Annotated in this window: 41 protein-coding genes and 1 pseudogene (1 of these 42 only partly in view); 22 read left to right on the top strand and 20 right to left on the bottom strand. The window is 36.0% G+C overall.

Annotated features, from left to right (window positions below; genetic code table 11):
• Positions 1–1135 precede the first annotated feature (1135 nt).
• The 10 genes and pseudogenes from yidC to YWA_RS0102915 all read right to left on the bottom strand — a co-directional run bounded on the left by yidC (position 1136) and on the right by YWA_RS0102915 (position 13508).
• Positions 1136–3037 (bottom strand): membrane protein insertase YidC, encoded by a 1902-nt coding sequence (yidC, locus tag YWA_RS0102960; RefSeq protein ID WP_022827006.1) that lies wholly within the window; start codon positions 3035–3037, stop codon positions 1136–1138.
• A gap of 44 nt (positions 3038–3081) precedes the next feature.
• Positions 3082–4695 carry a CTP synthase gene (locus YWA_RS0102955; protein ID WP_022827005.1) on the bottom strand — a complete coding sequence of 538 codons (1614 nt, stop codon included), beginning with the start codon at positions 4693–4695 and terminating at the stop codon, positions 3082–3084.
• Between the two features lie 248 nt (positions 4696–4943).
• Positions 4944–6563: an ice-binding family protein gene (locus YWA_RS0102950; protein ID WP_022827004.1), complete on the bottom strand. Its 1620-nt coding sequence runs from the start codon at positions 6561–6563 to the stop codon at positions 4944–4946.
• Between the two features lie 469 nt (positions 6564–7032).
• A complete protein-coding gene (locus YWA_RS0102945) occupies positions 7033–7287 on the bottom strand; it encodes a DUF3820 family protein (protein WP_022827003.1) in 255 nt (84 codons plus the stop codon).
• Positions 7265–7666: an OsmC family protein gene (locus YWA_RS0102940; protein ID WP_022827002.1), complete on the bottom strand. Its 402-nt coding sequence runs from the start codon at positions 7664–7666 to the stop codon at positions 7265–7267. Before YWA_RS0102940 ends, YWA_RS0102945 begins: the two co-directional genes overlap by 23 nt.
• Before the next feature lies 1 nt (position 7667).
• Positions 7668–9596, bottom strand: a complete 1929-nt coding sequence (locus YWA_RS0102935) for a LysM peptidoglycan-binding domain-containing protein (RefSeq protein WP_022827001.1) — start codon at positions 9594–9596, stop codon at positions 7668–7670.
• Positions 9597–9667: 71 nt separating this feature from the next.
• On the bottom strand, positions 9668–11197 hold the full coding sequence (gene guaA, locus YWA_RS0102930) for a glutamine-hydrolyzing GMP synthase (protein ID WP_022827000.1): 1530 nt from the start codon (positions 11195–11197) through the stop codon (positions 9668–9670).
• A gap of 109 nt (positions 11198–11306) precedes the next feature.
• Positions 11307–11915 carry a DUF6705 family protein gene (locus tag YWA_RS14550; RefSeq protein WP_040472002.1) on the bottom strand — a complete coding sequence of 203 codons (609 nt, stop codon included), beginning with the start codon at positions 11913–11915 and terminating at the stop codon, positions 11307–11309.
• 182 nt (positions 11916–12097) lie between these two features.
• Positions 12098–12796, bottom strand: a pseudogene (gene guaA / locus YWA_RS14545) (glutamine-hydrolyzing GMP synthase); the annotation flags it as partial.
• Between the two features lie 109 nt (positions 12797–12905).
• Positions 12906–13508: a DUF6705 family protein gene (locus YWA_RS0102915; protein ID WP_157505286.1), complete on the bottom strand. Its 603-nt coding sequence runs from the start codon at positions 13506–13508 to the stop codon at positions 12906–12908.
• Between the two features lie 293 nt (positions 13509–13801).
• Between YWA_RS0102915 and YWA_RS0102910 the strand changes: the two genes are divergently transcribed.
• The 4 genes from YWA_RS0102910 to YWA_RS0102895 all read left to right on the top strand — a co-directional run bounded on the left by YWA_RS0102910 (position 13802) and on the right by YWA_RS0102895 (position 16700).
• A complete protein-coding gene (locus YWA_RS0102910; protein ID WP_022826998.1) occupies positions 13802–14368 on the top strand; it encodes an REP-associated tyrosine transposase in 567 nt (188 codons plus the stop codon).
• 173 nt (positions 14369–14541) lie between these two features.
• The gene (locus YWA_RS0102905; protein ID WP_022826997.1) at positions 14542–15939 is read left to right on the top strand and encodes an MFS transporter; all 1398 of its coding nucleotides are present in this window, start codon (positions 14542–14544) and stop codon (positions 15937–15939) included.
• 82 nt (positions 15940–16021) lie between these two features.
• Positions 16022–16318, top strand: a complete 297-nt coding sequence (locus YWA_RS0102900; RefSeq protein WP_022826996.1) for a type II toxin-antitoxin system HigB family toxin — start codon at positions 16022–16024, stop codon at positions 16316–16318.
• A gap of 10 nt (positions 16319–16328) precedes the next feature.
• The gene (locus YWA_RS0102895; RefSeq protein ID WP_022826995.1) at positions 16329–16700 is read left to right on the top strand and encodes a helix-turn-helix domain-containing protein; all 372 of its coding nucleotides are present in this window, start codon (positions 16329–16331) and stop codon (positions 16698–16700) included.
• 50 nt (positions 16701–16750) lie between these two features.
• Here YWA_RS0102895 and YWA_RS0102890 read toward each other — a convergent pair whose 3' ends face one another.
• Positions 16751–17797, bottom strand: coding sequence for an RluA family pseudouridine synthase (locus YWA_RS0102890; protein WP_040472001.1), 1047 nt, complete (start codon positions 17795–17797; stop codon positions 16751–16753).
• Between the two features lie 2 nt (positions 17798–17799).
• Complete coding sequence (locus tag YWA_RS0102885; RefSeq protein ID WP_022826993.1) at positions 17800–18411, bottom strand: PASTA domain-containing protein; 612 nt, start codon at positions 18409–18411, stop codon at positions 17800–17802.
• A gap of 94 nt (positions 18412–18505) precedes the next feature.
• Here YWA_RS0102885 and YWA_RS0102880 point away from each other — a divergent pair, with 94 nt between their 5' ends.
• The 5 genes from YWA_RS0102880 to tpiA all read left to right on the top strand — a co-directional run bounded on the left by YWA_RS0102880 (position 18506) and on the right by tpiA (position 22093).
• Positions 18506–19492 carry a D-alanine--D-alanine ligase gene (locus tag YWA_RS0102880; RefSeq protein ID WP_022826992.1) on the top strand — a complete coding sequence of 329 codons (987 nt, stop codon included), beginning with the start codon at positions 18506–18508 and terminating at the stop codon, positions 19490–19492.
• Positions 19480–19944, top strand: a complete 465-nt coding sequence (coaD, locus tag YWA_RS0102875; RefSeq protein ID WP_022826991.1) for a pantetheine-phosphate adenylyltransferase — start codon at positions 19480–19482, stop codon at positions 19942–19944. Before YWA_RS0102880 ends, coaD begins: the two co-directional genes overlap by 13 nt.
• 21 nt (positions 19945–19965) lie before the next feature.
• On the top strand, positions 19966–20532 hold the full coding sequence (locus YWA_RS0102870; RefSeq protein WP_022826990.1) for a PhnA domain-containing protein: 567 nt from the start codon (positions 19966–19968) through the stop codon (positions 20530–20532).
• Between the two features lie 280 nt (positions 20533–20812).
• Positions 20813–21319 carry a TlpA family protein disulfide reductase gene (locus YWA_RS0102865; protein WP_022826989.1) on the top strand — a complete coding sequence of 169 codons (507 nt, stop codon included), beginning with the start codon at positions 20813–20815 and terminating at the stop codon, positions 21317–21319.
• Positions 21320–21337: 18 nt separating this feature from the next.
• Entirely contained in the window at positions 21338–22093 is a 756-nt protein-coding gene (tpiA, locus tag YWA_RS0102860; RefSeq protein ID WP_022826988.1) for a triose-phosphate isomerase, read from the top strand.
• A gap of 178 nt (positions 22094–22271) precedes the next feature.
• On the opposite strand, the gene YWA_RS0102855 is transcribed toward tpiA, so the two are convergent.
• Positions 22272–24197, bottom strand: a complete 1926-nt coding sequence (locus tag YWA_RS0102855; RefSeq protein WP_022826987.1) for an LTA synthase family protein — start codon at positions 24195–24197, stop codon at positions 22272–22274.
• Between the two features lie 135 nt (positions 24198–24332).
• On the opposite strand from YWA_RS0102855, the gene YWA_RS0102850 reads away from it, so the two are divergent.
• Together YWA_RS0102850 and YWA_RS0102845 are read left to right on the top strand one after the other, a co-directional pair.
• On the top strand, positions 24333–26105 hold the full coding sequence (locus YWA_RS0102850) for an AMP-dependent synthetase/ligase (protein ID WP_022826986.1): 1773 nt from the start codon (positions 24333–24335) through the stop codon (positions 26103–26105).
• Positions 26106–26177: 72 nt separating this feature from the next.
• Positions 26178–26615: a hypothetical protein gene (locus tag YWA_RS0102845; protein WP_022826985.1), complete on the top strand. Its 438-nt coding sequence runs from the start codon at positions 26178–26180 to the stop codon at positions 26613–26615.
• Between the two features lie 129 nt (positions 26616–26744).
• Here YWA_RS0102845 and YWA_RS0102840 read toward each other — a convergent pair whose 3' ends face one another.
• The 3 genes from YWA_RS0102840 to YWA_RS14540 all read right to left on the bottom strand — a co-directional run bounded on the left by YWA_RS0102840 (position 26745) and on the right by YWA_RS14540 (position 29926).
• Positions 26745–27566, bottom strand: coding sequence for an alpha/beta hydrolase (locus YWA_RS0102840; protein WP_026718532.1), 822 nt, complete (start codon positions 27564–27566; stop codon positions 26745–26747).
• Between the two features lie 165 nt (positions 27567–27731).
• Positions 27732–27854 carry a hypothetical protein gene (locus YWA_RS15830; RefSeq protein ID WP_022826983.1) on the bottom strand — a complete coding sequence of 41 codons (123 nt, stop codon included), beginning with the start codon at positions 27852–27854 and terminating at the stop codon, positions 27732–27734.
• A gap of 596 nt (positions 27855–28450) precedes the next feature.
• On the bottom strand, positions 28451–29926 hold the full coding sequence (locus YWA_RS14540; RefSeq protein ID WP_022826982.1) for a PAS domain S-box protein: 1476 nt from the start codon (positions 29924–29926) through the stop codon (positions 28451–28453).
• 839 nt (positions 29927–30765) lie between these two features.
• Between YWA_RS14540 and YWA_RS0102820 the strand changes: the two genes are divergently transcribed.
• The 3 genes from YWA_RS0102820 to YWA_RS15740 all read left to right on the top strand — a co-directional run bounded on the left by YWA_RS0102820 (position 30766) and on the right by YWA_RS15740 (position 34263).
• On the top strand, positions 30766–32070 hold the full coding sequence (locus YWA_RS0102820; protein ID WP_022826980.1) for an O-acetylhomoserine aminocarboxypropyltransferase/cysteine synthase family protein: 1305 nt from the start codon (positions 30766–30768) through the stop codon (positions 32068–32070).
• 110 nt (positions 32071–32180) lie between these two features.
• Positions 32181–33176 (top strand): alpha/beta fold hydrolase, encoded by a 996-nt coding sequence (locus YWA_RS15745; RefSeq protein ID WP_022826979.1) that lies wholly within the window; start codon positions 32181–32183, stop codon positions 33174–33176.
• On the top strand, positions 33163–34263 hold the full coding sequence (locus tag YWA_RS15740) for a homoserine dehydrogenase family protein (protein ID WP_022826978.1): 1101 nt from the start codon (positions 33163–33165) through the stop codon (positions 34261–34263). Before YWA_RS15745 ends, YWA_RS15740 begins: the two co-directional genes overlap by 14 nt.
• 201 nt (positions 34264–34464) lie before the next feature.
• On the opposite strand, the gene YWA_RS0102805 is transcribed toward YWA_RS15740, so the two are convergent.
• Entirely contained in the window at positions 34465–41451 is a 6987-nt protein-coding gene (locus tag YWA_RS0102805; RefSeq protein WP_022826977.1) for a beta strand repeat-containing protein, read from the bottom strand.
• A 555-nt stretch (positions 41452–42006) separates the two neighbouring features.
• On the opposite strand from YWA_RS0102805, the gene YWA_RS0102800 reads away from it, so the two are divergent.
• From YWA_RS0102800 to YWA_RS0102785, 4 genes are all read left to right on the top strand, one after another.
• Positions 42007–42456: a MarR family winged helix-turn-helix transcriptional regulator gene (locus YWA_RS0102800; protein WP_022826976.1), complete on the top strand. Its 450-nt coding sequence runs from the start codon at positions 42007–42009 to the stop codon at positions 42454–42456.
• Between the two features lie 27 nt (positions 42457–42483).
• Positions 42484–44874 (top strand): 3-hydroxyacyl-CoA dehydrogenase/enoyl-CoA hydratase family protein, encoded by a 2391-nt coding sequence (locus YWA_RS0102795; protein ID WP_022826975.1) that lies wholly within the window; start codon positions 42484–42486, stop codon positions 44872–44874.
• An 87-nt stretch (positions 44875–44961) separates the two neighbouring features.
• Complete coding sequence (locus YWA_RS0102790) at positions 44962–46143, top strand: acetyl-CoA C-acyltransferase (RefSeq protein ID WP_022826974.1); 1182 nt, start codon at positions 44962–44964, stop codon at positions 46141–46143.
• Between the two features lie 103 nt (positions 46144–46246).
• Positions 46247–48052 (top strand): acyl-CoA dehydrogenase family protein, encoded by a 1806-nt coding sequence (locus YWA_RS0102785; protein WP_022826973.1) that lies wholly within the window; start codon positions 46247–46249, stop codon positions 48050–48052.
• An 83-nt stretch (positions 48053–48135) separates the two neighbouring features.
• On the opposite strand, the gene YWA_RS0102780 is transcribed toward YWA_RS0102785, so the two are convergent.
• Complete coding sequence (locus YWA_RS0102780) at positions 48136–50112, bottom strand: endonuclease (RefSeq protein WP_022826972.1); 1977 nt, start codon at positions 50110–50112, stop codon at positions 48136–48138.
• 216 nt (positions 50113–50328) lie between these two features.
• Here YWA_RS0102780 and udk point away from each other — a divergent pair, with 216 nt between their 5' ends.
• The 4 genes from udk (at position 50329) to scpA (ending at position 55039) form a co-directional block, all read left to right on the top strand.
• Positions 50329–50937, top strand: coding sequence for a uridine kinase (gene udk, locus YWA_RS0102775; protein ID WP_022826971.1), 609 nt, complete (start codon positions 50329–50331; stop codon positions 50935–50937).
• A 128-nt stretch (positions 50938–51065) separates the two neighbouring features.
• Positions 51066–51395: an FtsB family cell division protein gene (locus tag YWA_RS0102770; RefSeq protein WP_022826970.1), complete on the top strand. Its 330-nt coding sequence runs from the start codon at positions 51066–51068 to the stop codon at positions 51393–51395.
• A gap of 133 nt (positions 51396–51528) precedes the next feature.
• A complete protein-coding gene (locus tag YWA_RS0102765; protein ID WP_022826969.1) occupies positions 51529–52893 on the top strand; it encodes a methylmalonyl-CoA mutase subunit beta in 1365 nt (454 codons plus the stop codon).
• A 7-nt stretch (positions 52894–52900) separates the two neighbouring features.
• Positions 52901–55039, top strand: coding sequence for a methylmalonyl-CoA mutase (gene scpA / locus YWA_RS0102760; RefSeq protein ID WP_026718529.1), 2139 nt, complete (start codon positions 52901–52903; stop codon positions 55037–55039).
• 78 nt (positions 55040–55117) lie between these two features.
• On the opposite strand, the gene YWA_RS0102755 is transcribed toward scpA, so the two are convergent.
• Together YWA_RS0102755 and YWA_RS0102750 are read right to left on the bottom strand one after the other, a co-directional pair.
• Entirely contained in the window at positions 55118–55615 is a 498-nt protein-coding gene (locus YWA_RS0102755; protein WP_022826967.1) for a DUF6646 family protein, read from the bottom strand.
• Between the two features lie 147 nt (positions 55616–55762).
• Positions 55763–56289: the final stretch of a T9SS type A sorting domain-containing protein gene (locus tag YWA_RS0102750; protein WP_084682974.1), read on the bottom strand. The gene runs 742 nt beyond the window's last position; 527 of the gene's 1269 nt are visible here — the last part of the coding sequence; its start codon lies beyond the right edge, outside the window; its stop codon occupies positions 55763–55765.

Below are 56289 nucleotides of genomic sequence, written 5' to 3'. Positions count from 1 at the left end.
TTGAAAAATAAATTTGATTTATTTTTTCCAAATCCTAACCTCAAAATACCTAAAGAACTTGTCCTCTTAGCGGGTGCAAAACTAACTACTTTTTTCGTCTCTCGCAAATTTATTTTTGATTATTTTTAACCTAAATAAATTTGATCTAAAAACAGTAATTTGTATGAACTTCGCCGTTGTTGCGGGTGCAAAAGTAACACTTCTTTTCACTTAAACAATACTTAATTCGTCCTTTTTTAAAAGTATTTTTTAAAGCTTTAATAGTCTGTGACTTAAACTTTATAATTTTTAAATTCAAATTACTTTTGAACTTGAATTAATAACAAAAATCCAATACACTCTACTAAAAACACCATTCACATACGTTTTATAAATATTAGCCCGTAGTTTTCAGTACTACAACCATGCATTTGCTATTCCTCTAATATGCTTTTACCATACTGCTTCTCTATATAAGGAGTGTTATACTGACTCAATCAAAATTCATAAATACAAATAGTTTCTAAATCAAATTTATATCGTTTTAAATCAGTCGTTTACAACAAAAAAGACGTAGGATACATCAACTGAACCCTTCTTTATCCATTTTTACTCCTATATATAAGGAGCATTTTATGAGATGTCATCTCCTAGTTTACCCAGTTCCTTTCTATTTTGTAAGACTTCGTACTCTAATTTTACAATAACTAAATAGAGAACTAAAATTAGCAGTTACTAAGAGAAAAATTCTATAACATTCGTATTTAATATTTCTATATAGTAACTTAAATTTATAGAGCAGGTTTTTTCAGCATAGTAATCTTATATGTACTAAAAACCAATCTAATTTAAATCGTTTAAATACGTAGTATATTTTAAAACAATCGCATCAATTCAAATCGCAACGAATATTAGTCTGCTATAAGGAATCTTTTGTCCTAAATAAGTCAGCAAATACTATTACTGTTAGGTTTATTTAATTCAACTCCCCACATCAAAGCAAATTTTTTATTACTATTTCTCTATATGTATTTGCACCAACTAATGCTTGGTTTCAATCCTTTGACTTGATCGCGTGCTACATATTGTGAGGAAAATATATTGTAAAAAAAAACAGTGAGTATCACTCACTGTCTTTAAATATTTAAAATAGAATTTACTTCTTCTTCGCTTTAAGCGCTTTTTGCTCTTCGGCCTGTTCCATCATCTCACGCATTTTGCGTTGAAACTTACTTTCAGATTTAGGTTTCGCTTTGTTCTCTTGAATCTTAGCGTGAATCTTATCATTGTCCACAATGTAGTTTTTGATCACTAACATAATTCCAATAGTAATTGTATTGGATACAAAATAGTACAAACTCAATCCTGATGCATAGTTGTTAAAGAAAAACAACATCATTAAAGGAGAAATGTAAATCATCACTTTCATGATTTTACCCATGTCTGGCATTCCTTCTTGTGTAGGAGCGGCCATTTGCTGGTCACCTGTCGTCATTTTCATATAGAAGAAAATCGCAACCGAAGCCAAAATTGGGAACAAACTCACGTGATTTCCGTAAAATGGAATGTAAAATGGCAAATGCAATACCGCATCAAACGAAGATAAATCGTCTGCCCAAAGGAAGCTCTTTTGACGTAAGTCGATCGCCGATGGGAAAAATTGAAACAAAGCATAGAATACTGGAATCTGCAATACCGCCGGAATACAACCCGCCATTGGGTTTACCCCTGCTTTTCCGTACAATTTCATAGTTTCCTGTTGCTTTTTCATCGCATCATTCTTATACTTCTCATTTAGTTCTGCAATTTCAGGTCGCAATACTTTCATCTTTGCTTGAGACAAGTATGATTTATACGTGATTGGCGACATTACTAGACGAATCAAAATTGTAAATACAATAATCGCAATTCCGTACGGGAAAAAATCAGCTAAAAAATCATACGTTGGTATAAACACATAACGGTTGATCCATCCGAAAATTCCCCAACCTAATGGTACAATTTCATCTAAATTACGCTTGTAGTCATTTAAGATTCGGTAATCCGTAGGACCATAATACCAATTCATATTGTAATTGATTTCTCCACCTTTAAAGGCTAATGGAATAATGGATGAATATTGTTTCGTAAAAACAGTATCTATTTTCTCATCCTTTACCAAGTTTTCCGAAGTCATTTTTGCCGTTGCAAAAGGCGTATCGGTTAGTAAAATAGAGGTAAAAAAGTGTTGCTTGTAAGCGACATAAGTAACGTCTTTCGCGTCGTCTGTCGTTAATCCGCTTTGACTCGTGTACGAATCTTTACCGTCTTCGTATTCATATACAATTTCAGCATAACGATTTTCATACGTTACACTTTTCTCGTTACGGTAGGTTTTCAAATCCCATTCTAAATCAAGAGGTTTACTTGCATTCAAAACCCCGTTCATTCCTTGTGAACGAATAGAGAAATCCAACATGTATTCCTTTGGTTTCAGTACGTAACGGTATTCCAAGTACGCATTTGCAGCAGATTTTAAACGCATGGTCAAAACTTGATTTGCTCCTTCTTTGGTTAAAGTAGGTTCAAAATATAAGTTTTTAGTATCTAAAGCTCTGTTATCTGCTGTTTGCAATTTCAAGTTTAAACTTGCATTGTTTTCCTTGATGATTTTCACTAAACTTCCCGAACCTTTATAAAATTGTTCGAAGTTTTTCAAAGTTGCATCAACAATGTAACCTCCTTTGTTTGCGATCTTCAAAGAAAGCAACTCATTTTCAATTGTAGTAAAATCGTTTTTTGCAGAAGGAAGTGTCGCTGAATAAGCAAAATTCCCTAACGAACCTTTCAATTTTGCCAATTGAGTAGAATCCGTTTGAGTTGTATCAATGACAACCGATTGAATTGGAGTATTCTCCGTTTTTACCGTTTTGGCGTCTTTATCTACTTGCTCTTTCTTTGCTTTCTCAGCAGCCAACTCTTGTTCAGTAGGCTGATTTTGATACATAATCCACATTAAAATTCCAAAAATCAGGGCAAACCCGATGATGGAATTGAGATCAAATTTTTTTTCTTCCATTGTTCTGCTTTACGATAGACGTGCTATCAATTCTACTTATTTAATTATTTTTGTTTTGCTTTAACCGTTGCTGCAACAAAATTTACAAATAAAGGATGCGGATTGGCCACTGTACTTTTATATTCTGGATGGTACTGAACGCCGATGAAGAACGGATGTTTTTCAATTTCAACTATCTCCACCAATCCCGTTTCCGGATTTACACCCGACGCTTTCAATCCTGCTTTTTCTAATTCTGCCAAATAATCGCCGTTGAATTCATAACGGTGACGGTGGCGTTCTAAAATACTTGTATTGTTATAAATTTTGTATGCTAACGTATTTTCTTTTATATCGCATTTCCAAGCTCCCAAACGCATGGTTCCTCCTTTGTCTGTAATGCTTTTTTGCTCTTCCATTAAGTCAATCACTGGATGAGAAGTTCCGCTGTTCATTTCTGTTGAATTGGCATCTTTGTAACCTAAGACATTTCTTGCGTATTCAATAACCGCCATCTGCATGCCCAAACAAATTCCTAAAAATGGAATGTTATTCTCTCGTGCATAACGAACCGCTTCAATTTTTCCTTCAATACCGCGTTCTCCAAAACCTGGTGCCACTAAAATACCATCTAATTCTTTGAATTTTTCAGCAACATTTGACGCGTCAATATATTCTGAGTGCACAGAAACCACATTGACTTTCGTCTCATTTGCCGCTCCTGCATGAATAAATGCTTCTAAAATTGATTTGTAAGAATCTTGCAATTCCACATATTTACCAATTAATCCAATATTTACTACGTGTTTTGGATTTTTTAATCGGTGTAAAAATACGTTCCAATTTTTCAAATCTGGAGCTGCCTTTTTCGGTAAATCCAATTTTTTCAATGCCACCACGTCTAAACCTTCTTCCAACATTAAGTTGGGCACTTCATAAATCGTTGAAGCATCAATAGATTGAATTACTGCTTCGCGTTTTACATTGCAAAACAAGGCCAATTTATTACGCAATTCATCTGAAATTTCATGTTCCGTACGGCACACTAAAATGTCTGCTTTTATACCGCTTTCCATTAAGGTTTTAACCGAGTGCTGGGTTGGCTTTGTTTTCAATTCTCCTGCAGCAGCTAAATAAGGCACTAAAGTCAAATGCACCACAATTCCATTTCCTTCTCCAAGTTCCCAAACCAGTTGTCGAACCGATTCTATATAAGGTAAACTTTCAATGTCACCTACTGTTCCACCAATTTCTGTAATCACGATGTCATAGTTACCGGTATTACCCAATAATTGCATGCGTTCTTTAATTTCATTGGTAATATGAGGAACAACTTGAACGGTTTTTCCTAAAAATTCTCCTCTTCGCTCTTTTTCAATTACCGAAAGATAAACTCTTCCTGTAGTAACATTATTAGCTTGCGACGTTGGAAAATTCAAGAAGCGTTCGTAGTGTCCTAAATCCAAATCCGTTTCTGCACCATCATCCGTCACGTAACATTCTCCGTGTTCATACGGATTTAAAGTCCCTGGATCTACATTAATGTAGGGATCAAATTTCTGAATTGTTGTTCGATATCCTCTCGCTTGCAATAGTTTTGCTAACGATGCTGCGATAATTCCTTTTCCTAACGAAGAGGTCACCCCACCGGTTACAAAAATATATTTTACTTGATTCATTGTGTTGTTGTTTGTAGTTGTAGTTGTGTAAAAAAACGTGGCAAAAGTACGAATTTAATTAGATATGTGGTGAATTAAACACGTGTAAATTTGGCTACAGCCAAAATGAATCTACCGGTTGTCCACGAACCACTTACGTCATGTAAATTTCAATTTAGCACCAATAATCCGCTGATTAAAAAATCAGTACAAAAAAAACCCTCTACTGAACTCAATCAGCAGAGGGTATTAGAATAGAAAACTATGTTTTATTTTGAAATCAACTTTCCTGTTTCAACCGTTCCAGCAGCAGTATTAATGCTATAGAAATACATTCCTGGAGCAACATTTACGTCAATAGCTGTCGTAGTTTGCGTAATCATTTTTTGAAGAATCGTTTTACCCATTACATCATATAAAGTAAATGTACTGTTGACATTTGCCTCGTTAACTTTTACAATTAAATTAGTTGTAAATGGATTTGGATAAACCAATGATTTAGTATTGATCGGTTGCACGTCTCCAATACCTAATGTTTCACAACCTGCAGTCACTGTGTCTGTAATTGCAAATGTTGTAAATGTACCACTAGTTGTTAGCACTCTTCCATCCACTTCCACTCCAGTACTCAAGTTTACAGCTCCATTATTACCTACAATCGTTCCGCTGAATTCAGAATAATCATTGATATTGATTGCACCATTTACAATCCAGTACACATTTTTAGCTTGGGCTCCATTCAACAAAATAACTTTAGCATACGTACTTGTAGAAAGTGCTCCGTAAATTTTGATTACAAAAACAGCATCTGAATTGTTTTGACCATCTAAATACAAATTATTGGTTAACACAGTCGCTCCATTCAATAAATAAGTATGTGGCGTTAAAAGCAAATCATTTCCAAATTGTGCTGGATACAACAATTCAATATCTGCAACTAGTGCATTTAAATACGTTCTTACATTTAGAAGATCTACTGCACATAAATTAGTTGAAACATCTGGAATAGGATGAATCGTTCCCGTAACATTTAAACTGTTAAATCCACTAGTTAAACCTGTATTTGTTCCTACATCTCCAACCAACATTGTTGTTCCCACATTTGTAACATCACCTGCTCCAGAGAAAATTGCGTAACAAACCGTTGATCCTAAATTTGGCGCAATAGGACCTGTTAAAACCGCACTTCCACAACCCAAAGGCAGTTGACCTACAATTCCATTTACAGTTACAGCACCAGTAGTAGATAAAAGTCTTCCTTCAAGTGTTGAATCAATAGCCATAAGAATTGCAGCATTATTTGCAACAATGGTTCCTTTCATTTTAGTCCCTGTAGACATATCTACTAGGCCTTCCACTTTCCAAAACACATTACAAGCACGAGCACCATTAATTAATGTAATTTCTGATAAAGCATTTGTAGAAAAAGCACCTTGAATTTGAATTACAAATAAAGCATTTGGATCTCCTTGTGCATTGAAAATTAGGTTACCGTCTAAAACTGCTCCACTGTTGATAAAGTAAGTTCCTGCATTTAGCGATTGTCCGTTCCCCAATAAAGAAGACGGAAAATAATTTGGAATCAATGCGTTTAATTGATTGTATGCTATTAATAAATCGGCTGATGCCAGTTGACTGACAATATTGTCGTCTTGCATTACTCCGTTTACATTTCCAAAACCAGTTGACGTTCCTCCGGATGTGTTCGTTCCTACATTACCTGTAAGGTGTGTCGCCAGACTATTAGTCGTATTACAAGACACGGCTCCATCAGTAGAGAAGACTACGAAATTCGCAGCTGTTCCCAATGTAGGTGCTTGAGCGCTTACTGAAATACCTGCTAACAACATTAAGAAAGCTGTTAAGAAGTGGGGTACTTTTGTTTTCATTTTGATTAAGTTTTACAATAACATAGTTGTTATTACTTAGGTCAAAGGTGGTGCTCAAAAACTCTTTAGAAATTATAGCATTTATACAAAATATTATAACATTTCAGAGGTACCTAAATCTTAAAATATAATAATACTAATTTGAAAATCAGTATATTATAATGCATAAAGCAGAAACGTGACTTTTAAAAATTTGAAATTATACAAAATAAAAAATCTTGTTTTTTAAGCTAAAAACCGAGTGAATCAGGCATTTATTGTCTTTAAAAACAGTAAACAAATGTTAATAAATAATGATGGTCAATTATAAATCAAGACTACGTTTCCTTGTAAGTTTTAAGAACTCATGTAGATTTGAAAAGTCATTTGCAAATTTGAAGTAGTTGCATTTAAGAATTATTCAGGATTGAAAAGTAGTATTTCATAATTCTATGAAAGAAAAATTCAATCCAATTGTAAGAGTGAACAATTACCGAGGTTTGGGATACCTCTTTTTTATGTTCCGAATCAAATCCTCGAGACCATTTAGTTTTAATTCGTAAATCAGTTGCAGTTGCAATCCCAATTCTCCTTTTGGAAAACCTTTATTGCTGTACCAAACCACATAGTATTCGGGTAGGTCAATAAGAAAACGCCCCTCGTATTTTCCGAAGGGCATTTTAGTATGTGCAAGTTTGATGAGTTTTTCTTGATCGGTCAATTTACTTCCAATTAAAAGTAACATCCTTTTTGATATTTGGATGCAAACTATTCAAAACCGGACACGTCATGGCAGTTCGTTCTAAAATTAATTTCGTTCGTTGATCCACGGCAATTGCCATATCCAGTTTTACCTGAATTTCGATAATTCTCCTCGGGTCCGTTCCCATAATTTTGGTCACTTCTGCAGTTGAATGGGTCAAATCCACGTCTAAATCTTTAGACTTAATTCCCATCATGGTCATCATGCAACTTGCAAGTCCGTTCGCCACGGTGTCGGTTGGCGAAAATGCTTCTCCTTTTCCGTTGTTGTCTGTTGGAGCGTCAGAAATAATTTCTGTTCCTGATTGAATATGAATGGACGAAGTTCTCAACTCGCCCAAGTAGGTTACTTTTGAAGTCATTTTAATTGGCTGTTTTTATGGATAAATCAGTGTCGTAATATAAGATGTAAAATCCGGTGTTGCGGAAACCTTTGTCCGCTCTTTTTGCATAGGCAAATTTATTTTCAAACTGTTCCGTAGCGACACTTAAAAGCGTTTCTTTAAATTCTTTTTCTTGTGAAAGTCGCAATAAAGCATCAAACGTCACGTCAAAACCACGCACTGCATACGGATTTGGTGCAATCATATTGATTTTACGGTATTTCTGTGTAAAATACGATTTTTCATTTTCAGTAACTTGCTTCCCTAAAGAAGGATACATAAGTTTTAATTTAGCCAAACTTTCCATTTTAATTTCATCCGAATCTAATTTTGAGTTGGTTTCCAAAACCACAAGTTGGATGTCGTATTCTGATTGCAAAGCTAATAGTGTACTGATAATCATTTTGATGCGGTACGTATTCTCAGTATCCATAACCACGTAATTTCGCTTTCCTTTTTCTAAAAGCAATTTAATGCCATTATTTGTACTTTCAATAGATTCAAAATTGACCATCTTAACGTCCTTCTGATTTTCAACGAAATATTTTCGGGTCGATAATTTCTTGGTATCAATCACTCCAAAGACGTTATTGCCGTCCATTTTCATGAATTCAAACATTTTATCCTTCATAAAAAGATCCGAAGGAATGGTTTGAATTACGTTGGGTAAAACTGCAGTAGTTTCTTTTGACAAGGGCGAGACAATACTAATGCTGTCGTTTACTAAAAGTTGAGCGGCACTTTCCACATTACTTTGATAAAAAGGACCGATTACCACATTTGTTCCATTAAAATTGCTTTGGTTGAAAATCGAAGCAACATTTGAAGAATTTTTTGTTTCCTGAGAATCAAATATTTTTACATCCACATTCAAACCTAAAACTTTTGCCGAATCAATGGCCATCAATGCACCTGAATAAAAATCAAGCGTCATGCTTAAAAATTTATCATTCCGAATGCGATTGCGAACAGAACTCGTGTCGCTTTGAATTTTTGAAATATTAAAAGGCATCAGTAAAACTAATTTTTTCCGAGTCGACGTATTAAACGTTTGCGTCAAGTCGCCTTGTTTTTTAGGAGCAATTAACGGTGTTTTAGCAGAAGGATTTGGAAAATAAAGTACCATTCCATCACGAACACCTTCTTTCAAAGAAGGATTTAATGCCATTAATTCTTCTTGAGAATAACCTGTCTTTTTAGAAATGCCGTATAATGTTTCTTTGGGTTGCACTTCATACGAAACCATATTGGGTTTTATTGGCACCGCAATAATAGCAGCATTGGGCTTTACCTCTACCTTATCGGCTTTTTCAGTTATTTCTTTTGGAATTTTCAGGCTGTAGCCAATTTGCAATCCGTCTTTGATCTCTGGATTCAATTTCTCCAACTCTTCAATTGAAACATTGTATTGTTTGGAAATGGAATACTTGGTTTCCTTCGCTTCCACCACGTGAACTTTAGTGTTTTTAGGTGTAGTTGCGACAGATTTTAGCGGCGTAACAATTGCTTGTTTTGAAGGAATTATCAGTTCATCTCCAATTTTCAACCCACTTTCAGCAAGTCCGGGATTTGCTTTTAGCAAGTCTGCTTCTGTGATGTTGTAGAGTTTGGTCAAACCATAAATCGTTTCCTTTGGAGAAACGAGGTGCGTCTTTTTATCTGTTACTTTCGCTTCAGATTCACGAATGATGATTCCTTGTCCTTTTGGGATCAGCAAAATCATATCGGGTTGTAATCCGTTTTGAGCATCCGGATTTAATTTGAATATGTTGGCCGGAGTAATCTCGTATTTCTGTGCGATTTTTGTAACGGTTTCGCCACTTTCGACTTTATGTTTAATAAAGTTCTGTTGAGCAAAAGCGCCAAAACTCATTCCGATGAATGCAAAACACATCAATAACTTCTTCATATTCAATCTTTTTATTAAAAAAATTTAGCGCCTCTAATTTACTAAAAATAGAAACGCTAAATACATTTATTTTATTCCCACTCAATCGTTGCAGGTGGTTTTGAGCTAATGTCGTAAACGACTCTATTCACTCCTTTTACTTTATTTATAATATCGTTTGACACTTTCATTAAGAAATCATACGGTAAATGTACCCAATCCGCAGTCATTCCGTCTGTTGATTCCACGGCTCTTAACGCTACGACTTTTTCGTATGTACGTTCGTCGCCCATCACACCCACACTATTTACAGGAAGCAATATTGCTCCGGCTTGCCAAACTTTATCGTACAATCCCCAAGAACGCAATCCGTCAATGAAAACGGCATCAACATCTTGTAAAATCTGCACTTTTTCTGGTGTAATATCGCCTAAAATTCGAATCGATAATCCTGGACCTGGAAACGGATGACGACCTAATAATGCCGCATCAATTCCTAAAGTCGCTCCTACTCTACGAACTTCATCTTTAAACAACATGCGAAGAGGTTCCACGATTTTCAATTTCATGTAATCCGGTAAACCACCTACATTATGGTGTGATTTAATTGTAGCCGATGGTCCTTTTACAGAAACCGACTCAATTACATCGGGATAAATCGTTCCTTGAGCCAACCATTTTACCTCGTCGCTGATTTTTGATTCGTCGTCAAAAACTTCAATGAATACACGACCGATGGTTTTACGTTTGGTTTCAGGATCGCTGATTCCCGCCAATGCATCCAAGAAACGTGCCGAAGCATCGACTCCTTTTACATTCAAGCCCATTCCTTTGTATTGCTCTAAAACACTTTCGTATTCGTTTTTACGCAAAAGTCCGTTGTTTACGAAAATACAATGCAAGTTGGGCCCAATGGCTTGGTGCAATAAAACGGCAGCTACTGTAGAATCTACACCACCTGAAAGTCCTAAAACCACTTTATCAGTTCCGATTTTTTCTTTCAATTCCGCCACCATTTCTTCTACGAAAGCATTTGGTGTAAAGTTTTGAGGAACTTCAGCAATCTTCACTAAGAAGTTTTCTAAAATCTGCTTTCCATCTGTTGAATGATATACTTCTGGATGAAATTGAATTGCATAAGTCGTTTCACCTTCAATTTTGTAAGCTGCATTTTCTACGTCATGCGTACTTGCTAATTTCACTCCGTTTGTAGGAAGTGTTTTCACCGTATCCGAATGACTCATCCAAACTTGTGAGTTTTCAGCGACACCGTCAAAGAAAACTTCTCCTTCTTTAATGAAAGACAAATTCGCTCTTCCGTATTCTCTCGTATCCGATGGAGCAACTAGGCCACCGCTGAAATGTGCCAAATATTGAGCACCATAACAAACAGCCAGAAGTGGCATTTTACCTCGAATTTGCGACAAGTCAGGATGCGGAGCGTCTTCGGCACGAACCGAAAAAGGACTACCCGACAAAATCACTGCCTTGTAAGACGATAGGTCTGTTGGAAAATTATTATATGGGAAAATTTCGCAGAATATATTTAATTCGCGAACGCGTCGGGCAATAAGTTGTGTGTATTGCGAGCCGAAATCTAAAATAAGTACGTTGTGTTGCATGTGCAAAAATAACTTTTATAATTGAAATGTGAAATTGGTTTGAGAAAGTTTTCATAACAAAAAAATGCCTTGATTTTCATCAAGGCATTTAATATATTAATTATGCTAATTAATTGATTTTAGTTAAAATCAAATTTGCTGGAATTTTAAAACTGCTAGTATCATAATCATCAGTTGCACAACCAATACCTTGTATTTCTCGCCAATCGATTCTTTCCCATTTCATTTTTTTAGGTTGTGAAGCAAGTGTGAGTAAATATGTTAGATTTATTTTTGCTCTTTTGGTTCTTGAACAACTTGTAGTAGAAGGCTCATTATAATGAAGATTCACTGTATTTAAATCTTTTACATCGTGCCCATCAATGTAGTTTAATCGAGTATCAAGATTTAAATTATCAATAGGAATTGTATTGTAAACGATTACACCATTATACTTATAAATATAATTTCCTACTAATATATCTCTATATTGTCTAGTACCTTTTGGAGATGTATAGTCAACTTTAATCAATTTTGTCATTATAAGTTTCAAATAATAAGGTCCGCTATTATATTCCCAAATACCAGTAAATTTGCCTAAACTATTGTCTACATCTTTAAAATAAACATTATCAATATACATATTATTGGATTTAAAATAATCTTTAAGTGGAATTTCTGTTTGACCAATTACTGTATTTGAAATAAGAACTATTACTATTGGTATAAATTTTTTCATTTTCGTTTTTTTTTAAATAATTTTTACCCAATTATAAGTACCATCTGGATTTAGAGTTCCTTTATAATAATTAAAACCACTATTTTGCTCTATTAACCATTGTATGAAATTAGACTCAAGTAAAGAATCGTATTCTGAATCAGTACAATTGTTATTGCATTCATTTTGCGACTTAGTTATAACATTATCTTCGCAGCTACTGTAGAATCTACACCACCTGAAAGTCCTAAAACAACTTTATCATTACCGATTTTTTCCTTCAGTTCCGCAATCATTTCTTCAGCGAAAGCATTCGGTGTGAAGTTTTGAGGAACTTCAGCTATTTTCACTAAAAAGTTTTCTAAAATTTTACTTCCATCTGTTGAATGATATACCTCAGGGTGAAATTGAATCGCGTAAGTCGTTTCGCCTTCAATTTTGTAAGCTGCATTTTCTACGTCATGAGTACTTGCTAATTTCACTCCGTTCGTAGGAAGCGTTTTTACCGTATCCGAATGACTCATCCACACTTGCGAATTTAAAGAAACACCTTCAAAGAAAACTTCTCCTTCTTTTATGAAAGATAAGTTTGCTCTTCCGTATTCTCTCGTATCCGATGGAGCAACCAATCCGCCGCTGAAATGTGCCAAATATTGAGCACCATAACAAACAGCCAGAAGTGGCATTTTACCTCGAATTTGCGACAAGTCAGGATGCGGAGCGTCTTCGGCACGAACCGAAAAAGGACTACCCGACAAAATCACTGCTTTGTAAGACGATAAGTCTGTTGGAAATTTATTATAAGGAAAAATTTCGCAGAATATATGTAATTCGCGAACGCGTCGGGCAATAAGTTGTGTGTATTGCGAGCCGAAATCTAAAATAAGTACGTTGCGTTGCATGTGCAAAAATAACTTTTATATTTGGAATTTGAAATTGGTTTTAGAAAGTTTTGGTAATAAAAAAATGCCTTGATTTTCATCAAGGCATTTAATATATTAATTATACTAATTAATTGATTTTAGTTAAAATCATATTTGCTGGAATAAGAAACTCTGAATTATCAGGGTGTATATCGCCACAATAACTATTATCAAAATAAGTAGTTGCTGTTGTTCTTAACCAAGACATTTTTCCAGGCAATCCCGTTAATCTTTTAATAGTCAAATCTCCTACTTTTCTCCTGTGACAATCTACAAATGAGGGCTCAGTATAAGTGAAATAAATTTCTGAATTCTTTGTAAATGCACTACCTAAATCACTGGGTTTGGTATTAACAGTATTTGGAGCCAAATACAATTGCCCATAATTATCGTAAATAACAACTCCATTTTTCTTATAAATATATTTTGCTTTTAGACGGTCAAAATATTGTTTTTTAGTCCCATTTGTATATTCAAGTTCTTTCACAATTAATGTAAAGGTTACCTTAAAATAATCAGTTCCGTTATTGTATTCCCAAGTTCCTACACAATTAGCAAGTGTATTGTTAGTGTCTTTATAATAGACATTATCTAAAAGCATACTATCAGTTATAGCGTCTGAAATTGGTTTAATTGTTTGAGCTGTTAACATGCTAATAGATAGTAAAAATACTAATGATATAATTTTCATAATAATTTAATTTTTTTTATTTTTTAAAAGTGAATGATTAATTATTTGTATTGTTTTAATTATTTTGATTTAGTGTTAGTGAATTAATATCAAATCTTCCTTCGGTTATATATATCAATTCTGAAGGGTTGTCTTTATTGTATAAAGTACAGTTAAAAATTCCAGAATAAATAGAAACTCCAGCACCTAAATCAGATCGTGTGATTTTTATTACCCCGCTACCGCGCGAATCCCTTCGCGTGGCTCTGTCATATTCACATCACTATTTTCTCTAAATTAGCAATAAAAACAAAATGAGTAGAAATTATAAATTTCACCATCCAAAAGGACTCTATTTTGTAAGTTTTGCTGTAATCAACTGGCTTGATGTATTTACAAGAAATGAATACAAAGACTTAATTTTAGAAAGTCTAGAGTTCTGTCAGAAGAAGAAAGCAATGGAAATTCATGCTTGGTGTATCATGACCAATCACGTACATTTAATTTTTAGAAGTTTAGATTCCCAAAATCCCGAACTTATATTAGGCGACTTTAAGCGTTTTACAAGCAGAAGTATCACTAAAGCCATTGCAGAAAATCCAAAAGAAAGTAGAAAAGAATTTTTAGTAACTGCTTTTAAAAAAGAAGCAGAAAAAACGAGCAATACAACTAACTATCAATTTTGGCGTCATGATAATAAGCCTATAGAATTATGGAGTAATGAAGTGATTCAACAAAAAATTGATTACATACACAATAATCCCGTTAAGGAAGGTATTGTATTTAGACCCGAAGATTACAAATACAGCAGTGCCTCGGATTACTCTGGAGTGAAAGGATTGCTCGATGATGTTTGTGTTTTTCAATATTTTAAATTGTAGTGTAACCACGCGAAAGGATTCGTGCGGGAGCGTAGAATTCTTACCTCAGGCCTCAATAGAAATCTTTTAAAAACACCTTTTTCAATTATATGATGCAATTTCTAAATTCAAAACAACACTTAATTAATTGATAATATTCTAAAACTTGACAAGACTTTTTTTAATTTTATCCTATGCCAAAAACACAGACTTTAGAAACCACAAAAAAAGTGTTGCCCTTAATTTTAGCCACTGCCATTTTTATGCAGATGCTGGATTCTACGATTCTGAACACTTCCTTACCTTCCATTGCAAAAGATTTAAATGAGTCGCCACTGAACATGCAAAATGCAATTATCAGTTATGTGTTAACTTTGGCTGTTTTTATGCCTGCTAGTGGATTTTTGGCAGACCGATTTGGCACAAAGAAAACATTCATTATTGCCATAATACTTTTTAGTTTGGGTTCCTTATTTTGTGCAGGTTCTGAAAATCTTACGCAACTTGTAATTTCAAGAGTGATTCAAGGAATTGGAGGAAGCTTGATGACGCCTGTTGGAAAATTAGCCTTAATAAAGACTTTTGACCGAAACGAATTGGTAAAAGCAATGAACTTCGCTATTGTACCTGCATTAATTGGACCCGTTTTAGGACCGTTGGTGGGAGGTTATTTGGTCGATTATTTATCGTGGCATTGGATTTTTCTCATAAATATTCCTATTGGCCTCGTCGGAATAATTTTAGGAATTAAATACATGCCCAATTATACTTCTAAAGAGGTAGATTTCGATTTAAAAGGCTTTTTTATTTTTGCAGGTGCCTCACTTTTACTTTCGATCGCACTAGAACTGTTTGGGAACACAAAGAATATCACACCTGTTCTAATCATTTTCATTTTGGGTTTCCTTTTTCTCTACTATTATTACAAGCATGCACGAAAAGGCAAGAATCCTATTTTCCCTTTGAACCTGTTTCAAGTAAGAACATTTCGCGTAGGCATTGTAGGGAATCTTGCCACTAGGTTAGGAATTAGTGCTGTTCCGTTATTATTGCCTTTGATGATTCAGATTGCGTTTAAACAATCGGCAGTAACATCCGGATGGATGATCGCTCCAATGGCACTTACTGCAATGTTTGCAAAATCGTACGTCATTAAAATTCTAGATAAATTTGGTTATAAAAGAACTTTGATGGTAAACACATTCATCATTGGAACATTAATTTGCTGCCTTGCAATTCCCGACATTCACACCTCTTTGCTTTGGTTTATTCCGATAATTGCTACATTAGGATTTTTCAATTCCATTCAATTCACCTCTATGAATGCCATTTCAATTGCCGATTTACGTAACTTCCAAACCAGCAGCGGAAACTCTTTAGTGTCGGTAAACCAACAGTTAGCAGTAGGATTTGGAATTGCATTTGGACTGATCATATTGAAACTATTTGAAAATAATGCAGCACTGATTCACAACGAAACCCATAATGCTTTTCGTCTTACGTTTCTAACCGTTGGAATTCTTACCATTTTAACAGGATTTGTTTTCAGAAGATTGCATGTTTCTGATGGGCTGAATTTAAAGTCTAAATAAAAAAATAATCTATAAAAAAAAATTATTAAAAAATAGTTCTATATTAGAGAACTTTCTGTATATTTGTTTATTAATTGAAGCCATGAAAAGAATCATTTCAAAAAGCACACTTCGCGAATTTTGGGATATACATGAAGATGCAGAGCAGTATCTGAAAACTTGGTACGACACTGCTAAAACAGCCAAATGGTTTTCCCCAAACGATGTAAAAAAGACGTATGCAAATGCAAGTATTTTAAAAGACAGTAGAGTCGTTTTCAATATTAAAGGCAATTCATATCGATTGGTTGTGAAATTCAATTATGAGAAACAATGGGCATTTATTCGCTTTATCGGAACGCATTCAGAATATGATAAAATAAATGCAAACACAATCTAAATGAACTATTATGGAAATTAAACCTATAAAATCTGAACTTGATTACCGCAATGCATTAAGTCGTCTTGAAGAAATTTTTGACGCAGCCGTAGATACTAAAGAAGGTGACGAAGCAGAAATTCTATCATTGCTGATTGAAAATTACGAAAATGATCATTATCCAATTGAAGCTCCAGACCCAATTGAAGCCATAAAAATAAGAATGGAGGAACTGAATATACGCCAACAAGATTTGGTAGGAATATTAGGAGGAAAAAGTAGAGTATCCGAAATTCTCAACAAAAAGAAACGGTTGACTGTAGACATGATTAGAGAACTAGAAAAAAAACTTGAAATTTCTGCATCAGTTCTTATCAACAATTATCAACTCTCTGAAAAATAATTTTGAATTCATAAAAAAAATGCCTTAATTTTCATCAAGGCATTTGCTATTTAATCTTCGTCTTCGTCAGTTGAATGTGACTTCGAGTAATTGCGCCATCTCTCAATGACGTCTTGCATATCTTGTGGCAAATCGGTGTCAAAACGTTTCATTTCTCCGGTCGTAGGATGGATAAAACCTAACGTCTTGGCGTGAAGGGCTTGTCTTGGCAAAGCTTTAAAACAATTATCAATAAACTGTTTGTATTTCGTAAACGTCGTTCCTTTTAAAATCAAATGACCACCGTATCGTTCGTCGTTAAACAACGTGTGACCAATGTGTTTCAAATGCACCCGAATTTGGTGTGTTCGACCCGTTTCTAATTGGCACGAAATCAAAGTTACATATCCAAAACGCTCTAATACTTTATAATGTGTAACCGCTGGTTTTCCTATTTCTTCGTCGGCAAAAACAGCCATTTGCATTCTGTCTTTGACGTGTCTGGCAATATTTCCTTCAATCGTTCCTTGGTCTTCTTTGACATTTCCCCAAACAAGCGCGATGTATTCTCTTTCGGAAGTTTTCGCTTCAAATTGTTTGGCCAAATGCGTCATTGCAGCTTCAGTTTTTGCAATTACCAAAAGTCCAGATGTATCTTTATCAATTCGGTGTACCAATCCTGGTCGTTCGCTGCTGTTCATTGGCAAATTCTCAAAATGATACGCCAAGGCATTCACTAAAGTGCCGGTATAATTTCCGTGTCCGGGATGTACCACCATTCCTGGTTCTTTGTTGACCAACAATAAAGTGTCGTCTTCGTAAACAATATTTAAAGGAATATTTTCTGGATCTACTCGGTTTTCAAAAGGCGGATGCGACAATAAAATACGGACTACATCAAAAGGTTTTACTTTGTAATTCGACTTTACGGGAACATCATTCACATAGATATTGCCGTTCGTAGCTGCATTCTGAATTTTATTTCGGGTCGAATTCGGCAACATGTGCATCAAATATTTGTCAATTCGCAAGAACTCTTGTCCTTTGGGAACTTCAAATCTAAAATGTTCAAATAAATCGTCATCTAATTCTATTTCGGGTGTATGTTCTTCTGTCATCATTAAAATTCTTCGTCCAAATCATTTGTTGGCGCAACAACTGGCTCAACTTCTTCTTCAAAACCAACTTTTCCATCGCCTAAAACCAAATCGATTTTAGAAGATTTTGGTATTTTATCTCCAGCTTTAATCAGTTTTCCTTTGTAACGCATTTCTAAAACCATGTCTTTACCTAAGTAGGGTTTATAGGTTTTTGTGCCCATTTCTAATCCCAATGCTTTTAAAGTTGGTTCAGCTTGACGCAACGTTTGCTCAATTAAATTGGGCATTAAAATATCTCGGTAGGAATCTGAATTGATTTTAATGTAAATCTTCCGACCTTCTTTTACTTTAGACCCTGCAATTGGGTCTTGTTTTACGACTGAAAATTTGGGGAAATCGTTCTGATATTCGGTAGTATCAAGCAACACATATTCTAAATCAAGGGCGTTCAGCTTCTCTTCTGCTACTTCCACCGACAATTTGCTCAAGTTAGGAACGGTAACTTCTTCTCCATGATTCGTGGTAAAACTCAACCACTTCATCATCACAAAAACCAGTACTATAATTATTCCAAGGGCAATCGCAAGTTGTATAAAAAACGTTTTGCTCGTCAGAAATTTTCGTAAACTCATATTTATTTTATTTGTTGCAAAGATATAAAAATACTAAAGGTTTTTCGTTTCAATAATTAATGATATTTTTGTCCTATAAAATGTACTTAAAACTATGAACATAGCTGTTGTAATGGGTGGATATTCGGACGAATCTGTGATTTCGCTTCGAAGTGGCCAATTGATTTTAAAAAACTTGGATGCCTCCAAATACAAAACGTATGAAATTCATGTTTTGCCAGAAGGTTGGTTTGCCGTTGTAAATGCCGAAAAATGCAACATCGATAAGTCGGATTTTTCGTTTACCGAAAACGGAATCAAGACCAAATTCGATGCAATTATCAACACCATTCACGGCACCCCTGGCGAAGACGGACATTTGCAAGCGTACTGGGAATTGTTAGAAATTCCTTACACAGGCTGTAATTTCTACCAATCCGCATTGACTTTCAACAAAAGAGATACTTTATCCGTACTTTCAAAATTCAATATTCCAAAGGCAAAATCGATTTATTTGACCAAAGGAATGTCGATTTCAGCAGATGAAGTAGTTGCAGAATTAGGTTTGCCCTTTTTTGTGAAACCCAATCAATCTGGAAGTAGTTTAGGTGTTTCGAAAGTAAACAAATTGGAAGATTTCGAAAAAGCATTGGAATTTGCTTTCGCCGAAGACAGCGATATTTTAATTGAATCGTATTTAAAAGGAACTGAAGTTTCTGTAGGCGTTTTAAATTTAAACGGAGAAACGAAAGTTTTAGGACTTACCGAAATCGTTTCAGAGAATGATTTCTTTGATTACGAAGCGAAGTATTTAGGCAAATCAGAAGAAATTACGCCAGCAAGATTAGATGCTGCAACTACCGAAAAAGTGGTGGTAATGGCTAAAAAAGTGTACGAAGCTTTAGGAATGTTGGGGTTTTCTAGAAGTGAATTCATCATCATGGATGGCGTTCCGCATTTTATTGAAATCAATACCAATCCGGGACTTTCACCACAAAGTATTTTCCCACAACAAGCTGAATATGCTCAAATAAAATTTGGCGACTTGTTAGATAACGAAATTAATTTGGCGCTAAAACGCAAACCATTATGGAAAAAATAGCAGTATTTCCGGGCTCATTTGACCCCTTAACCTTAGGTCATTTTGACATTATCAAACGAGGAATTCCTCTTTTTGACAAGATTATTGTTGCCATTGGTGTGAATGCCGATAAAAAATATATGTTTTCATTAGAAGACCGAAAACGTTTTATTGAAGAATCATTTGCAGATGAACCATCCATTTCGGTGGTAGTTTACGAAGGTTTGACCATTGATTTGTGTAAAAAGATGAAAGCAAAATTCATATTAAGAGGCTTGAGAAATCCGGCCGATTTTGAATTTGAAAAAGCCATCGCACATACGAATCGAAAATTATCAAAAATTGAAACCGTATTTTTGCTTACGGCTGCAAATACATCGTACATCAGCTCGAGCATCGTCAGAGATGTGTTGCGAAACGGCGGCGAATATGAACTTTTAGTTCCTCCAGCTGTTCGCGTTAAAAATATATAAACTTAATATCACCCAATAAAAATGAATTTAGAAAGAGAATTAATCAAACGCAGCAACGGAATTTGCGAATTGTGTGGTTCAGATGAAAACTTGAAACAATACGATGTTCTTCCATCAAGAAAAGAGGGTATGGACGAAAGTATTTACGCTTGCGCAACGTGTATTGACCAAATTGAAAATCCAGATAAGATGGATGCCAACCATTGGCGCGTTTTGAATGACAGCATGTGGAGCGAACACGTCCCTGTTCAAGTGGTTTCTTGGCGTATGCTAAACCGTTTGAAAAACCACGAATTAGTGGAACAAATGTACATGGATGAAGACACTTTAGAATGGGCAAAAGCAACAGGAGAAGGTGAAGAAGATGAAAATAAATTGATTCACAGAGATAGTAATGGTGTAATCTTAAATACTGGAGATTCGGTCGTTTTGATTAAAGATTTGAAAGTAAAAGGTTCGAGTATGGTTGCAAAACAAGGAACTGCTGTTCGAAATATACGTTTAGACCACGAAAATGAAACGTATATTGAAGGAAGAGTCGACGGCCAACAAATAGTGATTATTACGGCTTATGTTAAGAAGTTGTAAGCGCTAGATTGTAGGTTTTGAGCTCGGAAATGAAGTAGTGCGAAAATGCTACAACCTAAATTGAACTATATAGTAAAGACAAAATCTACTAAAATTTAGTAGGTTTTGTCTTTTTCTTTTTGAAATAGAATTGAAATTTGATGGTTTTGCAATAAAATTCACACGTGATTAAACACTTTTTATTGAAATCAAATGAACGTTTAACAATCGTTTTCATTGGTTTTTGGCTATTAAGTTGGCATCAAATTGCTATATTTGTAAATAGTAAAACTTACAATAGATGAAAAAAATAATAATTTGTTTGGTACTTGCCTTGGGATTTATATCGTGTACAGAAGCTCAAAAAACCACTTTTGCTCCTAAATCGTTAAGCAGTGAAATGACTGCTACCGACCTGTCTGAAACTACTTTTCAAGAAGTAATAAATTCGAATAAAGGAAAAATTATTGTCATCGATGTTTGGGCGTCGTGGTGTTCGGACTGCATCAAAGGAATGCCGAAATTAAAGGAACTACAAGAGCAAAATCCTGACGTAGTGTACCTTTTTCTTTCCATGGACAAAAACGCGGAAAGTTGGCTAAATGGAATTAAAAAACATGAACTGAAAGGCCAACATTTTTGGATTAAAGAGGGTATGAGTGGTGTCTTTGGAAAGTCAATTGCCTTGGATTGGATTCCCCGTTACATGGTTGTAGACCAAGAAGGAAAAATTGCATTATACAAAGCAATTCAGGCAGATGACACTAAAATGACACAAACAATAAAAAATTTACAAACAACTAAATAGTTAAAAAGCAAGAAGATCATGAGAGATAAAATTGTGGCAGGCAATTGGAAAATGCATAAAAATGCCGAAGAAACGGAGGATTTATTACACGAGTTGATCGAAAAATTACCAGCGGATGCAGCGGTTCATATTATTGTAGCACCTACGTTTGTCAATTTGGCTTCTGCAGTGCAACATTTGGAATATACAAATATAAACGTAGCTGCTCAAAACATGCACCAAGCGGAAAGTGGTGCTTTTACAGGTGAAATTTCAGCAGGAATGCTGACCGGAATTGGCGTGACCAGCGTCATCATCGGTCATTCTGAACGTCGTGCTTATTTTAATGAAACACCTGAATTGCTTAAAAACAAAGTAGACACCGCATTAAAAAACGACCTTGTTGTGCTTTTTTGTTTTGGCGAAGAATTGAAAGACCGTCAGTCAAATACGCATTTTGAACTTGTTGAAAAACAGTTGAAAGACAGTTTATTTCATTTGAAAGCGAGTGATTGGGCCAACATTATTTTGGCTTACGAACCCGTTTGGGCGATTGGAACAGGCGAAACTGCTTCTCCAGAACAAGCACAAGAAATGCACGCGTTCATTCGCAAAACGGTGGACGATAAATTTGGCCCTACGGTTTCCCAGCATGTTGCTATTCTATATGGTGGAAGTGTAAAACCCGACAATGCGAAAGAAATTTTTTCTAAAGCAGACGTAGACGGTGGCTTAATCGGTGGAGCCGCACTTAAAGCGGATGATTTCGTAGCAATTGTAAAAGCTGCAATGTAGCAGATTGTAGGTTGTAGGTTGTAGGCTGAAAAGTAGTACCGTAAAATGTATTGTGGTAAAAGTTTATTTTCTATATTCTTTTTTCTTTTTTCTATATTCTTTTTCTCTACTCTCCTACATCAAAAAATACAAAAAATCCCGTTTGACGACGGGATTTTTCTATTAATACGGTAGAAATTTACTTCTTTGGACTCAGCTTTTTATCAATAATTGTGTTCATATAATCCTGAACGAATGCTTTGACTTTAATCTCCAAAAGATCCATCTCCGGAGTTCGATTTGCAATCAGGTTCCGCTCCATTCCTTTGTCGTCTTTTGCATAAAAACCAACTGCTTTTTTTCCGTCAAACGTACAAATGTAGTCACCACTCATATATTGGTATAAATTTCCTGCATGTTTTACTACGAATGGCTCTTGTCCATTTGGATCTATCAAACTTCTACCCCAACTTCTGAACGGTTTTTGATACCCAATCATGTCTAAGATCGTAGGATAAATATCAATTTGTTGGGCCCAATCGTCGTTGACACCTTTAAAACGTTCATCTGCCGTATAAAATAATATCGGAACTGTGTTTCTCATAAATTCTTTTAAATACTCATCGTAAAAAACAGTATTTGTATGATCTGCAACCATGACGAAAATGGTGTTCTTAAACCAAGGCTCCTTTTTAGCGGCTGCAAAAAATTGGCGCAAAGCATAATCACTGTAACCAATACTTTCGTGAATATTTACGTCGCCTTTTGGAAACTTACCGGCGTATTTTTCGGGAACTTTATACGGGTCATGCGACGAAACTGAAAATAAAGTCGCCATGAAAGGCTGTTGTTTCTTATCTAAAACGGTTTTCATGTATTGAAAAAACGGCTCGTCCCAAATTCCCCAAACACCATCAAAATCAGTGTCGTTGTTGTATTCTGTTTTTCCGTAATAATGCTGGATTCCAAGAATATTTCCAAAACCCAGGAAACCCATTGAGCCATTTGGCGCTCCGTGAAAAAAACTAGTATCGTATCCCTGCTCGTTTAAAACGGAAACCAATGATTGTGTTTTTTGCTTGACAAAAGCAGAAGAAGTATACGCATCTTTAAACGATGGAATTCCAGCTAAAATAGACGACATTCCGTGAATTGATTTATACCCATTGGCATACGCATTTGTAAAAATCAGACTGTGTTGCGCAAGAGAATCTACAAATGGAGTGTAACTTTTATAACCGGGAATAGCAAGGTCTTTATTAAAACTGCCAAAGTATTCACGTCCGTTACTTTCCATAATCAAGACAACTACGTTGGGTTTAGTGGCGGGAAAATTATGGTATTCTTTTATCGGTTGGACGTATTTTTTAATATCTTGATCAGAGACACCGTCTACTTTTTTAAACGTGTTTACATTTAAAGTCCGGATAATGGCAAACGGCGTATTGAGCACAAAATCACCTTGCGAAATATTCGTGACATAACGATTAGCATCTAGTAAATTAATAGGACGCGTACTTTTGCGAAAATCACCTCTGATTCCACCAATGGCTAATGTTACAATTCCTAAAAAAGCAATCGTAGAATACACAAAATATTTACCATTAACAAGTGGAGCTTCCGGCCGCACTTTTACTTTTTTATACAAGTAAATCCAAAGTGCACTGCAAATAAATAAAAGTAAAAAGACGTGCCAATAATTGACAAGAAAACTTTTGAACAACAGCATTTTGTTCGATTCGTGCTCTAACGTATCCATTGCTGCAAAAGTAGTTCGTGAGAAAATGAAACGAAAGTATATCAAGTCGATAAAATTACTGCTCCAAATGCTCAGATTACATAAGAAATAGATATAAAAAAGAATGTTCTGATAGCTTCTCTTGGTGTTAATTACAGCCGGAACGACCGACAAAATAATAAAGAGACTGTTTGAGTATAAAATAGCAGTCGTGTCAAATGCTATTCCATGATAATACAACCTGAAAAACTCATAAATACTGTCAATTTTTACCAAATTTGAATTGTAAATAAAAAAAAGCAGTCGTGTCACGAAGTAAAAGAAATAAGCCAATAACAACCTGTATCCTAAAACCTTATATTCGTTTCCTCGGAAAATATAGTGCATAATTTAAACTTGTTTTCAACTAATATTGGATGCAAAATTACATATTTCGAAAGGATAAATTTAATAATAGTCCGAAATATTGTGAATGAAGGTTTATTTAATTAATTTGCATACACTAAATACAATTTGAACAAAATGGCGACCATCACCCGATTATTTGATTTCCCGTATCATCAACAAGAAAAGTACAACATTCCGGATGCTTTAGTTACCAAACAAAATGGGACTTGGGTGAAAACTTCTTCCGATGAATACGTGAAAACTGCCAATACTTTTTCACGCGGTTTACTGCGAATGGGTGCGAAAAAGGACACAAAAATAGCCGTTATTTCGACGAACAATAGAACAGAATGGCATATTGTTGATATTGGAATTTTACAAATTGGCGCCCAAAATGTACCCGTTTATCCTACAATTTCAGAGGAAGATTACGAATACATCTTAACCCATTCTGAGGCAGAATATTGTATTGTTTCTGATCAAGGCGTTTTAGAAAAGGTAAATGCCATTCGGAAAAACGTTCCTAATTTAAAAGAAGTCTACTCTTTTAACCCAATTGAAGGCTGTAAAAACTGGCAAGAACTTCTTGATCTTGGTAAAGATGAAAGCAATCAGAACGAAGTAGATGCATTAAAAGATGCGGTTACTGAGGAAGATTTGGCTACCATTATTTATACCTCAGGAACTACAGGAAGACCTAAAGGAGTGATGCTTTCGCACAAAAATATCGTTTCGGATGTTTTAAATAGCGAAAAGAGAATTCCATTTGAAGGTGGAAAAACAAAGGCATTGAGTTTTCTACCCATTTGCCATATTTTTGAACGCATGGTGGTTTATTTGTACCAATATTACGGTGTTGGTATCTACTTTGCAGAATCCATTGACAAATTAAGCGACAACCTCAACGAAACAAAACCGCATGTTATTACAGCAGTACCTAGACTTTTAGAGAAAGTATACGATAAAATTTATGCAAAAGGAGCTGATTTAAGTGGAGTAAAAAAAGCACTCTTCTTCTGGGCGATAGACTTGGGATTGCGATTTGAGCCTTACGGCAAAAATGGCTGGTGGTACGAAACGCAATTAAAATTGGCACGGAAATTAATTTTCAGCAAGTGGAAAGCAGGTTTGGGAGGCAATTTAAGTTTAATGGTTTCAGGAAGTGCCGCATTGCAACCCCGATTGAGCAGGATTTTTGCGGCAGCTGAAATCCCAGTAATGGAAGGATATGGATTAACGGAGACTTCGCCTGTGATTGCAGTCAACGACATGAGGAATCATGGTTTTAAAGTAGGCACTGTTGGAAAAGTAATCGACAATGTGGAAGTTAAAATTGCAGAAGATGGCGAAATTCTTTGCAAGGGTCCAAACGTGATGATGGGTTACTTTAAAGACGAAGAAAAAACAAAAGAAGCGATTAAAGACGGTTATTTTCATACAGGAGATATTGGTGAAATTGATTCGGAAGGTTTCTTGAAAATTACCGATCGAAAGAAAGAAATGTTTAAAACTTCAGGCGGAAAATACATTGCACCGCAACTTATTGAAAATGCAATGAAACAGTCTCGTTTTATTGGTGAAATTATGGTTGTCGGCGATGGTGAGAAAATGCCAGGTGCTTTTATCCAACCTGATTTTGACTTTGTGAAAAAATGGGCTAAGAAAAAAGGTCTAAAAATCAATTCGAACGAGGATTTGGTTGCAAATGAAACGATAAAAAAACGCTTTCAAGAAGAAGTTGATGAAATCAATAAGAAATTTGGACATTGGGAACAAATCAAGCGTTTTGAACTTACCTCCGATTTATGGACAGTTGATGGCGGTCAATTGACGCCCACAATGAAACTGAAACGCAAGAGCATGATGGAACTCTACAAAGATCTATATGCTAAAATTTACACCAACTAGAAGATTATTTTAGGATTTCATTAGAAAAATTATTTTCGAATTTCGCCTATATTTGGATTTCAAATAAAATTTATGGAAAATTATAACTTTCAAAAAGACCTTGCAACTTATTGCGTAACGGCTTCAAGCTTTCCTGATGGCATCGCCGAAGCACACGAACAATTGCAAACTTTATTGCCAAAGAATGACCGAAGAAATTACTTTGGTATTTCGTGGCCTGATAAAAACGGACTTATTATTTATAAAGCAGCCGCAGAAATCATGGAAGGTGAATCGATGCCTGGACTGGAAACTTTTGTGATTAAAAACGGCCCTTACAATACATTTTACATTAACGATTATCAAAATCACCCCGACAGTATTCAACAAGCTTTTGAATTGCTTCTCAAGCAGCACGAAGTTGATCCACACGGTTATTGCTTAGAATGGTATATTAATGAGCACGATGTAAAATGTTTAGTGCCACTTGGAAAGGAATACAGAGAATTTACAGGATTGAATAGAGAATAAGCCCGTTCTATTTCAGAACACCAACTCTTTTTAATATAAATTCAGATAAGTGTTTTTTTTTTTACTTATTTGGATTTTAAAAATACGTGTTCCAAAATATAAAAATTACTATTCTCAAATTTCAAAAAATTACTCGCCTGCTTTTTTCATAAAGTCAACCGTTTCTTCTATCCGATCGTTCCATGGCCAAAAATACTGCAAGATCATCGGAATGTGTTTCTTGTTTAAGAAAACGGGTTTAACCTCTTTTTGATAGTGATTCAATTCATTCAAAAAATGTTCATTTCCTACTTTAATGGAAGGGTACGTTTTTGTTCCCACATAAATTAAAAAGGGCGGTGTTTGATCGTCTAGATAATAAATCGGAGAGGCATTTTTCCATTCTTTCGGATCATTCGTCCAAGTATTTAAGTAATCATTTTCGTTTGTGGGTGGATTTTGTTCCAAATAATAGTTCATATCTAAACCTGCAGCATCATTCAATATAATCCCGGAAACCGTTCCCTTTTGAACACCATACTTTGGATTCATCGTTGCAAGTGCAACTAAATGACCACCTGCTGAGTGACCCGTAACAAAAATTTTATTTGGATTGCCGCCATAATTTGCACTATTGCCCTTTACCCACTTTATTGCATCTGCAATTTCCTGAGTCATTTGGTCGTAATTCGCATCCGGACTTAAGGTATAACTCGAAATTACCGTAACCACGTCCTTTTTTGCAAAATTTCGACCGAAAAATCCATACAGTTTTTTAGTACCTGAATTCCAATTTCCACCGTGAACAAATAGCAAGACCGGCATATTCTTAGCTTTTGCATTTCGCGGAACAAATACATTGAGTTTTAAGGGTTTGTTTTGTGCTGAAACTTGGTACGTTATGTTTTTTATTTTTCTAGTACTGCAACTTGAAACGACAATCAGTAGTAAAAGTAGGAGAAGATATCGCATAGGTTTTTTAAGTAATGTACGGGATTTTATCCGTTTGAGTTTCATTCGCATTGAAATAAATCAACTAATGGTTGTGTTTACTTTTTAGTAAAATGATCCTACAAAAACTTTTTTTTAGATTTTGCCAGCGCTCTAAAACACTAAGTTTAGCCCTATCCCTTCGGCTTATTTTTCCAAAACTTCTTCCATGAAATTAGCTCCTTTCAAAAGCAGGTGAAATTTGCGTATGCAATTAAATTCAGCAATTATTGCCGTTGAAGCTACAATACCGTAAATTCCAGTTCGCATTAACTTTGATACATCTTCTAAAGTAATTTCTCCAATTGCAAAAATCGTTTTTTCCGTGTTTAATTCTTCTAGTAGGTCTTATAAACCTCAAATCCAACAACAGGTTTCCTTTTTGCATTAAAATGTTCCACTTAAAAGGCCCAAGATAAAGATAATCCACGCCTTTTTGAATTGATTTTTGGCATTCGTAAAGCCTATTTGTGGCTCTGCCAATGAAGTAATAGTTGTTTAAATTGGTTCTAACGTCAATTGGGCTAACTTCAGATGCACTCAAAAACACACCATCGCTTTAATCGCTTTTGCCATTTTACAATCACCGTAAATAATCAATAGGGTTTACAAATACTCCGTAATTTTTCGCGCTTCTTTTGCAGCAGCAAACAAATCTTGTTCAGAACAACCTTTCCATCCGAGTTGAGGTAATTCCGATACTGAATTACATGCTTTTTGAATATTTTTAAGATGTTCCTCAACAACCGAGCCTTGCGAAATATAATATAATTAGAATATTATCAACCTTGTAATTTTCAGAATGCTTTAATCTTTTAATGACTCTAGCATTGTTGACAGAAGTTCTTCAATAAAAATAAGCGGACTTATTTCGAGGCACTAATATCGTGAAAAGTTCCATATACTTTGGTGCATAAACCTGCTTTAAAATCTGATTTTCCGGTGGTACGAACCCAAATATCTTCGCCGTGCTTGGTGCTAATTTGAAGTTCAAGATCCCAAGGAGTACCCGCATGAATAGCGTGTTTTACCGCATTAGTTATCTTTATTCTACTCTCTCCTTTTTTATAGAAGTTAAGCGCTGTTTTCAAATGAGGTACATAGTCAATTGGCACACCGTGAATTTCCTTGGTCATGGCTGTCCACACTACTTCATTTTTTAAAAGATCAAATTCCCAACCTCCAATGCGTATTGCTCTACTTGTATATTCGGCCATCAGATTGTACATATCTGTTGATAGCAATTTTTCATTCTCTGCTTTTTTTAACGAAGTAAGATCTTTTGTTACTTTGGTAAAACCAATTACTTTTCGATTTTCATCGTGAATGGCTGTAATAGAAATACTGCCCCAAAAAGTGCTGCCGTCTTTTCTTAATCTCCAACCTTCTTCTTTTGCAACGCCTTCGATTTCAGCTCGCGATAAAAGTCGCTGTGGAAGTGAATTGAGAATATCTTCTTCCGTGTAAAAAACGCTGAAATTTTTACCAATAATTTCTTCAGCAGTATAGCCTTTAATATTTTCGGCCCCTTTATTCCAATTTTCTATTGTACCCTTTTCATCCAAAATCAAAACGGCGTAATCGTCAATTTCTTCCACAATCTTGTTAAATCGAAGACTGCGAAGATCGATATTCGTAGTGGATTCCGCTACAATGTTTCGAATGGTATTGTCAAAATTTCCGGTTGCCGTTTCAAACATAGTCAACCATTCTGCATCCACTTTCTGATATCCTTCTTTAATTGAGTTTATCAAACCCATTAAAGTGGTTAACGGTTGCCTGATTTGATGCGATTGCAGTTGGGCAATTTTAATTAAAGAAACATTTTTTGCTTCCGTTTCCTCCACCTGTCGTTGCAGTTGGATTTGACTCATCGCTAATTCCATCAACACCGTAGCTTGTTTCGCAAAAAGGGTGAGTGTTTTCTTCTGTATTTCTGTAAGTGAATTTGGATTCTGATCAAAAAGACAAAGTGTGCCCAACTTTTCTCCGTTCTTGAGCGTTAAGGGAACTCCGGCATAGAAACGTAAATTGGGATTGGAATGAACCAACTCATTCTGATCAAAACGAATGTCTTTTGTAGCATCCTCAACAATCATAATTTCATCCTGCTGAATTCCAAATTGACAAAATGAAGTTTCTCTAGGCATAGCTTCAATGTCAGTCCCGTATTTTACTTTAAGCCAGTTGTACTTATCATCAAGAAGCGTGATTAAAGCAACGGGCTTATCGCACAATTTTGCTGCTAATTCTACTATGTTTTTGAAGTCGTCCGATGCGTTAAAATCAAGTTGCAAATACTTCTTTACCTCAAGCAAACGATTGTTTTCTCTATTCTTCATAATTACTGCCGACTAAATAAATTAGCACGGGTAAAGGTAAATTTATTTATGAATTGTCCAAGTATATACGAACTATTTGCTAGATTATTTAACAGCTGCAACTAATCATTGCTTAAACAAAAATAGTAGCGATAAAAAAGACAAATTACTTCTTGGTGCTAACTAAAAGATAACTACTATTAATTTGGTTAAAACATGATTTTCATAAGAGTTTTGCGATGCATTTTTGGAGTGGAAATGGTCCAAAGATAGTAGTACAATGCATCCATTTGTAAAGAATAAACTGTTAATTCTTCATCCGAAAAAACGGTAGTAAAATTACTATCGCATTTAGTAGAACTCGATTAAATTTGCACGTTATAAAGTAATCCTAGTAACCTCAAAATGTTAAAATTTCATTTTTTATGTTTTCATTCAAAATTAGTTACTACGTTTGCCAAACAAAATGTAACAAAAATGAAATTAACAATGTGCAATATGCGTCGTATGATGGGGAAATTTCCGCAGAGCACTTCTATTGCATAATTTTTAATTTGTAAACTATAGAAACCTCTGCAGCAATGTAGAGGTTTTTTTTTGCTTCATATCCAACTCAAAATAATTTAATTCAATTTCAACTATGGCTCAAATAAATACAAATATGGCAATCCAATCGTTCATGATGATGATGTGTAAAATGCGTCACATGCCAAACTCCTATTGCCAAATTCGGAAAATGTAACTATAGTTCGATACTATTTTTTAAATCCCTTTGGTACACCAACCAAAGGGATTTTTTTTGGCCTCAATTCAAAATAAATAAACACAAATAATTACTTAATAACTTAAATTTTCAAATCATGACAAAATTAAAATTTTCAACAAACGCTTTACATTCAGGACACGACGTTACTAAAACTGCAGGAACCCGTGCTATTCCTGTCTACCAAACTTCGTCGTATGTCTTCAATAATTCTGAACATGCGTCCAATTTATTTGGCTTGACCGAGCCTGGATTTATTTACACCCGTTTAAATAATCCGACAAACGACATCCTGGAACAACGCTTGACAGAACTCGAAGGCGGAATTGGAGCGGTGGTTACCTCTTCAGGAATAGCTGCAATTGCAACTACTTTTTTGACATTGTTAAAAGCGGGTGACCATGTCGTCGCTTCAAATAGTTTGTACGGCGGCACGTATAATTTATTAAAAGTAACCTTTCCTCGTTTAGGAATTACAACCACTTTTGTAGATCCCTCCAATCCAAAGAATTTCACAGAAGCTTCTCAAGAAAATACACGCGCTTATTTCATTGAAAGCTTGGGGAATCCAAAACTTGATGTATTAGATATTGCAGCTATTTCTAAAGAAGCAAATGCTTTCAAAGTTCCCTTGATTGTGGACAATACCGTAGCAACGCCCTACTTATTACGTCCAATTGCATATGGAGCCGATATCGTCATACATTCCCTAACAAAATACATCAACGGAAACGGAACTACACTTGGCGGAGTCATCATTGACGCGGGAAATTTTGATTGGTCTAATGGGAAATTTCCAGAGTTTACGGAGCCTTCAGCGGGCTATCACGGTTTGAAATATTACGAAGCCCTGGGTTCTTCTTCCTTTATTGCTAAAGTTAGAATTGAAGGATTACGCGATTTTGGTTCCGCTTTGAGTCCTTTTAATGCGTTTCAAATTTTGCAAGGATTGGAAACATTACCGTTGAGAATCAAAAAACACTCCGAAAATGCATTGGCCTTAGCGGTATGGTTGGAATCACAAAGCGAAGTGGCTTGGGTAAATTATCCCGGATTACAATCGTCAAACTACAAAGCCTTAGCGGATAAATATCTTCCCGAAGGACAAAGTGGCGTACTAACCTTTGGACTACACGGCGGATTTGAAGCGGCTAAAAAAGTAGCAGATGGAACGCAATTGTTTGCTCTTGTGGCAAATATTGGTGATACGAAATCTTTAATTATCCATCCTGCAAGTACCACACACCAACAATTATCAGAAGCAGAACAAGTCGCAACGGGTGTCACAAAAGACCTGATCCGTCTCTCCGTCGGCATTGAGGACATCGAAGATTTGAAAGAAGATTTGAAAGAAGTATTCAAAACAATCAACACCAAACAAGAAATTCTATCCAAAAAATAATAACGAAATTACCCTTTCTAAAACACAAATGAATTGGGAATAATAACTTCATTTAGATGAAAGAAGTTTGTGTTTTTTAAGGAAAGTTTAGTCTATTAAATCAAAATAACATGTTAGAAAAAATAAAAATTGTGGATTTCACATTAGAGAGTGGTTTGCAAAAACCATTATTAAATCTGTTTTACCAAGTTGTAGGTCCACCAATCGGAACAGCTCCTATAATTGTGGTCAACCATGCACTGACGGGCAACTCCAATGCAGCGGGTGAAAAAGGTTGGTGGAATCAAATTATTGGAAAAGGTAAGGCAATCGATATTGAAATTTACACCGTAATTATCTTCAACATACCTGGGAATGGATTTGATGGAGACCCAAATAATCTCGAGTACGACTATAAACAATTTGTTGCAAAAGACATTGCAATGTTATTTTGGCTAGGCCTTTCGCACTTACGAATAAATCAATTATTTGCACTAATTGGTGGTAGTTTAGGCGGCGGAATTGCATGGGAAATGGCTGCTTTAAAACCCAACAGTGCAAAAAATTTAATCCCAATTGCAACCGATTGGAAAGCGACGGATTGGGTCATCGGGAATGTATTAGTTCAAGATCAACTGCTCCATAATTCAGACGACCCTATTGCTGATGCACGCTTACACGCCATGTTACTGTACCGCACACCTCAATCTATCAACCAAAAATTCACTCGAAAAAAAGAAGCAGCAACGGCTGTATTTCAAATTGAAAACTGGCTCTTGTTTCACGGCGTTGCCTTAAAAAAACGATTTGTACTACCCGCTTATAAACTCATGAATCACTTGCTCAAGACAATTGACATTACCAAGAACTCAAGTGACTTTATATCTGAAATCAGCCGAATTTCTGCAAACATTCATATGGTTTCCATCGATTCCGACTTGTTTTTTACAGCCGATGAAACGCATAAAACCTACCACGCATTAAAAAACATCAAACCAAATATTTTTCACCATGAAATCAAATCCGTACACGGCCACGATGCTTTTTTAATTGAACACGAAGAACTGACCCGAATTTTAAAATTAATTTTTCAAACACAACACCAACAACATTATGTCAACATTTAAAGTAAATATCATCCTTTTCGGAATTGGTAACGTAGGAAGTACGTTAATCAATCAAGTTTTGGCAAGCCAAAAATATTTCATCGAAAAGAGAAACATCGATTTGCGTTTTCCAATAATCACTAATTCAACACTTGCTTTTTTTGAAAAAGAAGGAGTTCAAAACCAGTGGGAAGCTAATTTTGCGCAAGCTTCCATTCCATTTCGAGTGTCAGACATCATCGAATATGTTCAGGAACAGGAATTAGAAAATTTAATTTTTGTAGATGCTACCGCAAACGAAACACTAGTCAACAATTATCCGGAACTAATTAAAAACGGATTCAATATTGTAGCGGCAAACAAAAAGGCGAATACACTAAGTTACGAGTTCTACCAGCAGATCCGAACCCTTTTAAAAATACACGACACTTCATTCTTGTATGAAACAAATGTTGGTGCCGGATTACCCGTAATTCAAACGATCAGCGACTTGCATTTTGCCGGAGAACAAATCACTAAAATCAGAGGCGTTTTCTCAGGTTCATTGAGTTATCTTTTCAATCGGTTTTCAGCCGAAGACGTCTCTTTTTCAACAATTCTAATCGATGCAGAGAAAAAAGGATATACGGAACCCGATTCGCGCGACGATCTTTCTGGGCACGACGTAGCTCGAAAATTGCTCATTCTAGCTCGAGAAGTAGAAGAGAAATTTGAATTCTCCGACATTAAAATCACATCGCTTCTGCTACCCGAAATACCGCAAATTAGCACTAAAAAAGAATATGCAATTCGCAAGGAAATCTTAGACAAGCCTTTTGACACCGCTAAAAAAGCACAAAAAAAAGACCATGTTTTACGCTACGTGGGTGAACTCGATCTGATCGCAAAAAAAATGGAAGTAAAACTCGTTTCAACACCTAATAATACCGCGTTAGGTCAGTTAAAAGGAGCCGATAACCTCATCGAAATTTACACAAAGTCCTACGGCGAAATTCCGATAGTCATCCAAGGTGCAGGTGCAGGAACGGAAGTTACTGCAAGAGGCGTTTTGTCTGATATTCTTAAAATAGCTGAAAAAATTAAAATAAAAGAATCTGTTTTTATGTAAATATATTTTATTGAATTTTAGCTTGATTAATAATTATTATTTTTTTAAATAACAGAATAATATATAAAAATTATATTTCCATGAAGCTGCATTAACACTACTTAACTTTGTTCCTGTTTTCATACGTTCAAAATCCACTTTAACAAAAAAGACCGTCCAAAATTTTTGAACGGTCTCTTTTTTGAATTATTTCGCTCTCTTTTAATAGAGTAGCTTTCTCGTAAAAATTTGGTTGTCTTTTGTTGTAATGGAAACCATTAATACCTGAGTCGCAGTTTTTAAATTGAGTACCGCTTGAAAGTCATTGATATCTGATAGCGTTTCAATCACCCTACCCTGTAAATCGATGATTCTAATACTTTTCATTTCAATAGAAGGCGATTTAACTACAATCGTTTCTTTCTCTTTGTAAATATAAAGGTTGTTCTCATAAGTAAAATCTTGGTCACCTAAAACGTTATAATATACGACCTCAAAACGACTGTCAAACGTACCTGTTCCGGTCACGAAATCATAAGGAGCCAGTTTAATATTATGAACAATTTGCAATAACTTATCGTATAAGAACACATCTTGCGTTTCAAACAAACCGTCAAATTGATCAAGTGTAATACGATGGCTTCCTGAGAAAGTCGTACTGATGCCAAGTGGAACCGCTTCGACAGAATTAAAAGGCAACGGCAAAGCTTCAATTGACAATTGTTTTTCTCCTGCAAAACCATAAATCGTCAAGCCACTATTGGAAAACAATTCGCCATCCCAGCCACTATCATAACCATTCGTTGCATTGGTGGTGTATCCCAACAACATTTGTCTAAAATCCCCTACCGTATTTGAAATATTGAGCCAAATTCTGTGTTTCTCAATTGCAGTTGGAGCTGCAGTTTTGAAAAACTGACTGTTTGATCCTGCCACTCTCATTGAGTTGTTAAATGTGGCTGTTCCATTCTGAGTTCCTCTTCCGGCAATAAAAAATGCTTGTCCTGAGGCGATAAATCCAAGCGGTTTATTACCAGGATCAGTAGTAGCAGCTGTTCCCGTTCCCACACCTCCTAACAAATTGTAAGTGGCATAATCAGCAACATTATAAGAATAATTTGAACTTGAAACAGAGCTTTTATGCGTCCACAAATATAAAGTCGCATCTAGAATTGAGGAATTTATATCCAAAAATTTATCAGCAGATAGTGCGGATGGGTAGGGATTACCTAATAAATTGTATTTCCCATCTGCAAAAACAGGTACTTCAATCACTCCATTATTGGGTTTACCGGAGTAAATTCCTCCAAAAGTAGTGGTAACTAATGGATCAACAGAATACGTTTGAGGTGCTCTCACAATATAGCCAATCCCAGGAACCATAGTATGATTTCCACCATAATAAGGAATCCATCCCGCAGGATCGGGATTCCATCCAAAAAATTTATCGCCCAACGTCGCTGGAGAAAGATCAAATAAAGTTTGTCCTATTACTGGAGAAGACCAATAAGTATAATCGTATCGGTACATAGGTTGTGTATTTCGTTTTATGGTAAAATTTGTACCTTGATTTATTGCGAAGTCATCCTTTTGAACAAAACTTGCACCGTCTTCAATAGTCAAAGTTCCACTAGTAATTGTCAATGCACCTTGAATGGACAGCGTCTTACCTGATGGAATTAGTACGTTACCACTCAATACTGTTACATTGCAAAATTCCAAATTATCCGTTGCAGTATAATCGCCATTAATAACAACACTAGAAGTTGTTGTTGGGTCTCCGTTTAACCATACAGATCCATTCCAAGTAGTAGAATTAATAATAATTGTTGCAGAACTTGAATATACTTCGCCACAAGTTCCATTACTAACTACCGCTCTAAAATAAGTAGTTTCATTAACAATTCCTGCCTGATTACTAGTCAATGTTTCAGTTACATTACCAATATTAACGGTTCCTGTGGCAAAAGTTGGATCTGCTGAACGCTGCCAATAAAGTATATCTCCTGTTTCACCAGTTAATACAATTGGACTTGGCTTGGTTCCTTTGCAAATAGTTTGCGACATATTGTTTAAGGTTCCACCCACAGAAGCGGTCAAGATTGTTACATCTGCATTATCAAGAGCTACTTTTCCATTAGCATCCCTAACAATTAACGTATAATTGATGGTTCCAAAAGCTGTTGATGGCGGTGTGTATGTCGAAGCACTTCCTAAACCATCCGACCATATATAAGTGTAAGGGCCATCACCTCCTGTTGTTTCGGCAGTTAAGGTTATTGCATCATTCTGACAAAATTCTCCATATCCTGTTATTACAGTAGTAAAAGTTTCCCCTTTAATCCCTGTAAATGCAGATGTCATACCGCTTGGAAGTGAAGCTCCAGTAATACTAAGTGTGTTAGAAGCTAAAGTAACAAATTTTATCCAAGGATTGCTAGATTGATTAAACCCCCCTTTTAATTGGGCTGCTGCAATTGAACTTTCAGCTCCCGTAAGATCTTCTGGTAGATAAGTTGCAGAGATACTCGCAACTGCACCTGTAATTCCCGACTGATTAACATTCCAATAGCGACTCAAGTTGTTTTGAGCACTGTAGTTATTAGGATGAATTCCGTCCTTAACGGATACACCTACATAAGCACTTGTAAAACCAGAACCTGCAGTTACATTAACGGTCATTGGTGAATAAGCAGGACTTGTATTTTCGCCAATAGGAAAAGTATAACTTCCTAGAGCTGTAAACGTTCTTCGAAGTTCTCCACTTCCACCCGTTACAATCATTTTTGAACTATCGAATGTTCCTGCAACTGCATTAGCACCTAATGTCAAATTATTATTATTTAAAATAAGTTGCCCAGATGTTAAAGTTAAAGTACCTGTTACGGAAGCATTGTTGGAAAGACTTACATTTCCACTAGTATTATTTATAATTAAATTATTGAAAGTCGCGCTTGCACCACTTATAGTTTGACCAACAACTCCTGTCATAGCTATCGTTTTTCCTGTAAAATCAACAGTATTACTTATTTTTAAATTTCCTCGTACATCCAGTGAGGTTGGAAAAATAGCTCCTGTTCCCGAAATCGTCAAACTTTGATATGCTCCTGCTGATAATGGGATACTTTGATTTGTTCCTCTAAAGTCAACTGTATTCGGAAATGCACCAGCAGAAAAGGTACCAGTTTTAGTAAACGTTCCTCTGATGTGCATTGTACTTCCAGTAAGAGGTCTCAAACCTCCACCTGATTCTATTGTTAAGTTATTGAAAGTCGTTTCTCCAGCAATTGTTGCATCAACATTTTTAAAAACAACAGTACTTGTTCCAGTACCAGGATCGAAAACACCATAGTTAATCCAAGCTCCATCTCCGCCGAAAATATTAAATACTGCATCTGTATCGGCGGTAAGTAAACCACCTGACTCTATATTAATACTTTTTACTTCAAAACCTGAAGCAAAAATAGGATCATTATCTGTATTTAATGCATCTGGAATTACAACAGCCGTTAGTTGACCAGGTATACCAACAGGAAACCAGTTCGTACCAGTATTCCAGGAATCACTAGTAGCACCTGTCCATGTTGAAAAAGCAATAGCAGTTTCAGCAAAACCAAGTGTTACTATATCAAAATCGGGAAAAAAAGCAGCTGCAACATTAGCATTCGTTAATTCTATCCAGTTTTCAGTAATACTAAAATTCGACCTTCCTTGTTCAAAAGTTCCTATTTGAGGAGCCACGGTCCGATTGACATAATCCACCAACCTAAGCTTATTATTTGAATTAAGTTCAGTCTCTAAATAATGCCCTCTTATGACCGCTTTTGTCCCAGTTCCTGCCGTTTGTTTAAAGTCATAAATACGTTTAACTCCTGTTGGTTTCCATGATGGAGCATTTCCTATTTTAACTCTTAATCCCATAGAAGTAGGTAATGTTCCTATCGGCGGAAAAATAATCGACGTATTTTTATGACCAAAAGTGTATAATACATTAGCAGAAATAGTTGTTCTCAAAATATCTCCTGTTACATCCCCAATTCCTGCATTAGTCGCTGTACCGTCCATTGTTAGCGTATTAGGAAGGACAACTGATAAACTTCCAACAAAATCGGTAGGATTTTTAGTCGGCAAATTTAAAATTCCGTTAACGGTTAGGTTGCCACCTGCAACCGCGCCAAGTGTTGGTGTTACCGTTAAACTATTATAAGTTCCTGCAACTACTGTTTGAGCTGTAGTAACCGAATTATAATTAACAGTTCCAGTTCCAGACCATATTTTGCCAGAAGGAATAGGTAAAGCACTTGTGTTTTTTGTCGCTAAAGTACCATTTACTACAGCGGAAGTAAGGTTACCAGTTAAAGGAATTGTTCCTAAATCCAAGGTCTGATTAGCATCAATAGTCAATGCACCATTTACCACTACTGCATTGGCAAGAGTCGTCGTATTTGCTGCAGTCGTAGCTATAGTAAAATTATTTAACAAGTTTGTTGTACCTAAAGTAGTTGAATCGAAACTTAATGGGTTATTACTAATTCCATTAATAATAAGATTACTTGTTGTGCCTCCTTTTATACCACTAGCAGTTGAATTAGTAACACCTCCTCTAATGGAAAGCGTATTATTTCCAATACTTAATTTCCCGCCATTAAAGGTTACGTTACTTACAACTTCCAAATCGCCTGAAAGATTGGCATTTCCATTTAATACAAAAGATTCTGCTGTGTTATTAAAAGGTACAAAGTTACTAGTCGGATTTGCTACTAAAGAAATATCGTCTAATGCAAATTCATCATAAGCAACATTTCCAGAATCTCCACCTGTCCAACGAATATAATAGTATGCATTGTTCAAAATATTTAAACCTGTAATGGTTGTTGATCTGTAGTACCCTTTCCATTCAGGTATCACATCAGCTGTAGTTGGAGAAATAACATTAATTGCAGTAATAGAATTATAAGTAGAATTATCTAACGAATGACTAAAATTAAAACTAGTCGAAGCATTTTGGTCGTTATAAATAAAAACTTTATAACCTAAATTTAAAGAAGTAATAGGAATTCCTGTCTGATTTTGTATTTTTAACGTGATCGTACCCGGACTAAAATCAGCATTAGTAGATTGAACACCAAATGAAAAATTATCTGGACTCGTTTCAAAAGCATAAACACCACCTTCTGACTCCCCTCCTATAGAAGTTCCAGAATCAAAGTCCTTATCTTCAGCGCTTGTATCTCCAAAATTAATCGTCCCATCACTAAAACCTGTAACTGCCCAAGCTTTAGAATTTAATTGTCCTGAATCCCCATCAGGAGAAAAACCATATCCTTGAAAAGCATCTGTATTTACCCCATCTACTGTAGTATCAAAGTCTATAGTATTTGCTGTGTTAGTAGTATAAATCTGCCAACCTACAGGTGCATTTAATGTAGTTTTATTACCTACAAGACCAGAAGTAGTATAATTTTCGATTCCAGATGTTCCATTATATTCTACAACAGATACATAGTAAGCAGTTGCTGCAGAAAGACCCGTCACCGTAGCAGAATTACCCGTTCCCGAATAAACTACATAATTCCCTGTACCTATTTCAGAACCATACCCAAATACGGCATTTGCAGTATAGGTTTCTCCATCACTTGGCGATGCGTTTACAGCTGACGCCTTTTTTATAAGTACTAATCGTTTTGCTCCATCCCCACTAGTCCAATTTACTTTAAAACCCGTAGAAGTAACATTAGTAATGTTCAAATCCGTAGACAAATTCGTGGGTTGCGTTGCCAATACGGTAGCATTAATTTGTAGTTCCTCAACATTTGAAGTCCCAGAAGCAGTATGTGTAACCACGGCATCATAAATACTAGCTGGAGCATTTAATATTTTTCGAACATAAATAGTTCGTGGCTGTCCTGTAAGAACATTTCCTGTTCGGGGTATATTCAACGTAGAAGAAAATGTAGTATTATCTAACGAAATTTCAAAATTAGTAGGTGCCGTTGCAACAGGGTCTGCAGTAACGAGGTTAGCACCACTAATACTATACTGCGAAGCTGTCATAGCTGACCCAGAAACTGTTGTTGTCAAGTTTAAAAACTCTGGAGTCACGGTCAAAGTAGGTGTTCCCGCAGAATTTATAATAAAAGTCTTAGCATTTGATGAAGCGGAACCATTTGCAACAGTTACTGATGCGGTTCCAACTGCAGCTATGTCACTAGACGTAATAACTGCTGTTATTTTGGTAGCAGAAACATACGTTGTAACTCGGTCACTACCATTCCATCTTATCTTACTTGTAGGCGTAAAATTCTGACCATTAGCCGTCAACGTAAAACCTAATGCACCTGCAAAAGCAGAAGTTGGACTTATTGTACTCAAAACCGGTACAGCAACTGTAACTTTTGCATTATCAAAATAAGCAGTATATGCCTTTGCTTTACCAGAATACATAAATCCACCCATTAATGAAAGCTCTGTGGTCGTATAAGTATCATCAACAACAGTACCTTGAGAGGTCAATGTCCCAGTTGCAGGGTCAGCAAATGCAGTTGTTCCATCATTTCTGACAAAAAGTTGCCATGAACCAGTACTTGGTGTATAAGTTACTTTAATACTCAAATAAGCATTGCCAAAATCACTTAAGTTAGCCGTATTTGATGCTAAAATACTCGTAGTAGATTTTAAACCTTGCGTATATTTTACTAATCTAACAGGATCTATGTCGGTACCGTTCCCTAATGTGATAGCATATCCTGTACCTGATTGCAATGTACTTCCATTTTCTCCCGCTAAAACATAAGCAATACCAAAACCTAGTGAATTAATGGAATTAGGGTTATTTCTAGATTGACGCATGTTAAAAGTCCATGTGACAGTTCCTGGATTATTTTTCAAAGTAGATGTGTACGGTGCGGTATAAGCAGTACTGTTAACATTTCCGAAAACCCATCCTACCTTATAGGCTGCACCAGTAGCACGACCAGTAAACTCAAGTCTACCACCATTTATCCTTGCTCCAAAGTCTTGACCGCTTCTACTCATTTCCCAAATCAAACTTGAGCCAATGTTGCCATTTGCAGCTGTATAAGTCGATCCCTGAGAAACGCTAAAATCATCATTAAAGACAGTAACAACTTGACCAAACGAGCTGAAACCAACTAGAAATAAAAATAAACTTAAGCAACTTTTAAATTTAAAATAGTAATTATTTTTCATAGTAATATTTCTAATTTCTTAATAATAAGAACATTATATAAAATTTTTTAAATAAGAATAGCCCAAATAGGAATACTCTTAATTTAAAACAAATAAATGAGATTGATTGAGATGGAATAGATTTTCGGTATTAAATAAACAAAATTAAATAAGACAGCTTTACAAACACCAATCAAAACCACTATAAACAAAAATTACGCCAATAATTTATAAAAAAAACTAACAATGTTGATGTGAAAGTAACTAGTTGAAGACTCTCTCTATTTTTAATTTATAATAAATGTACAATTAATACTTAATATAATCAAATTGATATTTAGTTAATTCATATAATTATTACCAAAAATCATATTTAATGATCTTTAAAAATAAAGCTAATTTTCATTTTAAGATTATATTTCTTAAATTCGAAATAGGTAGTAATATCTTTATAAGTCCCTATACACTCGTGAACAAAAAACATCTTAAAAAAATAAATTATTAAATTACAAAAGATTACACTATTTACTATGCATGCATACTATTTTTTACTATATTTGATTTCCAATAAATACCATGAAAGATAAAACAATTGATTACGTGCTTCGCGCCACATGGCAAGCAGTTTCCAGGATGTACAACGAAGAAGCAAATAAGTATGGCGCTACAATGGCTACTGGATTCGCGTTGTTGAGCATTGATAAAGAAAATGGAACTCCATCAACCGCATTAGGACCAAAAATGGGTATGGAAGCCACTAGTTTGACACGAACGCTGAAATCAATGGAAGAACGGGGTCTTATCATCCGAAAGAAGAATCCAAACGACGGACGAGGCGTTCTTATTTACCTCACCGATTTTGGTAAAGAGAAAAGAGAACTTTCTAAGAATACCGTTTTAAAGTTCAACGAAACAATTAAGAACAATATTTCAGAAGAAAAGTTGATGCACTTTATGGAAGTATCGGAAATCATCAACGATTTGATTGCCGACAAAAGTATCTTCTCAGAAAACAATAAAAAATAAATACAATAAAATTAAAACATACCTATAATGAAACGACTGATTAAAAAAGTTGCCGTCATTGGTTCAGGAATAATGGGTTCAGGAATTGCCTGCCACTTTGCCAATATTGGTGTAGAAGTACTCCTTTTGGACATTGTACCCCGCGAATTAACCGATGCCGAACAAAAGAAAGGATTGACACTAGAAAACAAAGCAGTGCGAAACCGATTGGTCAACGACCACTTGGCTTTCGCGCTAAAATCGAAGCCCTCTCCTATTTATCACCCAAGTTTTGCACAACGAATTACAACCGGAAACACGACCGATGATCTAACTAAAATTAAAGACGCGGATTGGATTATCGAAGTCGTTGTAGAACGTTTAGACATCAAAAAGCAAGTATTTGAACAGATTGAAAAATACCGCAAACCGGGCACTTTAATAACCTCAAATACTTCCGGTATTCCCATTCATTTTATGAGCGAAGGCCGAAGCGACGATTTCCAGAAACATTTCTGTGGGACGCACTTTTTCAATCCAGCGCGTTATTTGAAATTATTTGAAATCATTCCCGGTCCGGAAACTTCTTCTGAAGTATTAGATTTCTTGAATGAATATGGCGAAAAATTCTTAGGAAAAACATCGGTAGTTGCGAAAGATACTCCGGCATTTATTGGAAACCGTATCGGTATCTTCGGAATTATGAGCATGTTTCACAATGTAAAAGAAATGGGATTCACGGTGGAAGAAATTGACAAATTAACCGGACCCGTTATTGGTCGGCCAAAATCAGCAACATTCCGAACCGTGGATGTGGTCGGTTTAGATACATTGGTGCATGTTGCCAATGGTTTATACGAAGGTGTACCAAATGACGAAGCACACGATTTATTTATGCTGCCAGAATTCATCAGTAAAATGATGGAAAACAAATGGCTTGGAAGTAAGTCCGGTCAGGGTTTTTATAAAAAAGAAGGGAAGGAAATTTTATCGCTTGATTTAGATACTTTAGAATACAGAGCTTCGAAGAAAGCGTCTTTCGCTACGTTAGAATTAACCAAAAGCATCGACAAACCGATTAATCGTTTTAAAGTGCTAATTACAGGTACGGACAAAGCAGGTGAATTTTACCGCAAGGATTTTGGGGGAATGTTTGCTTATGTAGCCAATAGAATTCCTGAAATTACGGAAGATTTATACAAAATTGACGACGCCATGAAAGCCGGTTTTGGTTGGGAAAATGGACCGTTCGAGATTTGGGATGCGGTTGGAATAGAAAAAGGGATTGAATTAATGAAAGCGGAAGGAAAAGAACCGGCTGCTTGGGTAACAGAAATGTTGGCTTCTGGAAATAAATCGTTCTATTCTGTGAAAGAAGGGTCGACGTATTATTACGACATTGGGTCAAAATCACAAAAGAAAATCCCGGGTCAAGATGCCTTCATTATTCTAAACAATATTCGCGAAAGCAAAAAGGTGTGGAGTAACAGTGGCGTTGTTATTGAAGATTTGGGTGACGGCATTTTAAATTTAGAGTTCCAATCTAAAATGAACACGATTGGTGGCGACGTTTTACAAGGAATAAACAAAGCCATTGATTTAGCTGAAAAAGAGTTCGGCGGACTAGTAATAGGAAATCAAGCGCCGAATTTTTCTGTGGGTGCCAATATTGGAATGATTTTCATGATGGCAGTCGAACAAGAATACGACGAATTAAACATGGCAATCAAGATGTTTCAAGACACGATGATGCGAGTGCGTTATTCTGGAATTCCTGTTGTCGTTGCTCCACATGGAATGACACTTGGAGGTGGTTGCGAAATGAGCATGCATGCCGATAAAGTGGTTGCTGCTGCAGAAACGTACATTGGATTAGTAGAATTTGGTGTTGGCGTAATTCCTGGCGGTGGCGGTTCGAAAGAAATGGCTTTGAGAGCTTCGGATTTGTTTAGAAAAAATGACGTTGAATTAAATGTTTTACAAGAATATTTCTTAACCGTTGCCATGGCAAAAGTTTCGACTTCGGCTTACGAAGCGTTTGATTTAGGCGTTTTACAACACGGAAAAGATATTGTGGTAGTGAACAAAGACCGACAATTGGCGGAAGCCAAACAACAAGCTTTATTCATGGCAAATGCAGGTTACACTCAACCCGTTAAACGAAAAGATGTAAAAGTTTTAGGGAAACAAGCCCTTGGAATGTTCCTCGTTGGAACCGACCAAATGCAAGCCGGAAACTACATTTCTGAACACGATAAGAAAATCGCTAACAAACTGGCATATGTAATGGCAGGTGGTGATTTGTCGGAAGCAACGATGGTAACGGAACAATATTTATTGGATTTAGAAAGAGAAGCGTTCTTATCGTTATGCACGGAAAGAAAAACGCTAGAGCGAATTCAACATATGCTAACTACAGGTAAGCCACTTCGTAATTAAAAAACAAGCAACACAGATTTAAGAAATTCTAAAAATTATTAAAATTTCTCTAATTTCTTAAATCTATGTTCCAAAAAAATATTCACAATGAAAACAGCATATATAGTAAAAGCCTACCGAACCGCGGTAGGAAAAGCTCCAAAAGGAGTGTTCAGATTTAAACGACCTGATGAATTAGCGGCAGAAACCATTCAGTATTTATTGAATGAAGTACCGCAACTGGACAAACATCGCATTGATGATGTAATGGTTGGAAACGCCATGCCGGAAGCGGAACAAGGTTTAAACATGGGAAGGTTAATTTCCTTAATGGGATTAAAAATCGAAGATGTTCCTGGTGTTACAGTAAATCGTTATTGTGCTTCGGGAATTGAGACCATTGCAATGGCGACGGCAAAAATCCAATCGGGAATGTCAGATTGTATCATTGCTGGTGGAGCCGAAAGCATGAGTTTTATTCCAATGGGAGGTTACAAACCAACACCTGACTACGCTGTTGCAAAAGAAGGAAACGAAGATTACTACTGGGGAATGGGATTAACTGCGGAAGCGGTTGCCAAGAAATATAACGTTTCTCGTGAAGACCAAGATTTGTTTTCTTTTAATTCACATCAGAAAGCTTTGAAAGCGCAAGCGGAAGGAAAATTTGACAAGCAAATCGTTCCAATTACGGTCAACCAAACTTACGTAGATGAAAATGGCAAGAAAGCTACAAAATCGTATGTGGTAACTAAAGATGAAGGCCCGAGAGCCGATACTTCTTTAGAAGTTTTGGCAAAATTGAGACCAGTATTTGCAGCTGATGGAAGTGTAACGGCAGGTTCATCATCGCAAATGAGTGATGGTGCTTCTTTCGTGCTTGTAATGTCGGAAGATATGGTGAAGGAATTAAATTTGGAACCTATCGCAAGAATGGTAAGTTATGCAGCTGCAGGTGTAGAACCAAGATTAATGGGAATTGGACCCATGAAAGCCGTTCCGAAAGCTTTAACAAAAGCAGGATTAACTTTAAACGACATCGATTTAATTGAATTAAATGAGGCGTTTGCTTCTCAATCATTAGCAGTAATTCGTGAATTAGGTTTAAATCCGGATATCGTAAATGTAAATGGTGGTGCAATTGCACTTGGTCATCCATTAGGTTGTACCGGAGCGAAATTATCGACTCAATTGTTTGATGAAATGAAACGCAGAGGAAATAAATACGGAATCGTAACCATGTGTGTTGGAACAGGTCAAGGTGCAGCGGGAGTTTATGAGGTACTGTAATTAAAAGAAGCAACACAGATTGTAGATATTACTAAAATCTTTTGAAATTTCTCTAATTTCTTAAATCTGTGTTCCAAAATATTAAAAGTAAAAAAAATAAAAAATGGCTGATACAATCGAAAAACAAGTAACACGAGGCGGTCAATTTCTCGTGAAAGAAACAAAATGCGAAGACATCTTTACTCCCGAAGATTTTTCTGAGGAGCAATTGATGATGAAACAAATGGTAAAGGAATTTGTGGACAAAGAAATTTGGCCCAACAAAAGCCGGTTTGAAAATAGAGATTTTGCATTCACAGAAGAATGTATGAAAAAAGCAGGCGATTTAGGTTTGCTAGGTGTTGCGGTTCCAGAAGCTTACGGAGGATTGGGAATGGGATTCGTTTCTACGATGTTGGTTTGTGATTACATTTCAGGTGCTACAGGTTCGTTTTCTACGGCTTTTGGAGCACATACTGGAATTGGAACGATGCCAATTACTCTTTACGGAACAGAAGAACAAAAGCAAAAATACGTTCCTAAATTAGCTTCAGGCGAATGGTTTGGAGCCTATTGCTTGACTGAACCTGGAGCAGGATCGGATGCGAATTCTGGAAAAACAAAAGCAGTTTTATCAGAAGATGGAAAAAACTATTTGATTACTGGTCAAAAAATGTGGATTTCAAATGCAGGTTTCTGTAGTTTATTCATCGTTTTCGCTCGAATTGGCGATGATAAAAACATTACAGGTTTCATCGTAGAAAATGATTCTGCAAACGGAATTTCAATGAATGAAGAAGAGCACAAATTAGGAATTCGTGCCTCTTCTACCCGTCAAGTATTTTTCACGGATACGATAGTGCCTGTTGAAAACATGCTTTCAGAAAGAGGAAATGGATTCAAAATTGCCATGAATGCTTTAAATGTGGGTCGGATTAAACTAGGTGCCGCTTGTCTAGACGCTCAACGTCGTGTTGCCACGGAATCTATTAAATACGCAAACGAACGTGTTCAATTTAATACGGCTATTGCCAATTTTGGAGCGATTCGTTCTAAACTTGCAGAAATGGCAACTTCATGTTATGCAGGAGAAAGCGCTTCGTACCGTGCGGCAAAAGCGATCGAAGACCGCATTGAAGCTCGTGTAGCAGAAGGAGTTTCGCATCAAGAAGCAGAATTAAAAGGTGTGGAAGAATTCGCAATTGAGTGCTCTATTTTAAAAGTAGCGATTTCAGAAGACATTCAGAATTGTGCCGATGAAGGAATTCAAGTTTTCGGCGGAATGGGATTTTCAGAAGACACTCCTATGGAAAGTGCATGGCGTGATGCGAGAATTGCAAGAATTTACGAAGGTACAAATGAGATCAATAGAATGCTTTCAGTAGGAATGCTCGTTAAAAAAGCAATGAAAGGCCACGTTGATTTATTAGGTCCCGCAACAAAAGTAGGCGAAGAATTAATGGGAATTCCTGACTTTGATATGCCGGATTATTCTGAATTATTTTCAGAAGAAAAAGCGATGGTTGCTAAATTAAAGAAAGTGTTCTTAATGGTTGCGGGTTCCGCGGTTCAAAAATATGGACCTGATCTAGATGAACACCAACAATTATTAATGGCTGCTGCAGATATTTTAATTGAAATTTACATGGCTGAATCGACGATCTTGAGAACGGAGAAATTAGCTAAATCAAAAGGTCAGGAAAACATCAAAGAGCAAATTGCAATGGCTCAATTGTACCTGTACCAAGCCGTAGATATTATTAATACAAAAGGAAAAGAAGGTATTGCTTCGTTTTCTGAAGGAGACGAACAACGCATGATGCTGATGGGTTTACGTCGATTTACGAAATACAATACGTTGCCAAATTTAGTTGCTTTACGTGAAATCATCGCCTCTAAGTTAGTGGCAGAAAATGAATATTGCTTTTAAGTTAATATAGTTTTTAGTTTGTTAAAAAAATAGCCGTTGATTTCTCAACGGCTATTTTGATTATATGAACTTCTAAATAATATTTAGCGAACAATTAATTTTTTATTTATTTGCTGTTCTCCTATTTGGACTTTTACAAAATAAACGCCTGCTGGAACATTTAGATGAATGCGTTCGTTAGTTGTAAAATTTTTCTGAAGTACAATCTGTCCCGAAATATTCGATAATTCAACCGCGCCACTTTCGTTTGTACCTGAAATCATAAAATAATTGGTGGCTGGATTTGGATAAACCATCAATTTTAAATCAGAATTTGCAGAAGTAGATAAATTGGAATACCAAGTTTCACCTGCATTCGCACCCCAAATATAATCAGCCAATAACGGATAATCAATAAATGGATTCCGATTCACTTGCCACGTATATATATAGTTATTACGGTTCATTTCAAAATCATCTGCAGGATCTTGCATGTTCCAAGTCAGCAACGTCGCTAAATCTCCCAATTCTCCTACCGTTGTATCAGCAGGATTTCCATTCACCACATCTAATGCATTGTAACGAACACTCATGTAAAATACCGCACGAGCTACATCTCCTTTCCAACTTCCTTGATTGCCACTAAATCCGTTGTAATCTCCTAAACCAAAATCCTTATTATTTCTAGTGCTATTCTCAGTTGCATCTTCCGCTCTTAAATGATGAGCATCCGCATGACCATGAACTAAAACATCGGCACTTGTAGCTTCCCAAACATTAATTCCATCAGGAGTATCAGCGGTTCCATTTGTAAATCCACCACGCGATTGTGGGTAAATATGTTCTCTATTCCACTTTCCTACTCCATTTCCGGTCGTTTGAATTAACAATTTTGAACGCGGAATTTCTTTGTACATCAACCATACTTCATTTCCGTTCAACGGATTTTGATCAGCCGTTTTTAAAATAGTATTTACGTCACCATAATTATGAGCGTGAACAACTGCAGGATTTGCAATTATATCTTGAATCGCTTGTTTCAAAACAGCACCTGACTTGCCTTCAAGCGAACTGTAATAATCAGATGGAGCCGTTGAAGTTACGATACCAAAAGTGGGATTTAACGGTGTTCCCCAAGGTGCCACAAAATAGTCATTGTCAATAATTTCAATTCTAATATTGTCGTTCATTCGGACATATCCTTGTGGCAAGGTGCCAAATTTTATTTTCATCACCTCATCACCTTCATCCTCTGTATCATCAATAACGCTGATCGTTGTAGTAAAAGTTGATTGTCCTTGCGGAATAACTACAGTTGTATTTCCTGTAAAATCATTCGTATTAAAACTAGAATTATTCAGCGTAAAAGTGAAAGTTAAATCAGCGTTTGTGACCGTTTGTGTCGTAAATGTTATCGGAATAACGTCTCCTTCATTATATTGAACCGCAACCGTAGAAATCGTTATCCCATTAAAAATAATACCACTCCCATCATTTGGAACACCGGGCGTTGGAAATTTAGTTTCATACGTTCCATCGTTTTTTCGTTGAATGGACTGAGTTGCTTGTTGTCCATTTTCAGCCTCATTATATTGCACAGTCAAATTTAAAAGCGCCATCAATTCCACCGCATCTGCATCATCGGTATCGTAAGCAATGGCATGAATTAAATTTGTCGTCGTTGCCAAAGTTCCGTCGGGAAAATCTTCAAAACTTCCAGTGTAAATTGCGATTGCATCGGCTCCATTCTGCAATAAATTATCGCCAAATGTTCGCGCTGGAGCAGGAGAAACGTCGTTACTACCAATCAACACCAAGCCATTTGCATCAGTCGTCAAGCCGTTTAAGCTCATGGTGAAATAACTTTTTAGAGCCGTATTTGAACCTGAGTTTGGATTGCCGTTGAAACAAACCAAAACATAACCGTCAAGCGAAAAATTAGGAGTTTGCGTTTTTAATTCAACGAATTCCATATTGTCGATCGAAGGAGTGTCAGAATCAATTTCGTTGATGACAAGAACCTGGCTGTAAGTTGCAAAACTGCAGATTAAACTTAAAAAGAGAAAGTAATTTTTGATCATTATAATATGTTTTTGTTACAAATTTAAACATTTAATTACTTTCAATACGTTAAAAAAAACATTCCTAACATTTTAGTAATCTATAATTTCGCACAATAGCTTTTTAAAAGAGACTTGATTTCTGGTATGCAACTTCGTGCAAAACTTTTAAATAGAAACAAATAAACCTCCCTAGAAATTTTCTACTTTTGCAACATCAAACTTAACAAAGAAAATATGCTTATTATTGGAATTGCGGGCGGAACGGGTAGCGGAAAAACGACCGTGGTACAACAGATCATGAATGAACTTCCCCAAGCAGAAGTAGGAATTATTTCTCAAGACTCGTACTACAAAGAGAATAATAATTTGTCTTTTGACGAAAGAGCCTTGATCAATTTCGATCACCCAAGAGCTATTGATTTTGATTTATTAAGAGAACATCTGACCGAATTGAAAAGTGGAAACACCATTAACCAACCCGTTTATTCATTCGTAACCCACAACCGAACGGAAGACACCATCATCACGCATCCGCGAAAAGTAATGATTGTAGAAGGAATTTTAATCCTTGCTAATCCTGAATTACGGGACATGTTTGACATCAAAATTTACGTGCATGCTGATTCAGACGAACGACTGATTCGCCGACTGAAACGGGACATTGCCGAACGAGGACGCGACATGACTGAGGTTTTGAATCGGTACCAGCATACCTTAAAACCCATGCACGAACAATTCATCGAACCTACAAAAGCCTTTGCAGATATCATCATTCCCAACGACAAATACAACACCGTTGCCATTGATGTCGTTCGTGCGGTAATAAACCAACGAATTCTCTAAAAAATTCCTTATTTTTATACTCAATATTTTTTGGAGCCAGTTCCTGCTATACGTTGCAATCTTTATTTTCCGAACCCCGGAAAATAAAGGATTTCCACTGCTATCAGGGCTATGAATTCCCGTACACCATGAAAAATCCGCTTAAAAAACTGACCGAAAAAAATCCTGTACTCAAATTTCTGAGCAACAAGTACTTTTTGGTTTTAGTATTTTTCGTAGTTTGGATGTTGTTTCTAGATAACTATTCTTACATCGACCACCGTTTCTTGAACAAGGAAATCGATGAGTTGGAAACCAATAAAGAATATTACCAAAACGAAATTAACAAGGATAAAAAAAACATCAAAACACTGAAAAATCCGCATCAAATCGAAAAATATGCCCGCGAAAAATATTACATGAAAAAAGATAGTGAAGACATCTATATCATCGAATATGAAACTGATACTATAAAGTAGTATGTATTTATCAAGAGAGAAATTTTTCAAATTCGCCGACTGATAAAGATGAAGGAGCAACAAAATTTGATAAAATAAAACATAAAAAGCCTAAGCTTCTTGCTAAAAGCCAACCGCTAAATAAAAAAATAAAATGTCTGAAAAACTTTTTACCGATTTTGAACACATCAGCTCCAAACAGTGGAAACAACAAATTCAGTACGACCTCAAAGGTGCCGACTATAACGAAACCTTGGTTTGGGAAAGCCCGGAAGGCATCAAGATAAAACCATTTTATCACGCCGACGAAACGCCTGAACCTTTGTACGCAAGCACTAAAAACGAATCATTCAAGATTTGTCAAAATATTTTTGTTTTCGACGTAGAAAAATCAGTACGACGCAGTTTGGAAACTTTACAAAGAGGTGCTGAAAGTTTGCGTTTTACAATTCAAGACGCAACTATTGATGTGGCAAAATTACTCGAAACTTTACCCTTAGGGAATACAGTCGTTTACTTTAATTTAGAATTTCTAAATGTAGAATTTGTTCAGAAACTAAACGATATTGCCAAAAAAAGAAACGCTACTTTTTATATTCAGCTGGACCCAATCAATCAATTGTCGAAAGACGGAAATTGGTTTACCGACTTAAATTCGGATTTTGATTTATTAAACCAAATTAAATCAACTTGCACGTCTGTAAATTTCCTGTCGATTGACGGAACATTGTATCAAAATGCTGGTGCTACAATGGTGCAGCAAATTGCATATTTCGCTTCGCATGCTACAGAATATTTCAATAGAATTCCAGATCTATCAGGTACAATTGTTGTTGAAGTTGCCGTAGGCTCTCATTACTTTTTTGAAATTGCAAAAATTCGTGCTTTACGATTGGTTCTAGAATCAGTTGCGGCAGCATTTAATCCTGAATTAAAATTCCATATTTTAACGACTCCATCCAAACGAAATAAAACACTTTACGATTATAATGTCAACTTGCTTCGTACTACTACAGAATGCATGAGTGCGATTTTAGGCGAAAGCGACGCTGTTGCTAATTTACCTTATGATGCTTTATATCATAAAGAAAATGAATTTGGCGATCGAATCGCTCGTAATCAATTGTTGGTTTTAAAGCATGAAAGTTACTTTGACAAAGTCAACAATCCAGCTGATGGCGCTTATTATATTGAAAACATTACACAACAAATGGCAGAGAAAGCCTTATTACTTCTCAAAGAAATTGACGCTGCTGGTGGTTTTATCACGCAACTAATTGAAGGAACGATTCAAAAGAAGATTCAGGAAAGCGCTGCAAAAGAACAAGATCTATTCGACTCCGGAAAAGAAGTGTTATTAGGTACAAACAAATACCCAAATAAAGACGACCGAATGAGTCACGACTTGGAATTATTTCCTTTTGTAAAAACCAAACCTCGAAAAACATTGATTACACCAATCATCGAAAAACGATTGGCTGAAAAAATTGAAAAAGAACGTTTGGATAATGAAAAATAAAGAGACCATGAATCGCAAAGACCTCCAAAATATCACCTTAAAAAAACAGACAGATAACGAGATTAGTTCAAATGAACAATCTTCTTTTCTAACTGCTGAAAATATCGAAGTTAAATCGAATTACACCAAAGCCGATATTGAGAATTTAGAGCACATTGGTTTTGGAGCAGGAATTGCCCCAAACTTACGTGGCCCATATTCAACAATGTACGTTCGTCGTCCTTGGACGATTAGGCAATACGCTGGATTTTCAACGGCACAAGAAAGTAATGCTTTTTACCGTAGAAATTTAGCTGCAGGACAAAAAGGACTTTCAATTGCTTTTGATTTGCCAACGCACCGCGGTTATGATTCAGATCACGAACGGGTTGTAGGCGATGTTGGAAAAGCGGGTGTTGCAATCGACTCTGTGGAAGACATGAAAATGTTGTTTGACCAAATTCCACTAGATGAAATGTCGGTTTCAATGACTATGAATGGAGCCGTTTTACCTATTATGGCTTTTTATATCGTTGCTGCAGAAGAACAAGGTGTTTTGCCAAAGTTACTTTCGGGAACGATTCAGAACGATATTCTAAAAGAGTTCATGGTTCGGAATACGTACATCTATCCGCCTACTCCATCCATGAAAATTATCGCTGATATTTTTGAATATACGAGTCGAAATATGCCGAAATTCAATTCGATTTCTATTTCAGGATACCACATGCAAGAAGCTGGAGCAACTGCTGATATTGAGTTGGCCTACACTTTAGCAGACGGATTAGAATATATCAGAACGGGACTTTCGACAGGAATGAAAATTGATGAATTCGCTCCAAGACTTTCCTTTTTCTGGGCAATTGGAATGAATCATTTTATGGAAATTGCCAAAATGAGAGCCGGAAGAATGATTTGGGCAAAACTTTTAAAGCAATTTAATCCGCAAGATGAAAAATCGTTAGCCTTAAGAACGCATTGTCAAACTTCGGGTTGGAGTTTAACTGAACAAGATCCTTTTAATAATGTAGCGCGAACTACAATCGAAGCAGCGGCGGCAGCTTTTGGTGGAACGCAATCTTTGCACACCAATGCATTGGATGAAGCGATTGCTTTGCCAACTGATTTCTCTGCTCGAATTGCCCGAAATACACAAATATTTTTACAAGAAGAAACCAAGATAACCAAAACCGTTGACCCTTGGGCTGGAAGTTATTATGTAGAACAATTGACAAATGAAATTGCGCAAAACGCTTGGAAACTAATTGAAGAAGTAGAAGAATTAGGCGGGATGACCAAAGCAATTGAAGCTGGAATTCCGAAGTTGCGTATTGAAGAAGCGGCGGCGAGAAAGCAAGCGCGTATTGACAGTAATCAAGATATTATTGTTGGAATCAACCAATATCGTTTAGCGAAAGAAGATCCGTTGCATATTTTGGATGTGGACAATCAGATGGTTCGCAAGCAACAACTGGAAAGTTTAGCTGCAATTAAAGTTTCTCGAAATACAGAAGCTGTCAAAGAAAATCTTGATGCACTTACAGAATGTGCTAAAACGGGTAAAGGAAATTTATTAGAATTAGCCGTGACTGCCGCAAGAAACCGAGCGACTCTTGGCGAAATTAGCGATGCATTAGAATTGGTTTTCGGAAGATATAAAGCACAAATTAAATCGTTTAGTGGCGTGTATAGTAAAGAAATTAAGAACAACGAAAGCTTCGAATTGGCAAAACAAAAAGCGAATGAATTTGCCGAACTAGAAGGCAGACGACCTCGAATTATGATTGCAAAAATGGGTCAAGATGGTCACGATCGTGGTGCAAAAGTAGTTGCAACCGGTTATGCTGACGTAGGTTTTGACGTGGATATAGGTCCGCTTTTTCAAACCCCAGCCGAAGCTGCAAAACAAGCGGTTGAAAACGACGTGCATATTTTAGGCGTTTCCTCCTTAGCTGCTGGACATAAAACGTTAGTTCCACAAGTGATTGAAGAATTAAAGAAATACGGTAGAGAAGATATTATGGTTATTGTAGGTGGCGTGATTCCTGCTCAAGATTATCAATATTTATTTGATGCCGGTGCGGTTGCGGTTTTTGGTCCTGGTACTAAAATTAGTGAAGCAGCGATTAAGATTTTGGATATTTTGATTGATGGTTTTAAAGAATAACCCGTATTATAAATAATAAAAACTAAACAAAAAAACCACCAATTGGTGGTTTTTTTGTTTAGTTCTATTTCTAATTTTCTACAAATTAAAAGAAGCACCAAAGTGAACAACAAATTGGTTGTTATAATGTTCAAATCCTCTAACTTGTGAGTCGTAACGTGCTAAAGGAGCAAAAGTCTCCGCATATAAACCGAAACCGTCTGTAAAGAAATAACGAAATCCTAAATGTGCTCCGAAATTTCTAGTTCCTAAATTTAAACCCGGATAAAGATCCATTTTTGGACTTAAACCTAATACATTTCCAATGTTAGCATTGAAACGCACCTTAGCATCTGCTCGATCTTCAAAACTAGCCGAACGCGTGTCGATGTCTTTAGCGTCCAATAAGTAAGTAGCTACAAAACCGAAAGACATATTTTCTCCCAATCCGAAATCAACGGTAGATGTAATTCCAGTTCCACCATTTTGAAGGTTTAAACCAACTTGAAATTTAGTATCGCCTTTACCTTGAAATGCTTGTGCATTTGATATCTGAACTGTAGCAAATACAGCAAGTAATAGTAAAATTTTTTTCATAATTTTTTATTTTTTAAAGTGGTACAAATATAAGATTATCTTGTGTTCCAATCGAATAAATCGCACTTATATCTTAATAACACTTATTTTAAAATGCGGTTAGTTGGAAGCGTCAGATACCAACTATAGTGGAGATTGATATTCGTTTTACAATTTCACTATTTTGGAAAAAAATAATTCCTCTTCGACACTGATTTTTAAAATATAGATTCCCGAGCTTAAATCGTTAGTATTCATTTGAAATGAAGTGCACTTATTTAATTCTTTCGTTACCAATTTAGTTCCTTTATTATCGTAAATAACTGCAATACCATTTTCAATTAAGCGATTAAAGTTAACTGTAAAATAGTCCGAAGCGGGATTAGGAAAAATGAGCAACTTGCGTTCTAACGCTAAATTGTTTGTATTCAAAACAGAAGTAACTTCGACAGATTTTGTTAAAGTATCTACTTTTCCACATTTACTGCTGGTCAAGGAAATCATATAAATACCGGGTGTTGCATACGAATGTGTTGGATTTTCCGCTGTTGAAAAATTCCCGTCGCCAAAGTCCCAATGCAAACTTTCAAATGCTGCAGTGGTATTTGTAAATGAAACCACTCCGCCTTGATTCACTTCTGTAAAATTTGGAATCGTGGGATAAACCGTAAAATCCCAAATTGACAATTGATTGA

It is taken from the genome of Flavobacterium antarcticum DSM 19726, assembly GCF_000419685.1.
Classification (GTDB): domain Bacteria; phylum Bacteroidota; class Bacteroidia; order Flavobacteriales; family Flavobacteriaceae; genus Flavobacterium; species Flavobacterium antarcticum.
Note: the sequence above shows the minus strand (reverse complement) of the source record. Positions and strands in the feature narration are given on the sequence as shown.

Coding starts and splice junctions, on each gene's coding strand:
- YWA_RS0102905 (WP_022826997.1), top strand. CDS start 14,542: ATGCCAAAAACACAGACTTTAGAAACCACAAAAAAAGTGTTGCCCTTA.
- YWA_RS0102940 (WP_022827002.1), bottom strand. CDS start 7,666: ATGACTTCAAAAGTAACCTACTTGGGCGAGTTGAGAACTTCGTCCATT.
- YWA_RS14550 (WP_040472002.1), bottom strand. CDS start 11,915: ATGAAAAAATTTATACCAATAGTAATAGTTCTTATTTCAAATACAGTA.
- YWA_RS0102850 (WP_022826986.1), top strand. CDS start 24,333: ATGGCGACCATCACCCGATTATTTGATTTCCCGTATCATCAACAAGAA.
- YWA_RS0102845 (WP_022826985.1), top strand. CDS start 26,178: ATGGAAAATTATAACTTTCAAAAAGACCTTGCAACTTATTGCGTAACG.
- YWA_RS0102800 (WP_022826976.1), top strand. CDS start 42,007: ATGAAAGATAAAACAATTGATTACGTGCTTCGCGCCACATGGCAAGCA.
- YWA_RS0102935 (WP_022827001.1), bottom strand. CDS start 9,596: ATGAAGAAGTTATTGATGTGTTTTGCATTCATCGGAATGAGTTTTGGC.
- YWA_RS0102840 (WP_026718532.1), bottom strand. CDS start 27,566: ATGCGATATCTTCTCCTACTTTTACTACTGATTGTCGTTTCAAGTTGC.
- YWA_RS0102865 (WP_022826989.1), top strand. CDS start 20,813: ATGAAAAAAATAATAATTTGTTTGGTACTTGCCTTGGGATTTATATCG.
- YWA_RS0102755 (WP_022826967.1), bottom strand. CDS start 55,615: ATGAAAAAAATTTTACTATTACTTGCTGTATTTGCTACAGTTCAGATA.
- coaD (WP_022826991.1), top strand. CDS start 19,480: ATGGAAAAAATAGCAGTATTTCCGGGCTCATTTGACCCCTTAACCTTA.
- YWA_RS0102780 (WP_022826972.1), bottom strand. CDS start 50,112: ATGATCAAAAATTACTTTCTCTTTTTAAGTTTAATCTGCAGTTTTGCA.
- YWA_RS0102805 (WP_022826977.1), bottom strand. CDS start 41,451: ATGAAAAATAATTACTATTTTAAATTTAAAAGTTGCTTAAGTTTATTT.
- udk (WP_022826971.1), top strand. CDS start 50,329: ATGCTTATTATTGGAATTGCGGGCGGAACGGGTAGCGGAAAAACGACC.
- YWA_RS0102790 (WP_022826974.1), top strand. CDS start 44,962: ATGAAAACAGCATATATAGTAAAAGCCTACCGAACCGCGGTAGGAAAA.
- YWA_RS0102955 (WP_022827005.1), bottom strand. CDS start 4,695: ATGAATCAAGTAAAATATATTTTTGTAACCGGTGGGGTGACCTCTTCG.
- YWA_RS0102915 (WP_157505286.1), bottom strand. CDS start 13,508: ATGAAAATTATATCATTAGTATTTTTACTATCTATTAGCATGTTAACA.
- yidC (WP_022827006.1), bottom strand. CDS start 3,037: ATGGAAGAAAAAAAATTTGATCTCAATTCCATCATCGGGTTTGCCCTG.
- YWA_RS0102870 (WP_022826990.1), top strand. CDS start 19,966: ATGAATTTAGAAAGAGAATTAATCAAACGCAGCAACGGAATTTGCGAA.
- tpiA (WP_022826988.1), top strand. CDS start 21,338: ATGAGAGATAAAATTGTGGCAGGCAATTGGAAAATGCATAAAAATGCC.
- YWA_RS0102895 (WP_022826995.1), top strand. CDS start 16,329: ATGGAAATTAAACCTATAAAATCTGAACTTGATTACCGCAATGCATTA.
- YWA_RS0102765 (WP_022826969.1), top strand. CDS start 51,529: ATGTCTGAAAAACTTTTTACCGATTTTGAACACATCAGCTCCAAACAG.
- YWA_RS0102785 (WP_022826973.1), top strand. CDS start 46,247: ATGGCTGATACAATCGAAAAACAAGTAACACGAGGCGGTCAATTTCTC.
- YWA_RS15745 (WP_022826979.1), top strand. CDS start 32,181: ATGTTAGAAAAAATAAAAATTGTGGATTTCACATTAGAGAGTGGTTTG.
- guaA (WP_022827000.1), bottom strand. CDS start 11,197: ATGCAACACAACGTACTTATTTTAGATTTCGGCTCGCAATACACACAA.
- YWA_RS0102945 (WP_022827003.1), bottom strand. CDS start 7,287: ATGTTACTTTTAATTGGAAGTAAATTGACCGATCAAGAAAAACTCATC.
- YWA_RS0102910 (WP_022826998.1), top strand. CDS start 13,802: ATGAGTAGAAATTATAAATTTCACCATCCAAAAGGACTCTATTTTGTA.
- YWA_RS0102880 (WP_022826992.1), top strand. CDS start 18,506: ATGAACATAGCTGTTGTAATGGGTGGATATTCGGACGAATCTGTGATT.
- YWA_RS14540 (WP_022826982.1), bottom strand. CDS start 29,926: ATGAAGAATAGAGAAAACAATCGTTTGCTTGAGGTAAAGAAGTATTTG.
- YWA_RS0102855 (WP_022826987.1), bottom strand. CDS start 24,197: ATGCACTATATTTTCCGAGGAAACGAATATAAGGTTTTAGGATACAGG.
- YWA_RS0102820 (WP_022826980.1), top strand. CDS start 30,766: ATGACAAAATTAAAATTTTCAACAAACGCTTTACATTCAGGACACGAC.
- YWA_RS0102950 (WP_022827004.1), bottom strand. CDS start 6,563: ATGAAAACAAAAGTACCCCACTTCTTAACAGCTTTCTTAATGTTGTTA.
- scpA (WP_026718529.1), top strand. CDS start 52,901: ATGAATCGCAAAGACCTCCAAAATATCACCTTAAAAAAACAGACAGAT.
- YWA_RS0102795 (WP_022826975.1), top strand. CDS start 42,484: ATGAAACGACTGATTAAAAAAGTTGCCGTCATTGGTTCAGGAATAATG.
- YWA_RS15830 (WP_022826983.1), bottom strand. CDS start 27,854: ATGCGAACTGGAATTTACGGTATTGTAGCTTCAACGGCAATAATTGCT.
- YWA_RS0102770 (WP_022826970.1), top strand. CDS start 51,066: ATGAAAAATCCGCTTAAAAAACTGACCGAAAAAAATCCTGTACTCAAA.
- YWA_RS0102890 (WP_040472001.1), bottom strand. CDS start 17,797: ATGACAGAAGAACATACACCCGAAATAGAATTAGATGACGATTTATTT.
- YWA_RS0102885 (WP_022826993.1), bottom strand. CDS start 18,411: ATGAGTTTACGAAAATTTCTGACGAGCAAAACGTTTTTTATACAACTT.
- YWA_RS15740 (WP_022826978.1), top strand. CDS start 33,163: ATGTCAACATTTAAAGTAAATATCATCCTTTTCGGAATTGGTAACGTA.
- YWA_RS0102900 (WP_022826996.1), top strand. CDS start 16,022: ATGAAAAGAATCATTTCAAAAAGCACACTTCGCGAATTTTGGGATATA.